The 57,671-nt window shown below is 66.9% G+C and carries 49 protein-coding genes, 2 tRNA genes and 2 pseudogenes (1 of these 53 running past the window's edge); 42 read left to right on the forward strand and 11 right to left on the reverse strand.

From position 1 onward, the window contains the following. Positions 1 to 437: the end of an amidohydrolase family protein gene (locus VGR67_06300; GenBank protein HEV8336006.1), read on the forward strand. The gene continues 1,381 nt to the left of window position 1, outside the view; only the last 437 of its 1,818 coding nucleotides appear in the window; the start codon falls outside the window, past its left edge; the stop codon is at positions 435 to 437. A 316-nt stretch (positions 438 to 753) separates the two neighbouring features. Here the strand turns inward: VGR67_06300 and VGR67_06305 are convergent, their stop codons facing one another. The 4 genes from VGR67_06305 to VGR67_06320 form a co-directional block, all read right to left on the reverse strand. Next, positions 754 to 2,301, reverse strand: coding sequence for an NAD(P)/FAD-dependent oxidoreductase (locus tag VGR67_06305; protein HEV8336007.1), 1,548 nt, complete (start codon positions 2,299 to 2,301; stop codon positions 754 to 756). Positions 2,302 to 2,315: 14 nt separating this feature from the next. Continuing rightward, entirely contained in the window at positions 2,316 to 3,905 is a 1,590-nt protein-coding gene (locus VGR67_06310) for an NAD(P)/FAD-dependent oxidoreductase (protein HEV8336008.1), read from the reverse strand. Beyond that, complete coding sequence (locus tag VGR67_06315; protein ID HEV8336009.1) at positions 3,905 to 5,095, reverse strand: aminomethyltransferase family protein; 1,191 nt, start codon at positions 5,093 to 5,095, stop codon at positions 3,905 to 3,907. Before VGR67_06315 ends, VGR67_06310 begins: the two co-directional genes overlap by 1 nt. Positions 5,096 to 5,165: 70 nt before the next feature. Next, positions 5,166 to 7,181: a molybdopterin-dependent oxidoreductase gene (locus tag VGR67_06320; GenBank protein ID HEV8336010.1), complete on the reverse strand. Its 2,016-nt coding sequence runs from the start codon at positions 7,179 to 7,181 to the stop codon at positions 5,166 to 5,168. Between the two features lie 194 nt (positions 7,182 to 7,375). Here VGR67_06320 and VGR67_06325 point away from each other — a divergent pair. The 5 genes from VGR67_06325 (at position 7,376) to VGR67_06345 (ending at position 9,116) form a co-directional block, all read left to right on the forward strand. After that, positions 7,376 to 7,452: transfer RNA gene (locus VGR67_06325), tRNA-Pro, on the forward strand. After that, on the forward strand, positions 7,426 to 7,740 hold the full coding sequence (locus VGR67_06330) for an acylphosphatase (protein ID HEV8336011.1): 315 nt from the start codon (positions 7,426 to 7,428) through the stop codon (positions 7,738 to 7,740). The genes VGR67_06325 and VGR67_06330 overlap by 27 nt, the downstream gene beginning before the upstream one ends. A 23-nt stretch (positions 7,741 to 7,763) precedes the next feature. Further along, complete coding sequence (locus tag VGR67_06335; GenBank protein HEV8336012.1) at positions 7,764 to 8,282, forward strand: adenine phosphoribosyltransferase; 519 nt, start codon at positions 7,764 to 7,766, stop codon at positions 8,280 to 8,282. Between the two features lie 7 nt (positions 8,283 to 8,289). Continuing rightward, positions 8,290 to 8,366 (forward strand) — tRNA-Arg (locus VGR67_06340). Between the two features lie 24 nt (positions 8,367 to 8,390). Continuing rightward, positions 8,391 to 9,116: a tetratricopeptide repeat protein gene (locus VGR67_06345; GenBank protein HEV8336013.1), complete on the forward strand. Its 726-nt coding sequence runs from the start codon at positions 8,391 to 8,393 to the stop codon at positions 9,114 to 9,116. On the opposite strand, the gene VGR67_06350 is transcribed toward VGR67_06345, so the two are convergent. From VGR67_06350 to VGR67_06365, 4 genes are all read right to left on the reverse strand, one after another. Beyond that, a complete protein-coding gene (locus VGR67_06350; protein HEV8336014.1) occupies positions 9,113 to 9,538 on the reverse strand; it encodes a single-stranded DNA-binding protein in 426 nt (141 codons plus the stop codon). The two genes, VGR67_06345 and VGR67_06350, sit on opposite strands and share 4 nt — an antisense overlap. 85 nt (positions 9,539 to 9,623) lie before the next feature. After that, complete coding sequence (locus VGR67_06355; GenBank protein ID HEV8336015.1) at positions 9,624 to 9,896, reverse strand: hypothetical protein; 273 nt, start codon at positions 9,894 to 9,896, stop codon at positions 9,624 to 9,626. Positions 9,897 to 10,173: 277 nt separating this feature from the next. After that, on the reverse strand, positions 10,174 to 11,109 hold the full coding sequence (locus VGR67_06360; protein ID HEV8336016.1) for a transporter: 936 nt from the start codon (positions 11,107 to 11,109) through the stop codon (positions 10,174 to 10,176). Beyond that, positions 11,106 to 11,684, reverse strand: a complete 579-nt coding sequence (locus tag VGR67_06365; GenBank protein HEV8336017.1) for a TlpA disulfide reductase family protein — start codon at positions 11,682 to 11,684, stop codon at positions 11,106 to 11,108. Before VGR67_06365 ends, VGR67_06360 begins: the two co-directional genes overlap by 4 nt. Positions 11,685 to 12,176: 492 nt before the next feature. Between VGR67_06365 and VGR67_06370 the strand changes: the two genes are divergently transcribed. From VGR67_06370 to VGR67_06395, 6 genes are all read left to right on the forward strand, one after another. Continuing rightward, complete coding sequence (locus VGR67_06370; protein ID HEV8336018.1) at positions 12,177 to 12,362, forward strand: hypothetical protein; 186 nt, start codon at positions 12,177 to 12,179, stop codon at positions 12,360 to 12,362. A 77-nt stretch (positions 12,363 to 12,439) separates the two neighbouring features. After that, positions 12,440 to 14,011 carry a murein biosynthesis integral membrane protein MurJ gene (gene murJ, locus VGR67_06375; GenBank protein ID HEV8336019.1) on the forward strand — a complete coding sequence of 524 codons (1,572 nt, stop codon included), beginning with the start codon at positions 12,440 to 12,442 and terminating at the stop codon, positions 14,009 to 14,011. Beyond that, a complete protein-coding gene (gene dtd, locus VGR67_06380; GenBank protein HEV8336020.1) occupies positions 14,008 to 14,454 on the forward strand; it encodes a D-aminoacyl-tRNA deacylase in 447 nt (148 codons plus the stop codon). Before murJ ends, dtd begins: the two co-directional genes overlap by 4 nt. Next, complete coding sequence (xerD, locus tag VGR67_06385; protein ID HEV8336021.1) at positions 14,451 to 15,341, forward strand: site-specific tyrosine recombinase XerD; 891 nt, start codon at positions 14,451 to 14,453, stop codon at positions 15,339 to 15,341. Before dtd ends, xerD begins: the two co-directional genes overlap by 4 nt. Positions 15,342 to 15,449: 108 nt before the next feature. Beyond that, a complete protein-coding gene (locus VGR67_06390; protein HEV8336022.1) occupies positions 15,450 to 16,412 on the forward strand; it encodes an acetyl-CoA carboxylase carboxyltransferase subunit alpha in 963 nt (320 codons plus the stop codon). 226 nt (positions 16,413 to 16,638) lie between these two features. Beyond that, on the forward strand, positions 16,639 to 20,232 hold the full coding sequence (locus VGR67_06395; GenBank protein HEV8336023.1) for a MopE-related protein: 3,594 nt from the start codon (positions 16,639 to 16,641) through the stop codon (positions 20,230 to 20,232). A gap of 113 nt (positions 20,233 to 20,345) precedes the next feature. Here VGR67_06395 and mazG read toward each other — a convergent pair whose 3' ends face one another. After that, positions 20,346 to 21,125 carry a nucleoside triphosphate pyrophosphohydrolase gene (mazG, locus tag VGR67_06400; protein ID HEV8336024.1) on the reverse strand — a complete coding sequence of 260 codons (780 nt, stop codon included), beginning with the start codon at positions 21,123 to 21,125 and terminating at the stop codon, positions 20,346 to 20,348. A 172-nt stretch (positions 21,126 to 21,297) separates the two neighbouring features. On the opposite strand from mazG, the gene VGR67_06405 reads away from it, so the two are divergent. From VGR67_06405 to VGR67_06535, 27 genes and pseudogenes are all read left to right on the forward strand, one after another. After that, a complete protein-coding gene (locus VGR67_06405; GenBank protein HEV8336025.1) occupies positions 21,298 to 21,726 on the forward strand; it encodes a DUF1844 domain-containing protein in 429 nt (142 codons plus the stop codon). 67 nt (positions 21,727 to 21,793) lie between these two features. Continuing rightward, positions 21,794 to 23,725, forward strand: a complete 1,932-nt coding sequence (locus VGR67_06410) for a tetratricopeptide repeat protein (GenBank protein ID HEV8336026.1) — start codon at positions 21,794 to 21,796, stop codon at positions 23,723 to 23,725. A gap of 2 nt (positions 23,726 to 23,727) precedes the next feature. Next, a complete protein-coding gene (locus VGR67_06415; protein HEV8336027.1) occupies positions 23,728 to 24,912 on the forward strand; it encodes a DUF4388 domain-containing protein in 1,185 nt (394 codons plus the stop codon). Positions 24,913 to 25,085: 173 nt separating this feature from the next. Next, positions 25,086 to 27,005 carry a molecular chaperone DnaK gene (dnaK, locus tag VGR67_06420; GenBank protein HEV8336028.1) on the forward strand — a complete coding sequence of 640 codons (1,920 nt, stop codon included), beginning with the start codon at positions 25,086 to 25,088 and terminating at the stop codon, positions 27,003 to 27,005. 25 nt (positions 27,006 to 27,030) lie between these two features. After that, on the forward strand, positions 27,031 to 27,477 hold the full coding sequence (locus VGR67_06425) for an Hsp20/alpha crystallin family protein (protein HEV8336029.1): 447 nt from the start codon (positions 27,031 to 27,033) through the stop codon (positions 27,475 to 27,477). A gap of 21 nt (positions 27,478 to 27,498) precedes the next feature. After that, positions 27,499 to 28,608 carry a molecular chaperone DnaJ gene (gene dnaJ, locus VGR67_06430; protein ID HEV8336030.1) on the forward strand — a complete coding sequence of 370 codons (1,110 nt, stop codon included), beginning with the start codon at positions 27,499 to 27,501 and terminating at the stop codon, positions 28,606 to 28,608. A gap of 72 nt (positions 28,609 to 28,680) precedes the next feature. Next, the gene (locus tag VGR67_06435) at positions 28,681 to 29,040 is read left to right on the forward strand and encodes a MerR family transcriptional regulator (protein ID HEV8336031.1); all 360 of its coding nucleotides are present in this window, start codon (positions 28,681 to 28,683) and stop codon (positions 29,038 to 29,040) included. 1 nt (position 29,041) lies between these two features. Further along, positions 29,042 to 29,899 carry an RNA polymerase sigma factor RpoD/SigA gene (locus VGR67_06440; GenBank protein ID HEV8336032.1) on the forward strand — a complete coding sequence of 286 codons (858 nt, stop codon included), beginning with the start codon at positions 29,042 to 29,044 and terminating at the stop codon, positions 29,897 to 29,899. 9 nt (positions 29,900 to 29,908) lie between these two features. Beyond that, positions 29,909 to 30,640: an ATP-binding protein gene (locus VGR67_06445; protein ID HEV8336033.1), complete on the forward strand. Its 732-nt coding sequence runs from the start codon at positions 29,909 to 29,911 to the stop codon at positions 30,638 to 30,640. Positions 30,641 to 30,773: 133 nt separating this feature from the next. Beyond that, positions 30,774 to 31,967 (forward strand): acetyl-CoA C-acyltransferase, encoded by a 1,194-nt coding sequence (locus VGR67_06450; GenBank protein HEV8336034.1) that lies wholly within the window; start codon positions 30,774 to 30,776, stop codon positions 31,965 to 31,967. Between the two features lie 53 nt (positions 31,968 to 32,020). Beyond that, the gene (locus tag VGR67_06455; GenBank protein HEV8336035.1) at positions 32,021 to 32,908 is read left to right on the forward strand and encodes a 3-hydroxyacyl-CoA dehydrogenase family protein; all 888 of its coding nucleotides are present in this window, start codon (positions 32,021 to 32,023) and stop codon (positions 32,906 to 32,908) included. Positions 32,909 to 32,936: 28 nt separating this feature from the next. Continuing rightward, positions 32,937 to 33,719 (forward strand): enoyl-CoA hydratase-related protein, encoded by a 783-nt coding sequence (locus tag VGR67_06460; GenBank protein HEV8336036.1) that lies wholly within the window; start codon positions 32,937 to 32,939, stop codon positions 33,717 to 33,719. 97 nt (positions 33,720 to 33,816) lie between these two features. Further along, complete coding sequence (lptC, locus tag VGR67_06465; protein HEV8336037.1) at positions 33,817 to 35,640, forward strand: LPS export ABC transporter periplasmic protein LptC; 1,824 nt, start codon at positions 33,817 to 33,819, stop codon at positions 35,638 to 35,640. After that, the gene (gene lptB, locus VGR67_06470) at positions 35,618 to 36,346 is read left to right on the forward strand and encodes an LPS export ABC transporter ATP-binding protein (GenBank protein HEV8336038.1); all 729 of its coding nucleotides are present in this window, start codon (positions 35,618 to 35,620) and stop codon (positions 36,344 to 36,346) included. Before lptC ends, lptB begins: the two co-directional genes overlap by 23 nt. An 8-nt stretch (positions 36,347 to 36,354) precedes the next feature. Then, positions 36,355 to 37,800 (forward strand): RNA polymerase factor sigma-54, encoded by a 1,446-nt coding sequence (rpoN, locus tag VGR67_06475; GenBank protein ID HEV8336039.1) that lies wholly within the window; start codon positions 36,355 to 36,357, stop codon positions 37,798 to 37,800. Positions 37,801 to 37,814: 14 nt separating this feature from the next. Continuing rightward, on the forward strand, positions 37,815 to 38,348 hold the full coding sequence (gene raiA / locus VGR67_06480; GenBank protein HEV8336040.1) for a ribosome-associated translation inhibitor RaiA: 534 nt from the start codon (positions 37,815 to 37,817) through the stop codon (positions 38,346 to 38,348). A 197-nt stretch (positions 38,349 to 38,545) separates the two neighbouring features. Next, positions 38,546 to 39,688, forward strand: coding sequence for an acyl-CoA dehydrogenase family protein (locus tag VGR67_06485; GenBank protein ID HEV8336041.1), 1,143 nt, complete (start codon positions 38,546 to 38,548; stop codon positions 39,686 to 39,688). Between the two features lie 8 nt (positions 39,689 to 39,696). Further along, positions 39,697 to 40,845: an acyl-CoA dehydrogenase gene (locus VGR67_06490; protein HEV8336042.1), complete on the forward strand. Its 1,149-nt coding sequence runs from the start codon at positions 39,697 to 39,699 to the stop codon at positions 40,843 to 40,845. Between the two features lie 13 nt (positions 40,846 to 40,858). Further along, entirely contained in the window at positions 40,859 to 42,541 is a 1,683-nt protein-coding gene (locus tag VGR67_06495; protein HEV8336043.1) for a methylmalonyl-CoA mutase family protein, read from the forward strand. 11 nt (positions 42,542 to 42,552) lie between these two features. Further along, positions 42,553 to 42,969: pseudogene (locus VGR67_06500) on the forward strand (cobalamin B12-binding domain-containing protein). A 230-nt stretch (positions 42,970 to 43,199) separates the two neighbouring features. Beyond that, the gene (locus VGR67_06505; protein ID HEV8336044.1) at positions 43,200 to 44,342 is read left to right on the forward strand and encodes a response regulator; all 1,143 of its coding nucleotides are present in this window, start codon (positions 43,200 to 43,202) and stop codon (positions 44,340 to 44,342) included. Between the two features lie 129 nt (positions 44,343 to 44,471). Next, on the forward strand, positions 44,472 to 47,150 hold the full coding sequence (locus VGR67_06510) for a valine--tRNA ligase (GenBank protein HEV8336045.1): 2,679 nt from the start codon (positions 44,472 to 44,474) through the stop codon (positions 47,148 to 47,150). 5 nt (positions 47,151 to 47,155) lie between these two features. Beyond that, positions 47,156 to 48,019 carry a carboxylating nicotinate-nucleotide diphosphorylase gene (gene nadC, locus VGR67_06515; protein HEV8336046.1) on the forward strand — a complete coding sequence of 288 codons (864 nt, stop codon included), beginning with the start codon at positions 47,156 to 47,158 and terminating at the stop codon, positions 48,017 to 48,019. After that, positions 48,016 to 48,816 (forward strand): biotin--[acetyl-CoA-carboxylase] ligase, encoded by an 801-nt coding sequence (locus VGR67_06520; protein HEV8336047.1) that lies wholly within the window; start codon positions 48,016 to 48,018, stop codon positions 48,814 to 48,816. The genes nadC and VGR67_06520 overlap by 4 nt, the downstream gene beginning before the upstream one ends. A gap of 2 nt (positions 48,817 to 48,818) precedes the next feature. Continuing rightward, positions 48,819 to 49,586, forward strand: a complete 768-nt coding sequence (locus VGR67_06525; protein ID HEV8336048.1) for a type III pantothenate kinase — start codon at positions 48,819 to 48,821, stop codon at positions 49,584 to 49,586. Then, the gene (locus tag VGR67_06530; GenBank protein ID HEV8336049.1) at positions 49,583 to 50,317 is read left to right on the forward strand and encodes a hypothetical protein; all 735 of its coding nucleotides are present in this window, start codon (positions 49,583 to 49,585) and stop codon (positions 50,315 to 50,317) included. Before VGR67_06525 ends, VGR67_06530 begins: the two co-directional genes overlap by 4 nt. A 179-nt stretch (positions 50,318 to 50,496) precedes the next feature. Continuing rightward, on the forward strand, positions 50,497 to 52,794 hold the full coding sequence (locus tag VGR67_06535) for a DNA internalization-related competence protein ComEC/Rec2 (GenBank protein ID HEV8336050.1): 2,298 nt from the start codon (positions 50,497 to 50,499) through the stop codon (positions 52,792 to 52,794). Positions 52,795 to 52,800: 6 nt separating this feature from the next. On the opposite strand, the gene VGR67_06540 is transcribed toward VGR67_06535, so the two are convergent. Next, on the reverse strand, positions 52,801 to 53,730 hold the full coding sequence (locus VGR67_06540) for a site-2 protease family protein (protein HEV8336051.1): 930 nt from the start codon (positions 53,728 to 53,730) through the stop codon (positions 52,801 to 52,803). Between the two features lie 153 nt (positions 53,731 to 53,883). Here VGR67_06540 and VGR67_06545 point away from each other — a divergent pair, with 153 nt between their 5' ends. Next, positions 53,884 to 54,693 (forward strand): PEGA domain-containing protein, encoded by an 810-nt coding sequence (locus VGR67_06545; GenBank protein ID HEV8336052.1) that lies wholly within the window; start codon positions 53,884 to 53,886, stop codon positions 54,691 to 54,693. 16 nt (positions 54,694 to 54,709) lie between these two features. On the opposite strand, the gene VGR67_06550 is transcribed toward VGR67_06545, so the two are convergent. Beyond that, complete coding sequence (locus tag VGR67_06550) at positions 54,710 to 54,979, reverse strand: HU family DNA-binding protein (protein ID HEV8336053.1); 270 nt, start codon at positions 54,977 to 54,979, stop codon at positions 54,710 to 54,712. A 180-nt stretch (positions 54,980 to 55,159) separates the two neighbouring features. Here VGR67_06550 and der point away from each other — a divergent pair, with 180 nt between their 5' ends. Both der and VGR67_06560 read left to right on the forward strand, forming a co-directional pair. Then, complete coding sequence (gene der, locus VGR67_06555) at positions 55,160 to 56,488, forward strand: ribosome biogenesis GTPase Der (GenBank protein ID HEV8336054.1); 1,329 nt, start codon at positions 55,160 to 55,162, stop codon at positions 56,486 to 56,488. A 120-nt stretch (positions 56,489 to 56,608) separates the two neighbouring features. Continuing rightward, positions 56,609 to 57,175: pseudogene (locus VGR67_06560) on the forward strand (GTPase domain-containing protein). The last annotated feature ends 496 nt before the right edge of the window (positions 57,176 to 57,671 follow it).

Raw genomic sequence — 57,671 nt, forward strand, 5'->3', positions numbered from 1 at the left:
AGACGGCCGATCTGAAAGCCCCGGCACCCGATCCGGCCGTCGCGGAACGCCGGCGGGCCCGGTTCCAGACCTTCGCCGAGCAGGCGCCGCGCAACCTCCTCAAGGTGCACGACGCGGGGATCGCCATCGCCATGGGGACCGACGCCGGCAACCCCCTGACGCTCCACGGCCCTTCGGTATACGCCGAGATGGAAGCGATGCAGGCGGCCGGCCTGGCGCCGATGGACGTGATCGTCGCCTCCACCCGAGGCGGGGCGCGGGCGATGGGACGGTCGGCGGAGATCGGAACGCTCGAGAAGGGAAAGAGCGCCGACCTGCTCGTCCTGGACGCCGACCCGACGCAGGATGTTATGGCCTTTCGGCGGCTGCGCTACGTGGTCCGGGGCGGCGTCGTCCGGACTCCCGAGGAATTGAGGCCCGCCAAGCCCGCCCGCTGAGCTCTCCCCCGAGCTCGTCTCCGATTCCAAGAGAGCGGCGTCGAGTTAGACCGCTTCTCCGAACCTTCGTCGGCCCAATGTCGGGACACAAATCAATTTGACATCGAGATCGGCGAGACGCCCGGATGGCAAGGCGCCCGAACGCATACCCAGGACCCTACGCCGGCGAGGCGCAGGCAGCAGTGTCGCGTCTCCCAAAGGACGTTGGCATCGAGGCCGTCGAGGCGCCCGGATGGCAAGACGCGCCGAAGCGCCGCGTACTCAGGGCGGTCCGCAAGCGAGGCGCAATGCGGCGAGCCGGGATGGATCGACGGCCTCAGCGGTGGCTTGCGAGGATGGCCGCGGCGGCGAGCGAGCCCGGACCGCCGGTGATCCCGCCGCCGGGATGGGTGCCGCTGCCGCACAGGATGAGGCCCGGCAACGGGGTCAGGTGACGCGAGCAGGAGGCGGCGGGCCGCAGGGAGAACATCTGGTCGAGGCCATGCTCGCCGTGGTGGATGTGTCCCTCCGTCAGGCCGTAGCGGGACTCGAGATCGGCCGGGGAGAGGACTTCGCCACTGAGGATGCGCTCCGGAAGCGTCGGGGCGTAGACCGCCAGGGTTTGCACGACGTGGTCGGCGAGCGCTTTCTTCCGATCTTCGGTCCATCCCCCTCGAACGTGGTACGGCACGAAGTGCGCCAAGATCGAGACGACGTGGTTCCCGGAGGGGGCGAGCGACGGCTCGGAGAGCGACGGGACGCGGACGTCGAGGATGGGCCGCGCCGGATATTCCCCGTACTTCACCGGATCGAAGGCGCGCTCCAGATCGTCCAGCTCCTCCCCGGTCCGGATCGCCTCGAACACTCCGCCCGGCCGGCCGGCGAAATCGAGAGGACCGCTCAGGGCGAGGTTCACCTTGGCGGTCGTTCCGCGGCAGCGCCAGTGGCGGATCGCTTCCTCGATCTCCGCCGGAAGGTCGCGCGGCGCGATCATCTCGAAGAAGGTCCTCTTGGGATCGCACGAGGAGAGGACGCCCAGCGCGTCGATCCGCTCTCCGCCCTCCAGCTCGACGCCGCGGACTTTTCCCCCTTCCACCAGAATCCGGCGGACCGGGGAGGAGGTCCGGATCTCCGCCCCGTGGGCGCGGCACGACTCCTCCAGAGCGCGGGTCAGGACCGCCGCCCCGCCGCGGATCTCGCGTCCCGTGAGCGCTTCGTGCAGGAGCAGATTGGCGGCGCTGCCGGCCGACCAGGGACCCAGCCAGGTGCCGGCGACCGACTCTCCGGCGAGGCCCGCCCTCAGGAGCTTGGTCTCGAACCACTCGCCCACGTAGTCGCCCACGCACATCGGCAGGACGCGCAGGACGTCGAGCATCTCGTCTTCCGAGAGGCGGCGCAGCGCCAGCCCGCGGCGCGCCAGGTCCCAGAGATCTCCCAGCCCCTGCGCTCCGAGCTTGGGAGCGGGCTCGTCCTGCAGGCGGGCCAGGAAGTTCCGGATGCGCCCGAGGAAACCGCGCCAGGCCCGGTACCGGTCGGCGTCCCGCCGCGAGAACGCCGCGATCTCCGGCTCGGCCCGCGCCGGATCGCGGTAGAGGAGCAGGCCCCGCCCGGCGGCCTGCGGAAAGTAGACCGGCACCTCGTCGTCGCGCCAGACGAGGCCGTGGCGCTCGAGCTGCAGCAGCTCGGCCACCTGGGGACGGAAGGAGGCGGTGTCGTGGAGCAGGCCGGGGGTGCGGAAGCCGGGCCGGAATTCCTCCAGGGCGCCGAGGCCGCCGAGGACGTCGCGGCGCTCGACGACCAGGAGCTTGCGCCCGTTCTTGGCGAGCAGCGCCGCCGCCACCAGTCCGTTGTGGCCCCCGCCGATGACGATGAAGTCGTAGCCCATGGCTTGGCTTTCCTTCAGACGGACCGCGAGCTGAGGATGTCGCGCGCCGCGTTGGCGCCCGGCGCCCCCATGATCCCGCCGCCCGGATGCACCGCGGAGCCGCACATCCAGAGCTTCGGCACCGGCGTCCGGTAACGCGCCCATTTCGGTGCGGGGCGCAGGAAGAAGAGCTGCTCGAGACTCAGCTCTCCCTGGAAGATGTTCCCTTCGCTCAGCCCGGTCTGCTGCTCGATGTCCCAGGGAGTCAGGACCTGCCGGTGAAGGATCGCCTCCTTCAGGCCCGGGCAGTATTCGGCGAGCGTGTCGATGACCGTGTCGCCCCAGGCCTCGCGCTTGCCGGGCCAGGCGGCGGCCCCCTCCTTGAGGTGATACGGGGCGTACTGGACGAAGATCGACATGACGTGCTTGCCGGGAGGGGCGACCGAGGGATCGACGAGCGACGGGATCACTACGTTGAGGTAGGGGCGCTTCGAGTACTCGCCATATTTCGCCTCGTCGTAGGCGCGCTCCAGGTACTCGATGCTGGGCGAGATGGCGATGTCGCCCCGCAGGTGCGGCCCGATCCCGGGGCGCGACACGAACTCGGGAAGGCGATCGAGCGCCAGATTCACTTTCCCGGAGCTGCCGCGCAGCTTGTAGCGGCGAATCGACTCCACGAACTGCGGGTCGAGCCCCTCGGCGCCCACCAGCTTCAGGAAGGTGCGGCGCGGATCCATGCTGGAGATGACGATCTTCGAGCGGATCTCCTCGCCCCCCTCGAGGACGACGCCGGCGGCAGAGCCGCCGTTCATGAGGACCCGCTCCACCGGCGCCTCCGTCCGGATCTCGGCGCCGAGGTGCCGCGCGGCGTCGCCGATGGCGGCGCTCAGCGCGCCGGTGCCCCCCTTGCAGAACCCCCACGATCGGAAGGCGCCGTCGATCTCCCCCATGTAATGATGCAGCAGGACGTAGGCCGTCCCCGGGGAGCGGACCCCCAGGAACGTGCCGATGATGCCGCTCACCGACATGGTCGCCTTCAGGACGTCGGATTCGAACCATTGATCCAGGAAGTCGACGGCGCTCATCGTGAACATCTTGATCTTGCGGACCCGCTCCTCCTCGCTCAGGGCGCCGAAGCGCCTTCCGAGCTTCAGCAGCTCCCACAGCTCGCGCGGGTTCTTCGAGGTCGGATCGGGCGGCGTCATCGCCAGGATCGGCTTCACGAAGCGCCCCATCTGCATCATCGCCTGCCCGTAGGAGGGATAGATCTCGGCGTCCCGCCGGCTGAAGCGCTCGATCTCGCGGCGCGTCTGCTCGGGATCGGACCAGCGGCACAGGGAGTTCCCGTCGGGGAGGGGAGTGAAGGCGCACTCCAGCGGGATGATCTGCAATCCGAAGCGCGGCAGATCGAGGTCGCGGATGATCTCGGGGCGCAGCAGGCTCACGACGTAAGAGAAGACCGAGAAGCGGAATCCCGGGTGGATCTCCTCGCTCACCGCCGCGCCGCCGAGGACGTGGCGCCGCTCGACGACCAGGACCTTCCTCCCGGCGCGCGCCAGATAGGCGGCGCAGACGAGCCCGTTGTGGCCGCCTCCCACCACGATCGCGTCGTAGACCTTCGCCATCAGGCCCGCTTCCTTTCGGGGTCGAAGAACGGGCGCTTCACGACCGTCGCGGTCACGGTGCGCCGCTCGTATTCGGCGGTGTGCTCGATCTGGAAGCGCGTGCCGGGCTCGGCGTAGCGCGCCTCGACCGTGGCGAGCGCCAGGTTCTTCTTGAGCATCGGCGACCAGGTGCCGCTCGTGGCGCGCCCGATCTGGCGCCGGCCGTCGTAGACCGGGACAGCGGTCCTCCAGGCGGTGGCGGGAAGGTGCGGAGGCAGCGCATGCTCCTCGTAGAGCCGCTCCAGCTCCTCCCACGAGATCTCCAGCCCGACCATCGCCCACTTCGAGCCGCGCTCCTTCTCGGCCTTCAGCGCCTGCTGTCCCACGAACGGCTCGCGGTCCAGGTCCACCGTCCATCCGAGCCCCACTTCGAAGGCCGAGGACTTCCGCGACTCAATCGGGCAGCGCGTGGCGCTGTGATAATCGACCCCCTGGAGAATGAATCCCGCCTCGACGCGCGTCACGTCGAGGGCGTCGAGCGCCGCCGGCACCAGGCCGTAGGGAGCCCCGGCTTCGAGCAGGGAGTCCCACACCGCCACGGCGTCTTCGGCTCTCATCCAGACCTCGTATCCCAGATCGCCGGTGTAGCCGGTCCGGGAAATCTCGACCGGAATCGCGCCGATGCGGGCGGCCGCGACGCGGAAAAAGCGCAGCGCTCCGACGCCGTCGCCGCCGCAGGCCGCCTTGAGGACGTCGCGCGAGGTGGGCCCCTGGACGGCGAGCGCCGCGGTCGTCTCGGAATGATCCTCGATCGCCACCCGGAAGCCGCGCGAGTGCTCCTGCAGCCAGCGCAGGCTCGGGCTGGCGGAGGTGACGCGGTACGTCCGGTCCGCCAGGCGCGCCGCGGTGCCGTCGTCGATCACCTTCCCCTGGCCATCGCACAGGCAGAAGTAGGAGACTTGTCCCACTTTGATCTTGCGGAGATCGCGCGACGCCACGTGGGCCAGGAAGTCGGCGGCGTCCTCGCCCGTGACGACGTACTTGAACAGCGGCGACACGTCGAGCATCCCGGCGGCGTGCCGGAAGGCGAAGTACTCGCGATCGTGGTTCGTGTCGTAGGAGCAGACGGCGCAATAGCCGGCCCAGTCCTTCCAGCGGTGACTCACGCACAAGGGAGCAGTGCGCGGGTGGAACGGAGTCGGGACGGGCATGACGAGACAGCTCTCCGAAGCGCCGTGACGCGATGATGGCCTGAATTCGATGGGGCTCAGAGGCGCGTCATTATACTGCAGGCGCGCGCGGGCCGGGGCCGCCGTCCAGCTCGACCTGCACCCGGGCGTCGTTGAAGCAGGCTCCGCCTCCCAGATCGGTCAGGGTGTCGGGGGCCAGGGCGTTGGCGGTCGCGCCGTTGAGGGTGTGGCGGCTCCAGAGCCCCTTGGGAAGAAAGACGACCCCCTCGCGAAGGCCGGCGTTGATGCGGGCGTGGCAGCGAACTTCTCCCAGGGCGTTGAACACCCGCACCCTGCCGCCGTCGGAAATCCCGCGGAACCGGGCGTCGGCCGGGCTGATCTCGAGCGGCACGGGGTGCCGGTGCAGCTGCCCGAGGGTCGAGCTGATCGTCCGCGACGTGGCGGGGGAGATCAGGGCGAGCGGGTAATCCCGGGTGGCCGGATCCTCCCGGTAGGCGTAAAGCCCGCCGGGCGCCTCGCGGTCCAGCTCCGCCGGGAAGAGATGCGCCTTGCGGTCCGCGGTGAGCGGGAAGGAATCCTTGAACTGGATCGGCTCCGGCCCCGCCTCGGGCTGCGCCACGCCCTCCCGATCCAGCTCGCGGCGGAAGCGATCTCCCTGAGGATGCGCCGCGAGGATGGCGCGGCTGATCGCCTCGTCCGTCTCCGGATCCCCGGGGCGGCTCACGCCCGTCAGGCGGCAGAGCTCGGCGAACACCTCGTGGTTCGAGCGCGACTCTCCCACCGGCGAGATCACCGCTCCGGCTTCCTGGAGGACCATCGCCCCATAACCGCGGCTCAGCTCCCGGCGCTCCAGGAACGTGGTGGCCGGCAGGATCACATCGGCGTAGCGCGCCGTGTCGGTCATCACCTGATCGAACACGACGGTGAAGAGATCTTCGCGGCGCAGCCCGGCGCGGACTTTCTCCTGGCAGGGGAGGGTGGCGAGAGGGTTCGCGTTGTAGACGAACAGGAGATCGACACTCGGGTCGGCGCCCAGCAGGACCTCGCCGACCCGGTTCATATTGATCGTCCGGGTGGCCGGCGGCGTGGCAGCGGCCGCCGCAAGGGAATCGAGCTTCCAGATCCCGGAGTTGCTCAGGGTGTAGCCGCCGCCCCGCACAGCGAATTTTCCCGCCACCGCGGGCAGAGCCAGGATGGCGGCGATCGCCGAGCCGCCGTTGCGGCTGCGCTCCGGGCCCCAGCCGCAACGAATCACCGCGGGGCTCGACTCGGCGTAGAGGCGCGCCACCGCCTCGAGGTCCTCCGGTCCGATCCCCGCCACCCCGGCCGCCTTGGCGATCGTCCAGGGCGCGGCGCGCCGGCGCAGCTCCTCGACGCCGGTGGCATGCGCCGCGAGAAAAGCCTGATCGGCGCGATCGTTCTCGAACAGCCAGCGGATCAGGGCGAGGGCGACGGCGAGATCGGTCCCAGGCCGCAGCGCGAGATGCCGGTCGGCCCCCGCGGCGAGGGGAATCCTGCGGGGATCGACGACGATCAGCTTGGCGCCCCGCCGGCGCGCCTCGTGGACGAACGGGACGAGATGAATTCCCGACGCCGAGGGGTTCGCCCCCCAAATCACGATCAGCCGCGCGTGGACGTAGTCGTGCAGCGCCACGCCTGCCATCCGGCCGTAGAGCCCCTCTGCCGCGGCGCGCGACGGGGCGGCGCAGACGGTGCGCGCCAGGTGCGACGCCCCCAGTCGGAAGAAGAGCCGCGCGTCGGTGGTGTCCTGCGACAGGAGCCCGTTCGAGCCGCCGTAGGAGAGGGGGAGAATCGACTCGCCGCATTTCTTCCGGGCCTCGCTCATCCGGCCGGCGATCCGCGCCAGCGCCTCGTCCCAGGAAACCCTCCGGAACCGCGCCTCGCCTTTGGGACCTTCCCGAAAGGCCGGGTGGAGGATCCGCTCCGGCCCATAAAGATGATCGGCGAAGCCGCGCACCTTGCCGCAGATGAACGACCGGGTCAGAGGATGGGTCGCTCCGGCATCGATCTCGACCACGCGCCCGCCCTCGACCTTGACCTCCAGCGCGCAGGCATCGGGGCAATCGAGGGGGCAGATGCTCTTCATCGAGGGGTTTCCCATCCCGTTTCCGGGTTCGTCGCCGTTCACCGCGGGAAAAAGCGAACCGTGAGAGCGAAAGCGTAGCGGTTCCGGCGCGCCCCCGTCAAGACCTCCCGGGCCCCGGGGACGGCGCCGCGCCGCCGTTCTTGACGGCGTTCGACCGATGGTGCTAAGGTTTCCCTTCTTTGAGGATTTCCATTCGGGGCGTAGCGCAGCCTGGTAGCGCACTTGCTTCGGGAGCAAGGGGTCGGTGGTTCGAATCCACTCGCCCCGACCATTGTTTTCCTTCCCGCCGATGGCCGTTAAACGCTTCCTGATCCAGGGAATCGTCCAGGGTGTGGGCTTCCGTTATTTTGCCCTGAGGTCGGCGCGAGGGCTGAGTCTCGCCGGGTACGTGCGGAACCTTCCCGACGGTTCCGTGGAGGCCGTGGCGCGCGGCGAAGCCAAGGGGCTCGCGGCCCTGGAGGCGGCGTTGCGCCGCGGGCCTCCGGGATCGCGCGTCGACGCGATCGACGTCCAGGACGACGATCGGAACGTTCCCGGCGATGACTTCGTGATTCGGTGAGCGCCGTGGAGAAGGGGACGACCATGGAGGAGCGGCTCAAGCAATCGATCCGGAGCGTTCCCGACTTTCCCAAGCCGGGAATTCTCTTCCGCGACATCACGCCGGTGCTCTCCGACCCGGCGCTCTTCCGCGACACCATCGAGGAGCTGGCGGCTCCTTTCCGGAACGATCGGATCGCCAAAGTCCTCGGCATCGAGTCGCGCGGCTTCATCTTCGGCCCGCCGCTGGCGATCCAGCTGGGCGCGGGATTCGTTCCGGCGCGCAAGCGCGGCAAGCTGCCGCGCGAGACGATTCGTGAGACCTACGCGCTGGAGTACGGCACCGATTCGCTGGAGATCCACCGCGACGCGTTCGCGCCCGGCGAGAGGGTGCTGATCGTGGACGATCTGCTGGCCACGGGGGGGACCGCGAGCGGCGCCGCGCGCCTGGCCGAGAAAGTCGGGGCGGAAGTGGTGGGCGCCGCGTTCGTCGTCGAGCTGAAGTTCCTGGACGGCCGCGCCAAGCTCCCGGGCCGCCGCGTCCACGTCCTGGTCCGCTATTAGGTCATTCGGGCCTGTAGCTCAGATGGATAGAGCAGGGGATTCCTAATCCCCGCGTCGGGAGTTCAACTCTCTCCAGGCCCACCAGTCCTCGAAGGAGACGACATCGCCATGGCCGCGCGACGGATCACCCGGAAGGAGATGAAGCGGGACGAGTTCATCACCGCGATCGGGCGCTTCACCCTATGGATGGAGGATCACGCCCGGGAGGCGCTCATCGTGGGCGGAGTCCTGGTCGCGGCGGCGCTCGGCTCGGTGTTCTTCTTCCAGTATCTCGGCGAGCGGGAGGTCAAGGCCTCGGCGCTGCTGGCGCGCGGGGTGGAGATGCTGCACGCCACGGTGCGCGGCGCCGGCGATCCGGCCGCGCCCGCCGGAGGCCTGGTCTACGGATCGACCGACGAGAAATACCGCTCGGTGATCGATCAGATGGACGCCCTCATCCAGACCTACCCGCGCTCCCAGTCGGGGCGGCTGGCGCTCTATTACAAGGGGCTGGCGCTCACCGGCCTCCGGAAGCCCCAGGAGGCGGTGAAGACCCTGGAGGAATTCCTGGCGGCCTCCCCCGACAGCTTCGCCGCCCCGATGGCGCGGGCGGCGCTGGCGCGGGCGCTCGACGACGCCGGCGAGCCGCAGAAGGCGGTCGACCTGTACGAGCAGCTCGCCCAGGACGCCAAGGGAGTCTATCCGCCGCAGGAAGCGCTCTGGGAAATGGGGCTTTGCCTGGAAAGGATGGGCAAGAAGGACGAGGCGAAGAAGGTCTACGAGCGGCTCACGCGCGACTTTCCCGACTCGGACTATTCCCAGGAAGCCCAGGGACGGCTGAAGAGCCTTTCCTAGAAGGGGACTTCGTCGTCGTTCATCTCGGGCGCGCCGAGGTCGGCGGCGGTCTCCGGCCCGGGCGCCTCGGTCTCGCCGCGCGCGCCGCCTTCCGCCCGGCCCATCATCAGGACGCGGACGGCCCGCACCTCGGTCGTGTAGCGCTTGTTCCCGTCGCGATCATCCCACGAGCGGGTCTGCAGCGAGCCTTCGACGTAGATCTGTTTCCCTTTCGAAAGATGCTCGCCGAGAACCTGGGCCTGCTTTCCCCAGACGACGACCCGGTGCCATTCGGTGCGCTCCTGCTTCTGACCCGCCTTGTCGGTCCACACTTCGTTGGTCGCCACGCTCAAATTGGCGACCGCCGTGCCGGTCTGAGTGTATTTGACCTCCGGGTCCCTTCCCAGATTGCCGATCAGGATCACCTTGTTCACGCTCGCCATCACGCCACCTCGCCACGGAGGGCCCGCCATCGCTCGAAACGGCGTCAGGTTACCACAGCCCCGGGAGAGAGCGCCAGCCTGGGATTCAGGGGACTTCCGGCGCGTCCTCGATGGCCTCCACCAGAATCCCCCCATGACCTTCGACCTGCCAGTGGCCATGGATCTCCACCGCTTGGCCGGGACGTTGCGCGAGCGCGCGTTCCAGCTCGTCGGCGGGTCCGGCCACGGAGCACGTCAGCGCCCTCGGTTCCTTCATCCGGTCGAGCACCAGGACAACGTGGCCGTTGCGCTTTTCGAGCTTGCCGGTCACGGTCAGGCGGACATCCGCGGGCACCGGCGTGAACCCGGCGTCGTGCACCGCCCGCATCAGCTTGGCAGGATCGACCCAGGCACCTGGCTTGAGGATGACCCTGAGGTACGGGGGATCGAGGAACAGTTTCGCGTCGTCAACGCCAGCCTGGCGTTTGAGCCCTTTGATGAGGCTGAACCCTCACGTCGCTCACGTGGCGCCTTTCACTCCGAGACGAACGTCCCTGACGTCGGCGCCCGCCGGCGCGGTCAAGAGCGCCGCAAGAGCCAGTGCCGATATGACGCTTCGAAAGCCGAGCATCTTGTCCTCCAGTCGACTGGAATCTCTAAAAGAACATTTCCCAGCCGGCGCGAACCTCGTAATTGAAGTTGGTTTCCCTCTCGTCGCCGCTGTCGAGGAGCGGCACGAAGACGCCGACCCGGTATTGATTGCGGCCCTTGGTGATGATCGGAGTCACCTGCAGGCCCGCCGTCCGATGGGCGTTGCCGGCCGGTACGCCGCCTTCCAGACGATCGTCGCCGACCGCCTCGGCGTGCACTCCCGCCGGCAGGTTGACGCCCAGGTCTTCCGCGACATTGGGGCGTACGACCCAGCGACCGTACGCCGCATCGAATTCGATAGTGTCGCCCCGGCGGAAGCCCCTTCCAAATTCGTGCCGGTAGAAGGCGCTCGTCCAGGCGGAATCGACGAGCCGCTCGCGGTCGACCGCGTAGCCGATCTCGACGCCGTGCCGTCCGCTGCCCGGCTGCTCGGAGGGCAGAAGGCGTTCGCCTCCGGGACCGCCGCGGTCGTCATCGCCGGTCGGAACCTTCCACCCGACGACCAGCGCCTGGCCCGACTGAAAGCTCGTCTCCTGACGCAGGCGGAAGCGGACCTTGGCCGAAAGAAGCGCATCTCCGATGCCCGCCACGCGGGTCTTCTGACTCGTTCCCGCGACGTTCTCCTCGAAGTCGGTCTGCACGACAGGCAGCTGGACGCGCACGTTCACGAAGCGGTTGATGCCGTACTGCAGGCCGTACTCCTGCCCGAACTCCCGGGAACCTTCGCCGCCTGGCTCGGAGGCGCCACCATGGCGCATCAATCCAATCCGGATTTCGGGATGAAACACACCCGGGCCGAAGATGGTCGGCGTCTCGCCCCAGAGCGGCTCGTGCGCGACCGCCGCCCCCAGCGATCCGACAAGGCTCGCCAGGGCCGCCGTGAGACGGAGGCAAACCCGGACCGCCTTGGCACCGGCGCGCTCGCGTGGCGGCCCCCTCACGGCTTGCCACCGTGAGAGGCGCCGGAGCGCTCGACTCCCGCGAGCGCTTTGCGAATCGCGCGCTCAATCCCCCTCTCCTCCCCCCGGAGATAACCGGCGTTCACGAATCGCACGAGACCTCGGACATCGATCACGACGGATGTCGGGTGCGCCTCGATACCGTAAAGCGCTCCGATGCGAGCGTCCGGATCGAGAAGCACCGGATAGGTCACCCCGATCTCCGCGACCGCCCTGGCTACCTCGTCGCGCTCAGGGTTCATCTCCGTGACGCCAAGGACCTGCAGCCCGCGGCCGGAATAGCGGCGATGGATCTTCTCGAGCTCCGGCATTTCGATCCGGCACGGGGGGCACCCCACGGCCCAGAAGTTCAGCAGCACGACGCGTCCGCGAAGCGACTCGAGCGTGACCGTGCCGCCATCGAGTCGCGCGGTTGAGAACGGTGGCGCCGGCATCCCCGGGGCCAGTGCCTCGGGCGCCGAGGCGAGGGCGCTCGCACCGAGGAGCAGGCTCAAGATGAAAGCGAAGACGCGCTTGTTCCAATACGCAGACGGTCCTGATGTTGGTGCAATGGTCAAGGATTCTCTCCCATGACGCGCAGCAAGCCCGATCCCCGACGGCCGTGGGGTTCGTCCAGTGAGTGTGGTTTCGAGTCTAGGAGAGAGGAGGCGCGCGGGAGGCACGCGCTGGCGGTGAAGGATCCGGCTGTGGGTCGGCCGCCAGCGCCGGCGGGCGGCCCTCGCAGGTCAGGCTCACTTCGATTCGGGGCGAACTCGGCAAAGTTGCGGATTCATGCGAGTCGGAACGAGGCACAAGCCACTCGCTTGCGGCCGACCTTTCGTTCCGGACAATCGGCTTGCAGCAATCCGGGATGGATGAGCCGAGCTCCGCTTGTGGCGCGCCCTGAGAAGGCAATCCGACGGAGCAGCACGGAGCGTCTCGGACGCAGCAGAACGGCATGCTCGGCCAGCCGATCGTTAGCACCACGATCGCAACGGCCGCGGCTCTTCCCACACGCCTGTTCAACCGCCTACGCGACCCGACTGTGGACGACATGCCTGAAGATTAGCATGACGATCATGATGGGGACAACCATGGGACTTCCTCATCTCGCACGCCCCAAGGGCCAAGGCAAGACAATCTGCTTATTCCTGGCGCCGGTGTACTCCTCCACGGTTCTCATGAATGGTGCGCTCCAGCAGATCGAGGAGCGCGGGCGGATGGCGGCGCGGTTTGATGCTCCGGATCGATTCTGACAGAATACGCGCTCCCGGCGGCCGGCTCCTCCGGGATCGATCGTCATCGTGGACCGGGATCGGCGACGGCGGAGGTCATGGGCAGGCACCAGGGGATGATGCGCAGCGCCGGCGCCATGAGCGTGACCACCATGCTCAGCCGGATCCTCGGGTATTTCCGGGACAACCTGCAGGCCACGATCCTCGGAGCCGCCAACTCCTCCGACGCCTTCATCATCGCGTTTCGCATCCCGAACCTGCTGCGGCGCCTGGTCGGGGAGGGGGCGCTGACTTCGGCCTTCGTCCCCACCTTCTCGCGCTACCTGAAGGACGGCGATCCTGGCAGGCTCTGGCGCTTCGCCAACCGGATGTTCTACACGCTGCTCATCATCCTCACCGTGCTGACCGTCCTCGGCATCGTCTTCTCTCCCCAGCTGGTGAAGGTCCTGGCGTACGGCTTCCGCGTCACGCCCGACAAGTGGGATTTGACGATCCAGCTCAACCGGCTGATGTTCCCTTACATCTTCTTCATCTCGCTCGCCGCGCTCGCCAGCGGCATCCTGAACAGCCTCGATTCCTTCGCGCTCCCCGCGTTCACGCCGGTGCTCCTGAACCTGGCGATCATCGTCGCGGCCCTGCTCCTTTCTCGGAGGTTCTCGAACCCGGCCTACGCCTTCGCGTGGGGCGTGCTCGTCGGCGGGCTGCTGCAGTTCCTCGTGCAGGTGCCGTTCCTGATCCGCAAGGGGATGAGCTTCCAGCCCGAAGTCTCCTTCACCGATCCCGGAATCCGGCAGGTGGGACGCCTGATGCTGCCGCGGATCTTCGGGGCGGGGATCACGCAGATCAACCTGATCGTCGACTCCCAGTTCGCCTCCTCGCTGGCGGTGGGGAGCGTCTCCCACCTTTATTACGCCGGCCGCGTGACGGAGCTGACGCTCGGGATCTTCGCCATTTCCCTGTCGACGGTGATCCTGCCGGCGCTGTCGCGCCTGGCGGCGGAAGGGAAGGCGGAGGAGGTGCGGCAGACGCTGCGCGGCGCCCTCCAGCTCATCTTCTTCATCTGCCTGCCGGCGGCCGTCGGGCTCATCCTGCTGAGGGTCCCGATCACCAGCATCCTCTTCGAGCGCGGCCGGTTCGACGCCGAGGCGACCCGCTTCACCGCCCAGGTGCTCGGGTACTATTCCGTCGGGCTGCTGCCGTTCGCGGCGGTGAACATCCTGGCGGCGGCGTTCTACGCGCACCACGACACCCGCACGCCGGTGAAGGTCGGAGCGCTGACCTTCTTCGTCCATCTCGGCCTCAACTTCTGGCTTCGCGGGCCCCTCCTGGCGGGGGGCATCGCTCTCTCCACCTCGATCTCCGCCATCCTCGACATGGTCCTCCTCTTCTACCTCTTCTCCCGGGCGCACGGGCAGCTCTGGGATTCCGGCGTCGCGAAGAGCCTCCGGGACACCTGCGTCGCCGGCGGCGTGATGGGGATCGCCGCGTTCTTCGGCGCCCGCCTCGCCTGGCTCGCCTCCGATCACTCCATCCTCGTGCGCGCCGCCGCACTGAGCGCGGTCATCCTGGCTTGCGGGGCGATCTTCCTGGGCGCGGCGCTGGCTTTAGGAAGCCGGGAGGTGGGGGAAGTGATCGCCCTGCTGCCGCGCCGCGGGCGGAAGTCGCCGTGAAAATCGTCCTCCAGCGCGTGTCGCGCGCCGCGGTGCGCGTCGAGGGGCGGACGGTCGGAGAGATCGGCCGCGGGCTTCTCCTGCTGGTGGCCATCGAGCGGGGCGACACCGAAAGCATTCTTGACTCGCTCGCGGACAAGGTCGTAAACTTGCGTATCTTTCCAGACGAGGCTGGCCGGATGAACCGTTCCTCTCTCGACGACCGCGCGGAGCTGCTCGTGGTTTCCCAGTTCACGCTCGCCGGCAGCCTGGAGAGGGGCCGCCGCCCGAGCTTCGAGAACGCGGCGGCGCCGGAAATCGCCCAGGAGCTTCTCGAGCGCTTCCTGGAAAAGCTCCGGAAGACCCCCCTGCGGGTCGAAACGGGCCGCTTCCGGGCGGCGATGGAAGTCGAACTGGTCAACGACGGTCCCGTCACGTTCGTCTTGGAGGGAGGGAAAGCGTGAGCGGGGACCGGCTCCTGCCTTCGTTTCTTCATTACCTGACGGTCGAGCGCGGCCTCGCGGCCAACACGCTGCAGGCCTACGGGCGTGACCTCAAGCGCCTCCAGGAATCGCTGCAGGGTAGAAAAATCTCGCTGCGCGCCGCGCGCCGGCAGGATCTCCTGGGCCACGTCCGGGCGCTGCGCCAGGCCGGGCTGTCGCCGAAGTCGGTGGCGCGCGCCATCAACGCCTTGAGGATGTTCTATCGCTTCCTCGTGGCGGAAGGGGAGCTGCGCGCCGATCCGACGGCCGATCTGGACGTTCCGCGCACCTGGAAGAGCCTGCCCCGATTCCTGAACTTCCAGGAAGTCGATCGCCTGCTCGCCGCCCCCGACGTCTCCCGGCCGCTCGGCATGCGGGACCTCGCCATGGTCGAAGTGCTGTACGCCACCGGCATCCGCGTCTCGGAGCTGATCTCCCTGCGCGTGGAGGATTTGAACCTCGACGCGGGCTACCTCACCTGCAAAGGGAAAGGCTCGAAGGAGCGCATCGTGCCCCTCGGGAGGAAGGCGATCGAGCGGCTGCAGCCCTACCTCCGCGACGTGCGGCCGCACCTCATCCGGCGCGGCGAGTCGGGCAACCTGTTCACGAACCGCAGCGGCGCGCGGATGTCCCGGCAGGGGTTCTGGAAGATCCTGAAGGGATACGGCGCGGCGGCGGGGCTCAAGCGGCGCCTGAGCCCCCACGTGCTGAGGCATTCCTTCGCCACGCACCTCCTGGAGCACGGCGCGGATCTGCGCTCGGTGCAGATGATGCTGGGCCACGCGGACATCTCGACCACGCAGATCTACACCCACGTGAACCGCGAGCGGCTCCGGCGGATCTATCACGATTTCCACCCGCGCGCCTGAGCCCGTCCGGCGCGGTGCCGCGGCGACCTCTCTCCCCGCGCTTTCTTGACACCCTCCCGAACCGGGTGTTAGATTCGAGCACCTTGCGAGGCTCGCCCGGGAGACCCCTTGAGCCGTCAGGAAGAATCCCTCGAACAGCCCATCCTGGAGATCGAGAAGCGGATCGACGAGCTGACCGGAGTTCCCGGCGGCGAGGACCGCACGCCGGAGATCGAGCGCCTCAAGCGGCAGCTCCAGGATCTGCGCGGCGAAATCTACTCGCACCTCACCGCCTGGCAAAAGGCCCTTGTGGCGCGGCATCCGAAGCGCCCCTACACCCTGGACTACATCCAGATGCTGTTCAACGGGCTCGTCGAGATCCACGGCGACCGCAAGTTCGCGGACGATCCCGCCATCGTCGGAGGCTTCGCGACGTATCAGGGAATGCCGGTGGCGGTGGTCGGTCACCAGAAGGGCCGGGACATCCGGGAGAAAATCCGCCGGAACTTCGGGATGCCGAGCCCGGACGGCTACCGGAAGGCGCTGCGCATCATGAAGCTGGCCGAAAAGTTCCGGCGCCCCGTGTTCTGCTTCATCGACACTCCCGGGGCCTATCCGGGAAAGGGGGCCGAGGAGCGCGGCCAGGCGGAAGCGATCGCCGTCAACCTGCGCGAGATGTCGCGCCTGCGCGTGCCGGTCCTGGTCACCGTCACCGGGGAGGGAGGCAGCGGAGGAGCGCTCGCCATCGGCGTCGGCGACCGCGTCAACATGCTCGAGCACTCGATCTATTCGGTCATCAGTCCGGAGGGATGCGCGGCCATCCTCTGGAGCGACGCCGGCAAGGCGCAAGAGGCGGCGAAGGCGATGCGCATCACGGCGACCGATCTGAAGGAGCTCGGAATCGTCGATCAAGTCGTTCCCGAGCCGGTCGGCGGAGCCCACGCCGATCCGAAACGCTCGGCGGAGCTTCTCGACGCGGTGCTGTCGGCGCAGCTGGAGGAGCTGGTGCGGATGGATCCGGCGAGGCGTCTCGAGTCGCGTTACGAGAAATTCCGCAAGCTGGGACGGTTCGGCCAGTCCAAGTTCCTCTAAAACTTGCCCAGACGCTTCAGATTCAAGACCCATCCAGATAGCTTTCCTGCTGAGCCTTGAGACGTCCCGGCCCGCGAGGCGATAATCGAGAGCCTCCTCCCCCGCGTCCCTCGACCCCAAACAATACCCCCGTCATGCTAGCGGTTGACGTATAGTTCTGGGCAGGATTCCACCATGCCCGCCGTTGCGCTTGCTGAGGCGCCGTCCGTCCTGAGGGGGGAAAACCATGCGCACAGCTACCGGGCTCTGCCTGACCATCCTGACTCTGCTTCCGTTCGCTTTCACACCCGCGCCGGCACGCGACCTTACGTTCGAGCAGCGCGTGAAGGCTCAGAAAGCCATCGAAAGGATCTACTACTCGCACCAAATCGGGGCGACCGCGGCCTTCGAGAAGGCCGTCCCACGAGAGGTTCTCGAGAAAAAAGTCCGAACCTACATGAAGCAATCCGTGGCGCTGGAGCGGATCTGGAAGACGCCGGTGACCGCCGAGGCGCTTCGGCGCGAAGCGGAACGGATCGCGAAGAGCACCCGGTTTCCAGAACGCCTGCGTGAGGTTTATACCGCCCTCGGCAACGATGGTTTCTTGATCGAGGAGTGCTTTGCCCGACCGGCGCTGGTGGACCGGCTCTCCCGCCGCTTTTTCGCCTCCGACGAGCGGCTTCGCAAGGCACCAGCAGGCTCGCAGGCCACCACTTCCTGGGACGCGTGGTGGGCCGCAAACCAGGCGATGTTCTCCGCGTCGGCGGTTCACGCGGTGGCGAGTGAAAGGAAGCCCCCTCCTGAACCTTCGGCAGGATCTTCGAGTCCCTGGAGCGCTGACCCGAATCTCTTCACGACTTCGGGTCCCGCGATTGATCTCTTTTCGACCGGGGACATCTGGGATAACGGAATCCTGGACGATCTTCCGACCTTCAGAAGCGCCGCCATAGCGGTCTGGACCGGCAGCGTCATGATCGTCTGGGGCGGCGGTTTCCCGGTCGTCAACACCGGAGGCCGATACGATCCGCTGACCGACACCTGGCTCTCGACCTCGACTCTCAATGCCCCGGCGCCCCGGCAAGGCCATACGGCCGTCTGGACCGGTAGTGTGATGGTCGTTTGGGGAGGCACTGGAAGATCCGGTGGGGGAACGGAGATGAACTCCGGCGGCCGGTACGATCCAGTATCGGACAGCTGGTCTCCCACCTCGATGCTCAATGCACCCGACGCGCGCTCCGCCCATACGGCGATCTGGACCGGAACCAAGATGGTGATCTGGGGCGGTGGCTTCAACGGCGCCGGAAGTCCCGATTTGCTCTTAGGCTCCGGCGGCCAGTACGACCCTGTCGCGGACAGTTGGCAGGCAACGGCCACGCTCAATGCTCCAACGCCACGGCAAGGGCATACGGCCGTCTGGACCGGCAGCCACATGGTCATCTGGAGCGGCAGCAACGGCTCGGGTTACGAAAGCACGGGAGGCCGCTACGACCCGGAGGCCGACACGTGGCTTCCCACCTCCACGGTCAACGCGCCCGAAGCGCGGGTCCTCCACACCATGGTCTGGGCGGCCGGCCGCGTCGTGGTCTGGGGCGGATTCAATCAAACGGTCGATATCAACACCGGCGGTCGCTACGATCCAGCGAGTGATCAGTGGGAATCGATATCGGCGCTTGGCACCCCCGAGGCGCGTGAGGGCTTCACGGGCGTATCCACCGGCAGCGAGCTGATCGTATGGGGAGGGGTGCGTACCAACGACCGAAGCTTCACGGCCCTCGATTCGGGGGGACGATACGATCCGTCGACCGATTCGTGGGTGTCGACCTCTCTGGTCAATGCGCCCAGCGGGCGAAGCGGTCACGTCGCGGTCTGGACCGGCTCCCAGATGATCGCATGGGGAGGACAGACGCAGGGATCCACTTCTTCTTCCGGAGGCCGGTACGACCCTGCGACCGACACCTGGACGCCGACCGGCGAGACCGGAGCGCCGCCCCTGATGGTGACCGCTTCCAGCGTCTGGACCGGAAACGTGATGATCGTCATGGGAGGTCCCCCGAACGCCTCAGCCCGGGGCGCGCGCTACGATCCATTGCTCGATTCCTGGACGCCCGTCTCCACCGTGGGCGCCTACGCTCGCGGCCGTCACACGGCGGTCTGGACCGGATCGCTCATGGTCGTCTGGGGTGGCATCTCGTCCTCTCCATTCCCCCCAGCAGGAGCCGGTGCTCGCTACGATCCGATCTCCGATATCTGGAGCCCGGTGACGAACGTCAATGCTCCAAGGCACCGCTACGACCATACCGCCGTCTGGACGGGCACCCGGATGATTGTGTGGGGAGGGCTCGACGAGACGACGGCGTTCGCCACCGGCGGCGAGTACGACCCCGTGGCGGACGTCTGGACCCTCTTCTCCGCTTCTCCTGCCGTGCCGGCGCGCCTCAATCACAGCGCCGTCTGGACCGGTTCGAAGATGCTCATCTGGGGCGGCTATCAAAGAAACTTCGACGGCTCGCTGATTCCCTTGAACACCGGCGGCTCCTACAATCCCTCGACGCATACGGCGGCTCCTCTGTCGACCTTGGGAGCGCCCTCCCCGCGCGCCTTTCACACGGCCGTGTGGACTGGCTCCCGGATGCTCATCTGGGGCGGCTACGATGGGACTGAGTTCCCTCCACGCGATGGGACGCATGTGGTGGGCACCGGGGCGAAATACGATCCAGCCACGGACGGATGGACACCCATGAGCGATGCCGGCGCGCCCTCTCCGAGCCTGCAGGTCCCTCCCATCTGGACGGGAAGCGAGATGCTGGTATGGCTCGAGCCATCCATCATGGGAGGACGGTACAATCCGGATCTCGACGCCTGGGTGCCCGTCACGAACCTGAACGCTCCCAGGGTTCCCCCCATCACCCTCATTGCCGAGATCAGTAATCCTCTCATACCCCGTTTGGACTCGCTTGCCGCCTGGACGGGATGCAGGATGATAGTTTGGAATGCCTTTTGGCGCACGGGAGGCCGTTACGGGACCGACAGCGCCGTCGACGAGGACGGGGACGGCTTCACGCTCTGTGATGGGGACTGCGACGAGGGCAACACGTCGGTCCATCCCGGCGCCGCGGAGCTCTGCAACGGGATCGACGATGATTGTGACGGCGCGATCGATGAAGTCGACTCCGATGGAGATCATTTCACCTGCGCGATCGACTGTGATGACGCGAATCCGGACGTGCACCCCGGCGTCGCCGAACTCTGCAACGGAGTGGATGATGATTGTGACGGTTCGGTGGACGAAACGGGAGCCGCCTTATGCGACCAGTCCAACCCTTGCATCGCAGCGGCTTGCGGCGGGACCTCGGGCTGCCAGTACACCGTGCTTCCCGATGGGACGAGCTGCCGCGAGTTCCCGTGCGGCGCGGGGACCTGTCGGGCGGGAGACTGTGCCCCGACCATCTCCGTGCTGCTCACGCCGAACGTTCTCTCGCTGGTGAACCATAAGATGGTCGCGGTTCATGCCAGCGTGAGCGCCACCTCCTCGACCTGCGGGCCACCGACGGTCGTCCTGACGTCTATCGTCAGCAACGAGCCAGATGACGTTCCCGGCCCCTCGGACGGCCATACTCTGAACGACATTCAGGGAGCTGCTGTCGGAACGGCCGACTTTGACTTCGAGCTTCGCGCCGAACGGGATCGCAACGGCTCGGGGAGGACCTACACCGTGACCTACAACGCCACCGACTCGGACGGACGTAGCACGCCGGGATCTGGGCTTGTCGTAGTCCGTGCCCCGGCGCGGTCGCAGGCGTCGGGCATGACGCCGGGCAGGACCAAGAGAGAGCGTCGCTGAGGAAGGCTCGCTCCAAAACGACCCTTAGCGCGCGGGAGGAATTTGCTCCCGGAGAGCGACTTGGGGTGTGATGACGGAATTCTTTGCCCTGTCGCGGTCCTCTTCTTGATGATCTAATCTCCGCGGCGCTTGGCCTCCTGCCAGAGCTCCTCGAGCCGCGCCGCGCCGGCTTCCTTCAGATCCTTTCCCTCGCCTTCCAACGCCCGCTCCAGATGGCCGAAGCGCCGGGCGAAGCGATCGTTGGCTCCCTGGAGCGCCGCCTCCGGATCGAGGCCGAGGTGGCGCGCGACGTTCACCAGGCTGAAGAGCAGATCCCCCAGCTCGCGCGCGGCGCGATCCGGATTAGCCGAGGCGACCTCGGCCTCCCATTCGCCGATCTCCTCGCGCACCTTGTCGAACACCTGGGCGGTTCGGTCCCAGTCGAAGCCGCTGCGGGCGGCGCGCTCGGAAAGGCGAAGGGCGCGCAGCAGCGCCGGCAGGCCGGGCGGAACGCTCGCCAGCCGTGAGCCGCCCGCCCTCCTCCGGCGCTCCTCCTCCTTCAGCTCCTCCCACTGCCGGGCCACCTCCCCGGCGGTGCTCAACGGCGATCCTCCGAACAGGTGCGGGTGGCGGCGGATCAGCTTCTCGGCGATCCCCCGGGCGACGTCCTCGATGCCGAACCATCCCTTCTCCTGGGCGATGCGGCTCTGGAAGATCACCTGCAACAGCAGATCTCCGAGCTCCTCGCGCAACGCCTCGGGATCGCCCGAGTCGATCGCCTGCCGGACCTCGAAGCTTTCCTCGAGGAGGTAGACCTTCAGGGTCTCGAGCGTTTGCTCGCGGTCCCAGGGGCAGCCGTTCTCGCCCCTCAGGCGCGCCATGATCTCCACGAGCCGGTGCAGGGAAGACTCCATGCTCTCCTCGTCGTGTTCCTCGCCGCCACGAGCCGCGCGGAGTTTATCGGACCGCCGCCGGATCGGGCAAGAAGACGCCTTGAATTGGGGCGCGCCCCGATGCTAACATCCGGCGTTCCGCGGGGACGAGGCTTTTTTCCGTCTCCTTTTTCGATGGGTTGCCTCGACGGCCATGACGGACGAGACCAAGAAGACCTCCTCGGAAGTGAAGGTGAGCGACCGGCGGTCGTTCACCCAGACGGGTGAAAAGCGCACTCCGGACCAGCCGAAGGCGGAGCCCGTCCGAACCGCCGTTCCTCCTCAGGCGGGCGGCGGCGCCCCGCGGGCCGAAAAGGGCGAGGACGCCGCCGGCATCGACTTCGACAGCTTCGTGCGTTACCTGGCGCAGGTTGCACTGCATCAGATGACCGGCGCCCGGGATCCCGCGACGGGGGAGGTGATCGTCAGTCTGGAAGAGGCCCGCCAGACCATAGAGATCCTGGGAATGCTCAAGCAGAAGACGAAAGGCAATCTCTCGCCCCAGGAAACGAAGTCCCTGGACGATCTTCTGTACCATCTCAAGCTCGAATTTTCGCGCCGGGCCGCCACCGCAAGACGCTGACCGTCGTGCGCCTGTGGAAAGGAGCCGAATTCTGGCCAGACCTCGCCCGCCGGGCTGGACCCGTCCGGTGGAGCGCCGCCTCCTCGCCCTCCTGCTTCTGAGCCTCTTCGAGATCGGAAGCCTTCCGGCCCGCGCCCAGGAGCCGGAGATCATCCACCTTCCCCAACAACCCGTTCAGGCGCCCGCGCCGCCGCGCGCGCCGGCGACCCGCCGGACGCCGGTGAACGTGCCGGAAGTGCTGGGCGAGCTCTGGTTCCGGCGCAAGAGTCTCCTGGACAAAGGGGATACCGCCGCCGCCGAACGGCAGGTCGCCCTGATGCGCGACATCGTTCGCCGGGAAGGGATCTTCAGCGCCGACGATCTTTCGGGCGCGTTCCTGGCGGACGGGAATCGCGCTCTGGAGCGGGGAAGCGTCTCCCGGGCTCTCCAGAGCTTCCACCTGGCCAAGGAATTCGCTCCCGATCGTCCCGGCGCCAGCTTCGCGGTGGCCCGCGCGCTGTGGAGCGGGGAGCGGGATTTCGGAGGCAGCCTGTCGTACGTTTTCGAAGGCCTCCGTATCGTCTTCAAGAATCCCGCCACGCGCGTAGGCACGCTCGGAAACTCCCTGGCGATCCTGCTCGCGGGCAGCCTGCTGGCGGCCGTCCTCTGGTGCATTACGGCCGCGCTGCGCACCGCCCGGCTCGCCCAGCACGATCTCTACGAGGGGCGAAAGCGATCCCTGTCGAACAATGCCGCCCAGGTGATCGCCTGGGCCATCTGGCTTCTCCCGGCCCTGCTGTGGCTGATCGGCCCGTGGGCCCTGGTCTACTGGCTCGCCTTCGCGTTCGTCTATATGAAGCGCTCCGAGCGGATCGTGAGCGTCCTGGCCTGCGTCGTGTTCCTCCTGAGCGTGCCGTTGCTGGGATGGATCACCCGGGAAAGCAAGGTCACGACCGACCCCGCCGTCCGGCTCCTCCTGGAATCGGCCCGCGGCGGAATCGATCCGGAGCGCGTGGCGGCGCTCGAGCAGATGGCCGGCTCCCACCCCGGCGAGCCGGTCTACCGCTTTCTCCTGGCCCAGGGCTATCACGCCAACGGCTCGATCGAAGCCGCCCTCCAGGAATACCGGCAGGTGCAGGACGAGGACAGGACCAACGCGGCCGCCTGGATCAACTCGGGCAACATCTTCTTCGCGACGGGACAATACGCGCAGGCGGCGGAGGAGTATCGGCGGGCGATTCAAGCCGACCCTAAATCGGCGCTGGCCTACTACAACCTCCACCTCGCCCTGCAGGGAGCCCTGCACCTCGAAGAGGCGGACGCCGCCTTCCGGCAGGCGCGCAGCCTCGACAACGACCTGATCACTTCCATCCTGTCGGCGGGCGGGGGAGAGGACGCTAAGGACCCGGTCGATGCCCACTACAGCGGCAAAGACCTTCTCAAGGTCGTCCAGCGCCGCGATGGCTCCGTGGCTTCCGGCATGAGAGCCGGCGATTGGCTTCACCCGCTCCCCCTCGCGGGCGCGCTCGGCTTGATCGCGTGCGCCGTGCTGGCTTGGGGAGCCGATGGGTGGGGGCTGGGAAGGGCGCAGCGGTGCGCCAAATGCGGCCGTCCGTTCTGCCGGCGGTGCCAGGTCGGAATGCGGCGGGAGGAAGGGTATTGCACCGCCTGCCGGCACTATTACCTCCTGAGGGATCCCGTTCCTCCGCGGGCCCGCGAGGAGCGCGAGCGTCTCGCGGCCTCGCATTCGCGATGGCAATGGATCGCCCGGCGGCTCGTCTCCCTCATCCTGCCGGGCTCCGGGCAGATTCAAGGAGGCCGCTCGTTTTTCGGCGCGGCTCTTCTCTGGGCGACGTGCGTCTCCGTGGCCATGCTCATGCTCTCCGGCAAGCTCCTCGCCGCCCCGCAGATCGCGCTCCTTCACTCGCCTCTGCTGACGCGCGGCGCTCCGGTCGTCGTCATCGCCCTGTCATGGCTGATCGGCAACACCGCCGCGTTCGAGACGGCCGAGAGGAGATAGCGATGGCCCTCAAGGGAACTCTCCGCGACTTCAGCCTGGCCGACATCTTTCAGCTCATCGGCCTGCAGAAGAAGACCGGCGTGCTGACGCTGAAGAGCGGGCAAGAGGTCGTGACCGTCTCGTTCCTCGACGGAAACGTCGTGGCCGCCGACTCTCTGCACCGCCGCCTCGAGGATCGGCTCGGGACGGTGCTCGTGAAGACGAAGCAGATCACTCCCGCCCAGCTGCAGGAGGCGCTGAAGGTCCAGAAGCAGACCCTGAAGAGGCTGGGCAACGTTCTCGTGGAGCAGAAGCTGGTCAGCCAGGAAGCGCTCCGGGAAGCGCTGCGGATTCAAGTGACCCAGATGATCTACCGCCTCTTCCGCTGGAGGGACGGCGATTACGAGTTCAGCCAGGAGGAGAAGCTCGACTTCGACCGGCAGAACGTCATTCCGCTGTCGGCCGAGAGCGTGCTGATGGAAGGAGCCCGGATTCTCGACGAATGGCCGATGATCGAGAAGCGTATCGGCCCCCTCACCGGGATTTACGCGCGCACGGAAAGCGCCAACCGGGCGCTCAAGGGCGGCTCAGGACAGGCCTCTCCCGTTCTCAGCGCCGAGGAAAAAGCCGTCCTGCAGCTGCTCGGCGAGAACAAGACGATCCAGGACGTGATCGAAAGCAACACCGCCAGCGAGTTCGACACCTGCCGGGTCTTGTACGAGCTGATCGGCCGGCAGCTCGCCGAAAAGGTGGCGGTCGGGGAAGTCAGCGCCCCGAGCAAGCCGGCCCCGAAGGTTCGACCTCCCGTGGAGCCGGTGGTTCGGGAAAGATCCTCGCCTTGGGGCCGCTTGATGGTCGGTCTGGTCGTCGGGCTCTCCCTCCTCACGGCCCCCTTGAATCCGCTCAACGGCCTGTCGCTGCCGGGAACCGGCGGCGCCACGCTCGGCGAGTTTCGACATCAGGTCAGCCGCACGCGGCTGGAGCGCCTGCACTACGCCATCCAGGTTTTCTTCATCCTGAATCGGGGCTATCCGCAGGACTTGAACTACCTCGTCGTCGGAGGACTGCTCCGCCCGGAAGATCTCCGGGACCCCTGGGGAAGGGAGTACCTCTATCGAACCGTGAACTGGGGCTATGAGCTTCAAGGCTTCGGTCCGGAAGGAAAAGCCGATCCGGCGTTGCTGGTGCGCTCGGTCAATCCGCGCTGACGGCGATCGGCCCCCGCACGATTGTTCATGATATGTCGTAAACCATTAAGTTATAAGGCAATTGTCAGATTGCTTCGATACTTGACAATGGAGCACTCAATGTCTATAATGCCTTCACACTAAGCTCCATTGCGACGCTGTTTTGGAGCCGACATTAAGGAGGCAGGTTCCCAATGAGCAAGATTATCGGCATCGACCTAGGCACCACCAACTCGGTGGTGGCCGTCATTGAAGGAGGGAAACCGGTCGTCATCTCCAACTCCGAGGGCAGCCGGACGACTCCCTCGGTGGTCGCCTTCACCGACAAAGGAGAGCGGTTGGTGGGCCAGGTGGCCAAGCGACAGGCGGTCACCAACCCGGAGAACACGATCTTCTCGATCAAGCGCTTCATGGGGCGCCGGTTTGACGAGGTGACCGAGGAGATGAAGATGGTGCCCTACAAGGTCATCCGCGGCCAGAACGGGGATGCCCGGGTCCAGGTCCGGGACAAGAACTCCTCGCCCCCCGAGATCTCCGCCGCCATCCTCCAAAAGATGAAGCAGTCCGCCGAAGACTACCTCGGCGAAAAAGTCACCCGGGCGGTGATCACGGTCCCCGCCTACTTCAACGACGCCCAGCGACAGGCCACCAAGGATGCCGGACAGATCGCCGGTCTCACCGTGGAGCGGATCGTCAACGAGCCGACCGCGGCGGCGCTGGCCTACGGACTCGACAAGAAGAAGAACGAAACGATCGCCGTGTACGACTTCGGCGGCGGAACGTTCGACATCTCGATTCTGGAGGTGGGCGAGGGGGTCGTGGAGGTGAAGTCCACCAACGGGGACACGCACCTCGGCGGCGACAACATCGACCATCGGATCATCGACTGGATCGTGGCGGAGTTCAAGAAGGAGCAGGGCATCGATCTCTCGAAGGATCGGATGGCTCTTCAGCGGCTCAAGGAGGCCGCGGAAAAAGCGAAGATGGAGCTCTCCACGGTGGGGGAGACCGAGATCAACCTCCCGTTCATCACCGCCGACGCTTCGGGTCCCAAGCACCTGTTGATGAAGCTGACGCGGGCCCGTTTCGAGCAGCTGGCGATGGATCTCTTCGAGCGCTCCTTGCCGCCGTGCAAGCGCGCCCTGGAGGACGCGGGCCTGAAGCCCGAGAACATCGACGAAGTGGTCCTGGTCGGCGGATCGACCCGGATTCCGAAGATTCAGGAGATCGTGAAGGCCTTCTTCCGCAAGGAGGAGCTCAACAAGGAGGTCAATCCCGACGAGGTCGTCGCGATCGGCGCCGCCATCCAGGCGGGCGTCCTCGGCGGCGACGTGAAGGACCTGCTCCTCCTGGACGTCACGCCGCTCTCCCTGGGGATCGAGACTCTGGGAGGAGTCTTCACGCGGCTGATCGAGCGCAACAGCACGATCCCTACGCGTAAGAGCGAGACCTTCTCGACCGCGGCCGACAATCAGACGAGCGTGGAGGTCCACGTGCTGCAAGGGGAGCGGGAGATGGCGCGCGACAACCGCACCCTCGGCCGCTTCCATCTCGTCGGAATCCCCTCGGCTCCCCGGGGCGTCCCGCAGATCGAGGTCACGTTCGACATCGACGCCAACGGTATCGTGAACGTCTCCGCCAAGGATCTCGGGACGGGACGCGAGCAGAAGATCACGATCACGCACAGCAGCGGCTTGAACAAGGAGGACATCGACAAGATGGTGCGCGAGGCCTCCTCCCACGCCGACGAGGACAAGAAGAAAAAGGAGGAGGTGGAGGCTAAGAACAAGGCCGACAATCTCGTCTACAGCACCGAGAAGCTCCTGGAGGAGAACAAGGACAAGATTCCGCCCGAGGAGGCTTCCCAGGTCCAGGCGGCGGTCGACGATCTCAAGAAGGCGGTGACCGAAGGCGGAGCGGAGGGGATTCAGCGGGCGACCGACGTCCTCCTGAAGGCCTCGCACAAGATCGCCGATCGGATGTACCAGCAGGCCGCTCCCGGCGCCCGGGAAGGACAGGAGCCGCCGCCCGCCGAGGGCTCCGCGGAGCCCGAGCGGAAAGAGGGGGACGTGATCGACGCCGAGTACGTGGACGTGGACGAAGGGAAAAAGTAGCGGCCGCCGCCGCATGGGGGAATCGATGACCGTCGTGCAGTGGGACCCTCTCCGCGAGCTCCTGGCTCTCAAGGACCGGATGAACAAGATCATCGAGAACGCGATGTCCCGGAGCCAGTACGGGGGCTCCGGGGACGCCGGCACCTGGTCTCCGGCCGTGGACATCTATGAAACTCCGGAGAAATTCGTCGTGACGGCCGAGCTCCCGGGATTCACCCCCGGGGAGATCGACGTCCGGATCTCGGCGAACACCCTCACCCTCCGGGGGGAGCGCAAGCTCGAGAAGGGAATCCAGCAGGAGAATTACCATCGCATCGAGCGCTCCTACGGGACATTTCTGAGGAGCTTTCCCCTGCCGGCCGGCGTCAAGGCCTCCGAGGCCCGCGCCGAATACAAGCTGGGCATCCTGCAGATCGAGATGCCCAAGGCGCGGGAGTCGGGTCCGGAGCAGGTGCGCGTGCCGGTCTCCTGACGACGGCGGGAGGAAAGCTCGATGCCCGCGGTGGACTATTACGAAGTGCTCGGGGTCGGCCGCAAGGCGCGCCCGGCCGAGATCAAAAAAGCCTACAAGCGCCTCGCGAGAAAGTGCCATCCCGATCTGAATCCGGGCAACCGCACCGCCGAAGAGCAATTCAAGCGCATCACCGAGGCTTATGCCGTCCTCTCGGATCCCGAGAAGCGCCGCCGGTACGATCAGGGAGGGCTGGGGGCCGAGGGTTCTCCCTTCCAGGGCGCCGGGGGAGCCGGCCCTGGAGTCCCCCCCGATTTCGGGGCGGCGGGATTCGGAGGCGGGTTCTCCGACATCTTCGCGGAGATATTCGGCGAGGGGCCCGCGCCGCGCGAGCGCGAGCCGCGCACCGGAGGGGACCGCGTCTATCCGATGCGGATCGGCTTCTTCGACGCGCTGCGCGGCCTGACGACGACCATCCAGATCGAAGGAGAGGAAGCCTGCCCCGTCTGCGCCGGCCTCGGCGTCGTGGCCTCCTCGCGCGCCCGCGTCTGTCCCGACTGTCACGGCACTGGAAAAGTGGAGCGTTTCGGGGGAAGGATCCGCTTCACTCCCACCTGCCGCCGGTGCGGGGGCAGCGGCCGGCTGATGGAGGAGACGTGCAGCCGCTGCTCGGGGTCGGGGAAGATCAGCCGCGTCCAGAAGCTGCAGGTGCAGATTCCCCCGGGAGTCGACACCGGGTCCCGGGTTCGCATCGCCGGCAAAGGGGGCGCCGGCGTCCTGGGCGGCCCGCCCGGCGATCTCTACATCCTGATCCAGGTCGACTCGCATCCTTTCTTCTCCCGCGCCGGAGACCAGATCCTGTGCACCGTCCCCGTGACGTTCAGCGAGGCGGCGCTCGGATCGAAGGTCGAGGTCCCGACCGTGGACGGGCCGGCCACCATCCGGATCCCCCCCGGAACGCAAAGCGGGCAGAAGCTCCGCCTGCGGGGCCGCGGCGCGCCGTCCCTGCGAGGCGGAGCGCGGGGCGATCAGATCGTCGAGGTCAAGGTCGTGACGCCCGACGTGCGCGACGAAAAGGCGAAGACCCTCCTGCGGCAGCTGGCGGAGCTCGATCGAACCGATCTGAGGAGCCATCTCGGGACACGTTCGTAGTAACATACGGCCCACCGGGCGGCGCCGGTAGGCGCCGGAAAGGTCGTCGTGAAGCGGGACAAGGCCTATTACATGATCAGCGTCGTTTCGAAGCGCTTCGATGTACATCCTCAGACGCTGAGGCTCTACGAGCGCGAAGGTCTCCTGAAGCCGAGCCGCACGGAAGGAAACACGCGCCTCTATTCCGATGAGGATTTGAACCGCCTCTCCCGGATCCTGCGCCTCACCCGCGATCTCGGCGTGAATCTCGCGGGCGTGGAGGTCGTCCTGAACATGCAGGAGGTCATGGACCGGATGGAGCACGAGTTCAACGATCTCCTGGAGTCGCTGCGCGAGGAGCTGCGCAAGCGGGAAAAAGAAACCCGGACACGGCCCTCTCAGGCCCTCGTCCACGCCCGTCCCGGGCGTGTGATCCCTATCAAGAAGGGGTGAGATGGACGAAGAAAACGTAATTCGGAAGCGCGTTTCCTCCGAGACGCTCAAGAAGTACCTTCAGGAGATTTCCCGCCTGGAGCGGATCACGCCCGACGAGGAGAAGGTCCTCGGCGATCTCATCCAAGGGGGAGATCGGCAGGCGCTCCAGCGCCTGGTGGAAGCCAATCTCCGGTTCGTCGTGAGCTTCGCCAAGAAGTACCGCGGCTGCGGCCTGTCGTTCCTCGACCTGATCAACGAGGGGAACATCGGCCTGATCGAGGCCGCCAAGCGCTTCAATCCGAAGAAGAACGTCAAGTTCATCACCTACGCCGTCTGGTGGGTGCGCCAGGCCATCATCCACGCCCTGTCCGACCACAGCGGGGCGTTCCGGCTTCCCCAGAAGCAGGCCAACCTGCTGTATCGAATCGGCAAGACGATCTCCCAGCTCACCCTCGAGCTGGAGCGCCATCCGAGTCCCGACGAGATCGCGCGCAAGCTCGACATCCAGGTGGAGGAGGTGACCAACCTTCTCCAAGTGGCGGACGAAAACGTCTCGCTGTCCACTGTCATCGACGAGGAGCACGACTTCCACCTCTCCGACAAGCTGGAGCAGGAGCAGATCCCTTCGGCCGACGACACGCTGCTTCGCGATTCGCTGAGGACCCATCTCTCCGCCTGTCTGGACGAGCTGGATCCCAAGGAGGAGAAGGTCCTGCGCCTGCGCTTCGGGCTGGACGAGGAAGAACCGAAGACCCTGAAGGAAATCGGCGAGATGATGGGCCTGTCGCGCGAGAGAATCCGCCAGATCGAGGCCCAGGCGCTGGAGAAGCTGAACCGATCCCAGAAGTGCCAGCAGCTCCGCGGCTATCTGAACTAGGAGGGAGCCGTGCCGGCCGCCGCCGCTGACTGTCCCGAATGCCACGGCGCGGGGTACCGCGTGCTCGAGTCCCCGGACGGCCGGAGCAGCGCCGTCCCGTGCGCCTGCCGCCAGGGGGAGCGCGAGGGAAGCCTGATGGACCAGGCGCGCATCCCCCGGCGCTACCACCGCTGCGATTTCGAGAACTTCGACGGCATTTCCCCCTCGCACCGCTCGGCCAAGCAGAAAATCGAGAAGTACGCCCGCGAATACCCGGCCATGGAGTCGGGGCTGCTGCTCATGGGCCCGCCCGGGGTGGGGAAGACGCACCTCATGGTGGCGCTCATCCGCCACCTGATCCATCAAAAAGGGGTCGCCTGCCTGTTCTACGACTTCCAGGATCTCCTCAGGGAGATCCAGAATTCCTACAACCCCGACTCGAAGACTTCGGAGCTGGGGATTCTCCAGCCGCTGTTCGCCGCCGAGGTCCTGGCGCTGGACGATCTCGGAGCCCGCAAGCCGACGATCTGGGTCGAGGAGACGCTCACCCACATCATCAGCACCCGCTACAACGACATGAAGACGACGCTGTTTACCACCAACTACCTCGATTCACCGCTGCGCAACGACGATTCGACGCTCACCGATCGTATCGGCGAAAGAGTGCGATCCCGGCTTCACGAGATGTGCCGGGTCGTCGAGATCTCGGGCAAGGACTACCGCGAGCACGTGAGAAAAGCCGACATCCGCCTGCGTCCCTGACCTCCTTCGGCGGCGAACTTTCGCCCCCTTCGGCGCTTCCCGGCTCATCATTGGCCCCGGGCTTGCATTAGCCGGATCCCTCTGTTAAGATGCGATAGTAGTGAGGCTTAGCGTCATCCCCTGGGGAGCGCTCGTGGAAAAGTCATCGAAAGTGGTATGGATTTTGGGAGGGGCCCGAACTCCCATGGCCGAGTACAACGGCCGCTTCCGCGACATCCCGGAAACGGAGCTCGGCGCCCTGGCCGCGCGGGAAGCCCTGATTCGCGCGGCGATCCCGGCCCACGCCGTCCAGCACGCCGTTTTCGGCAACGCCCTGCAGACCAGCGGCAACGCCATGTACGGGGCCCGCCACGCGGCCCTGAAGGCCGGCCTTCCCATCGAGGTTCCCGCGTTCACCGTCAACCGGCTTTGCGGCTCGGGAATCCAGTCGATTCTCTCCGCGGTCCACCTGATCCGGAACGACGAGGCCGACACCGTCCTGGCGGGCGGCATGGAGAACCTGAGCCAGGCGCCGCACGTGATTCGCGGCGCCCGCGTCGGATTCCGCCTCGGCGAGGGGAAGCTTGAAGACTCGTTGATGGTCGCCCTGATGGACAGCCACTGCGGCCTCTACATGGCCCAGACAGCGGAGAAGATCGCCAAGGAGCGCGGGATCAGCCGGGAGGAGCAGGACGCCTTCGCGCTCCGGAGCCAGCGCCTGGCGGAGGAAGCCTACCGCGCGGGCAGGATGCAGGAGGAGATCGTCCCGGTCAAAGTGCGGGAAGGGCGCTCCGAGATCCTCTTCGCCGAGGATGATCACCGGCGGGCCGACACGACCCTCGAGAAGCTCTCCAGGCTCCCGGCGGCGTTCAGCAAGGAAGGAACGGTGACGGCCGGCAACGCCTCGGGAATCGTCGACGGGGCGGCGGCGGTAGTCGTCTCTTCGAACCCGCACGCGGGCGACCGCAAGCCCCTGGGGAAGATCGTCGCCTGGGGAATCGCGGGCGTCGAGCCCAGCATCATGGGAATCGGTCCGGTGCCCGCCACGCGCCAGGCGCTCGAGCGCGCCGGCCTCCGACTTTCGGAAATCGACTTGATCGAGGTGAACGAGGCTTTCGCGGCGCAATACCTGGCGGTCGAGAAGGACCTGGGTCTGGACCGCGACCGCGTCAACGTGAACGGGGGCGCCATCGCCCTGGGCCATCCACTCGGGGCCACCGGCACGCGTCTCGTGCTGACGCTCCTCCTGGAGCTGCGGCGGCGGAACGCGCGCTTCGGCCTCGCGACCGCCTGCATCGGCGGAGGCCAGGGAATCGCGATCATCGTGGAATCGGCCGGCCGGGGCTGACCCCTCAAACTCATCATCAGGCGGCCCCCGGGACCGGGCTGCGGGGAGAGGCGATGACAATCCGCACCGTGGGAGTCCTGGGCGCCGGTCTGATGGGATCGGGAATCGCCCAGGTTTCGGCGCAGGCCGGATACCCGACGACGGTCCTGGAGATTTCCCAGGATCTGGTGGACCGAGGGCTCAAGCGGATCGAGGGGTTCCTCCGGAGCGGCGTCGAAAAGGGGAAGATCGCCCCCGAGGTCCAGGCGAAGACGCTGGCGCTTTTGAAGGGCGCCACGCGGATGGAGGATCTCGCCGACTGCGATTTGATCGTCGAGGCCGTCAGCGAGAACCTGGAGGTCAAGCGCCAGACTTTTTCCCGCCTGGACAAAATCTGCAAGCCCAAGGCGATCTTCGCGAGCAACACCTCCTCCCTTTCGATCACCGAAATGATGGGCGCCACCTCGAGGCCGGACCGTTTCATGGGCCTCCATTTCTTCAATCCGGTCCCCTTGATGAAGCTGGTCGAGGTAGTGCGCACCGTGGTGACCGGCGAGGAGGTCGAAGCCACCGCGCTCGCCTTCGTGCGGTCGCTCGGCAAGACCCCTATCCGGACGTCGGACCGAACCGGCTTCGTCGTCAACCGCCTGCTCGTGCCTTTCCTGCTGGACGCGATCCGGGCGCTCGAATCGGGAGTCGGGACGATCGAGGAGATCGACGCCGGGATGAAGCTGGGGTGCGGCCATCCGATGGGACCCTTCACGCTGCTCGACTTCGTCGGGTTGGACACCACTTACTCGATCGCGGGAATCATGTTCGACGAGTTCAAGGAGAGCCGCTTCGCCGCGCCGCCGCTGCTCAAGCGCATGGTCCTGGCCGGCATGCACGGAAGAAAATCCGGAAAGGGTTTCTACGACTACGCCAAGGAGCCGCCCGTCCCCCAGAACCATCTGGCGTCGTGAGCGCCCCGCCCGCGAATCAGGGAGAGCCATGAGCTACCAAAACCTTGTGGTGCAAGTTCAGGATCGGATCGGCCGGATCACGGTGAACCGTCCCGAGAAGCTCAACGCGCTGAACCGGGCCACGCTCGAGGAGATCGACGCCGCGTTCGCGGCCATGGGCTCGGATCCGGCGGTTGGGGCGATCCTTCTGACCGGAGCGGGGGCGAAAGCCTTCATCGCCGGCGCCGACATCAACGAGCTGGCCCGGCAAACCCCCGTGGAGGGGCGCGAGTACACGCTGTTCGGACAGGGCGTCCTGAACCGCATCGAGTCGCTCGGCAAGCCGGTCCTGGCGGCGGTGAACGGGTACGCGCTGGGAGGCGGCTGCGAAATCGCCTTGGCCTGCACGCTCCGTTTCGCGTCAAGCGCCGCCCGCTTCGGCCAGCCCGAGGTGAATCTCGGGATCATCCCCGGGTACGGCGGAACCCAGCGTCTGGCCCGGCTGATCGGCCGGGGCAGGGCGCAGGAGATGATCCTGACCGGAGAGATGATCGATGCCGCGGAAGCGCACCGGATCGGGCTCGTCAACGCGGTCGTGGCGCCGGAGGAACTGATCCCGCGGACCGAGTCGGTCGCCCGGACGATCCTGTCGAAAGGGCCTCTCGCGGTCCGCTACGCGCTCGACGCCGTGCACCGGGGGCTCGACATGCCGGCGCGCGAAGGGCTGGCCTACGAGGCGGCCCTTTTCAGCGTGCTCTGCGCCTCGGAAGACATGAAGGAGGGGACGAAAGCGTTCCTGGAGAAGCGCAAAGCGGAGTTTCGGGGACGCTGAGCGCCGCGCCGGGAAACGGGAGGCTCTTGGACCGGAAGTCGTTGACATCGAAGGCCTCAACCCTATATTTGATGCGAGCGACACGGGAGAATCGAAAGTGTCCGAACTGGCGCCGGAACGAGTCAATCTCCGCCCGCTGAGGCTGCTTACGGCCCTGCGCGTCGTGGTCGCGGCGCTGCTCGTGGCGTTCGCGATCGTCATCTTCCTGAGCTTCGGCAAGAAAGAGGAGGATCCGGTCCGGATCCAGATCTCGCAGCCCGCCGGAAGCTCCGACGAGAAAGTGGTCGACCTGTCCGACAAGTTCTACATCACCGGCACCAAGGGGGGATCGGAATCTTTCAAGATGCGCGCCGACCAGGTGACAGGGTTCGTGGGCGACAAGAAGACGCTGAAGGGGGTTCACCTCGAGGTGGTCGGGGAGAACGGAGAACGGCTGAACCTCGCGGGGAACGAGGGCCAGTTCGACATGGCCGACAAGAGGGCCCACCTCTCCGGCGACGTTCAGGTGGCCGGAAAGAACGGCTTCAAGCTCACCACCTCCAGTCTGTACTTCGACGGCCAGCGCGACGTCATCTTCACCTCCGACGAGGTCTTCTTCGAGAATGCGGGGCTGGAGGGGCGCGGCCGGGGGCTCAACTACCTGACCCGGGAGCAGACGCTGAAGATTTCCGCCGAAGTGCACGTCACGCTCCGGCCCGAGACCGCCGACGCCTCCCCGGTCGAGATCACCAGCGGCGACATGGCGCTCGGCCTGCGGGAGAACGACGTCGTCTTCAACGACTCGGTCGTGATGACCCGCGGCCCCGACGTCTTTTCCGGGAACTATCTCAAGGCGACGCTCGATTCCTCCCGCCACCGCATCCTCTCGGTGAAAGGCTACGGGCAGGTCTCGGCGAATTTCCTGTCGGGAAAGGGGAATGCCCGGGCGAGCGTCGACGCCGACACGCTGGAGGCGAGCTTGACGCCCGACGGCAAGACGGTGGAGAAAGTCACCGCCCGGGGGAACTGCCGGCTCCGCCGGGAAGGGATGACCGCCACCAGCGACTCGCTGCTCGCCGAGGCGGCCGCCGACAAGATCTCCTTGCGGGGGGAGCCGGTCCTGCTCGACGCGCGCAGCCGCATCGCGGCGGAAGAGATCGATCTGCATCCCGGCGAGCGGGGATTCGAGGCGCGCGGCGACGTGAAGACGTCGTTTCAGCCCTCCTCGCCGGGCTCGCCCGCTTCGAGCCCGTCCTTCTTCAGCCCCAAGGAGTCGGTCTATTTCCAATCGGCCCGCCTGACGGTGGAGGACGGAGGCAACCTGGCGCGGTATTCCGGAAGCGCCCGCGGCTGGCAGGGGGATGATTCCCTGCAGGCCGAGGAGATCTTCCTGCACTTCGCCGACCGCCGGATGAGCGCGTATCGCAACGTCCTGTGCCGCTTCGCGTCGAGCCCGGGAGCGTCCCCGGCCGCCGAAAAGGCTCCGCCTTCCTCGCCCACGATCATCGTCGCTTCCTCCATGGACTACGCCGAATCGGAGGGGACCGTTCATTTCCGGGACGCGGTGAAGATGACGGGCCGTGACACGGTCGTCCTGGCGGAGCGGATGCACGTCAGCCTCACCCCGGCGGGGGAAGGGCGGCGAAAGGTCGCGCGGGTCCTGGCGGACAGCATGGTGCGCTTCACGCACCTGACGAATTCCGGGACCTCGGACCACCTCGTCTACACGCCCGACGACGAAATGGTGGAGATGCGTCAGGACGCCGGCCTCGCGGAAGTCGTGGATCACACCAACGGCCGGATCCTGCGCGGCAAGACGCTGACCTTCGACACGAAGGGGAACCGCGTTCTCACCGAAACCACCGAGGGCGGTCGCACCTGGATCACCCTCAATCCCAAGGACAAGGACACGCGCGCCCTTGAATCGAAGATTGGACATTGAAGGGATCAGCAAAGCCTATCGCGGACGCCCGGTGGTCCGGGCGGTTTCACTCTCCATCCAGAGCGGAGAGGTCGTCGGGCTCCTGGGCCCGAACGGCGCGGGCAAGACGACCACCTTCTATTGCATCCTCGGGCTGGTCACGCCGGACGAAGGGAAGATCCTCCTCAACGGCCACGACATCACGCGCCTCCCGATGTACCTCCGCGCCCGCGAGGGGATCAGCTACCTGCCCCAGGAAGCGAGCATCTTTCGGAAGATGACGGTCGAGGAGAACCTGATGGCCATCCTGGAGACGCTCGATCTCAGCTCCGGAGAGCTCAAGGAGCGGGCCCGGAACATCCTGGAGGAGCTGAAGATCTCGCACCTGGCCCGTTCTCCGGCCTACGCGCTTTCGGGAGGCGAGAGGCGCCGCGCCGAAATCGCGCGGGCGCTCGTCCTGTCGCCGTCCTTCATCCTGCTCGACGAGCCCTTCTCGGGAATCGATCCCCTCGCCGTGGCGGACATCCAGCGGATCATCCAGCAGCTCCGGCAGAAGGGGATCGGCATCCTGATCACCGATCACAACGTCATCGAGACGCTGCGCATCACCGATCGCGCCTACATCATCGCCGCCGGCGAGATCTTCCGGAAGGGCGTGCCCGACGAGCTCGCCGCCGACGCCCGCGTGCGGGAGATCTACCTGGGCGACAACTTCCGGCTGAACTGAGGAGCGCGATGGCCCTCGAACAGAAGCTCAACATGCGGCTGGCGACGAAGCTGGTGATGACGCCGTCGCTGCAGCAGGCCATCAAACTGCTCCAGATGTCGAAGCTGGAGCTGGTGGAGGAGATCAATCAGGAGCTCACGCTCAACCCGGTGCTCGAGGAGGCGGGCGAGACCCGCGAGGAGCAGGCCCCCGAGCCGGAGGTCCGCACCGACGATCCCGGCCCGGCCCCCGAGCCCGCCCCGGACGGCGTGAAGGACTCCTTTCAGGAGATCGACTACCAGTCCTACTTCCAGGACTACATGGACGCCGGTTATTCGCCACGCGCCCCGACCGAGGAGATCGAGGCGCCGCCGCTGGAGAACATCCTCACCCGCCCGCAGAGCCTGTCCGACCACCTGCTCTGGCAGCTGTCGATGAACGTGCCGGACGGGCTCGAGCAGGAGATCGGGCGGGCGATCATCGGGAATCTGGACGAGAACGGCTACCTCAAAGCCTCCCTGGAGGAAATCGAGTCCATGGGGAGCTTTCCTCCCGAGAAGGTGGCCGAAGTGCTCGCGAAGATCCAGGAATTCGATCCCACCGGGGTGGCCGCGCGGGATCTCCAGGAATGCCTTCTGATCCAGATTCGCGCCTTCGACATGGAGGAGACGCCCCAGGAGACGATCATCCGCGATCACATGGATCTTCTCCAGGGCCGCAAGTTCCGGGAGCTCGCCCAGGCGCTCAAGTGCTCTCCCGAGGAGGTCCAGGAGTACCTGGAGATCATCCGCGCCCTCGACCCGCGTCCTGGGAAGCGTTACGATTCCGATCGTTCCACGTACGTGATCCCCGACGTGTTCGTGTACAAGGTGGACAAGGGTTACACCATCGTCCTGAACGAAGAAGGGCTGCCGCGGCTCCGGGTGAGCTCGTTCTACCGCCGGATGGTCGACAAGGGGAACACGGACGTCACGCGCGAAGCCCGCGACTACGTGCGGGAGAAGCTCAGCTCCGCGCTGCGGCTGATCAAGAGCCTGGAGGAGCGGCAGCGAACGATCTACAAGGTCGCCCGCAGCATCGTGAGCTTCCAGCGGAAGTTCCTGGACTACGGGTTCGAATACCTGCGGCCGCTGATTCTCAAGGACGTGGCCGAAGACATCCAGATGCATGAATCCACCGTGAGTCGGGTCGTGAACAACAAGTACATGCACACCCCGCGCGGCGTCTTCGAGATGAGGTTCTTCTTCCACTCCGGCATCGCCTCCGCCCAGGGCGAGGACGTCTCCTCGCTGACGGTGAAGGAGAGGATCAAGAAGCTGGTGTCGGAGGAGAACGCCGGCCGCCCTCTTTCCGATTCGGCGCTGGCGAAGCTGCTCGGCGACGAAGGACTGCAGATCGCGCGCCGGACTGTGGCGAAGTACCGTGAAGAGCTGCGGATCCCATCCTCGAACGACCGCCGTCAGGGCTTTCGTTGAAGCGTGGAGAAGCCATGAGAATCCACATGACGGGAAGGCAGATCGAAGTGACTCAGGCGCTCAAGCAGGCGGCCGAGGCGCGGCTGTCCCGCCTCGAGAAGTATCTGGACGGCGGCAGCGAAGCGCACGTGATCCTGACGGTCGAAAAGCGCCGTCACCGCGTCGAGATCGTGGTCCACGACCGGCATGCGACGCTCTCCGCGGTCGGGGAGACCAAGGACATGTACACGTCGCTGAGCCTGGTCGGGGATCGCCTCGAACGCCAGGCGAAGAAGCACCGCGAGAAAATCAAGGGCGAGAGGAAGCGGGACGGTAAGCGGACCTCGCCGCGCCGCCTCCAGACGCCGGCGCCGGAGAGCGCCGACGGCCCGCAGGTGATCCGGGTCAGCGTCCGGCCGGTGAAGCCGATGTCGATCGAGGAGGCGCTCCTCCAGGTGCGCGGCACGGAGAAGGAGTTCCTGGTCTTCCGCAACGCCTCGTCCCGCCAGATCTCGGTCCTCTACCGGAGGAAGGACGGGAATTACGGGCTGATCGAGCCGGAGGCCTGAGCCGCGCGCCGGCCGGACTCCTTCCCGAGCCCCGGTTGACACTGATTCCGGGCCGTTGCTATGCTCCCCGCCTCCGCCTGAAAGGCATCGAGTTCCCCGCGGCTTCGGTCGGGCCGCCCGGAGAAGGCGCTCTCATCGCGGCCAAGCCGCCCGGCGACCGGACCGCCGCGACGTAACCGCCGCTGAGGAAGAAGAAAATGAACCTCGAGCTGACCTCCGAGCAACTGGCCATCCGGGACACGGTGCGGGAGTTCGCGGCGAGCGAGATCGCGCCGGCGGCGGCCCATCACGACCGAACCCGGGAGTTTCCCTACGAGAACGTCCGCAAGTGCGCCGCGCTGAACCTGATGGGGATCATGGCCGCGGAAGAATACGGCGGCTCGGCGCTCGACACGGTCAGCTACACGCTCGTCATCGAAGAGCTTTCCCGCGCCTGCGCGTCGACCGGCGTCATCGTCTCGGTGAACAACTCCTTGTTCATCCACCCGGTGGAGGCGTTCGGGACCGAGGAGCAAAAGCGCCGATTCCTGCCGCCGCACGCGAAGGGCGAGAAGATCGGCTGCTATTGCCTTTCGGAACCCAACGCCGGCTCCGACGCCGGGAACCAGCAGACGACGGCGGTGAGCCAGGGAGACGGGTACGTCCTGAACGGCACGAAGAACTTCATCACCAACGGAGTCGCGGCCGACACGGCTCTGGTGTTCGCCGCCACCGACCGGGCCAAGAAGCACCACGGCATCACCGCCTTCCTGGTGGAGAAGGGGACGGCGGGCTTCCGCCTAGGCAAGGACGAGGTGAAGCTGGGGATCACTTCCTCCGGCTCGGTGGAGATGGTGTTCGAAGACTGCTTCGTTCCGGCCGCGAACCGCCTGGGCGCGGAAGGGGCCGGCTTCAAGATCGCCATGAACACGCTGGACGGCGGGCGGATCGGCATCGCCGCCCAGGCGGTTGGGATCACCCGCGCCGTCCTGGAGGAATCGACCGCCTACTCGCGCCAGCGGAAGGCCTTCGGAAAGCCGATCGGCGAGTTCCAGGCGATCCAGTTCATGCTCGCCGACATGGCCATGGAGCTCGACGCGGCGCGGCTGCTCACCCATCGCGCCGCGTGGACGAAGGATCAGGGCGGACGCTACAGCATGGAAGCCTCGCAGGCCAAGCTTTTCGCCTCCGAAACCGCGATGCGGGCGGCGGTGAAGGGGGTCCAGATTTTCGGGGGCTACGGATACATGAACGAGTACCCTATGGAGCGTTACTTCCGCGACGCCAAGATCACCGAGATCTACGAGGGAACCTCCGAGATCCAGCGCCTCGTCATCGCCGGAAACCTTCTCAAGGATTGAGCCTCCGAATGGACTTCTCGCTCACCGAGGAGCAGGCCCTCATCCGGGACACCGTCCGGGATTTCGTCGCGTCGGAGGTCCTGCCGGCGGCCGGCGAGATGGATCGCGAGTGCCGGTTCCCCTCGGAAGCGATCGCCAGGATGTCGGAGCTCGGGCTGCTCGGCATGGCCATCCCGGAGGCCTACGGCGGCTCGGGCCTGAACAGCCTCTCCATGGCGGTGGCGGTGGAGGAGCTGGCGAGGGGCTCGGCGTCCCTGGCCGTGACGGTGAGCGTGAGCAATTCCGTCTGCGCCGGGCCGATCGCGCGCTACGGGACCGAAGCGCAGCGACGCCTCTATCTCCCGCGGCTCGCCAGCGGGGAGATCCTGGGGGGCTTTTCCCTCACCGAGCCCGATTCCGGATCCGACGCCGCCCATCTGCGGACCCGGGCCGAGCGGGACGGAGACTTCTACCTCCTGACGGGCGACAAGGCGTGGGTCACGAACGTCCAGGTCGGCCGCCTGTTCGTGGTCCTGGCGGCGACCGACCCGGCGCAGGGCTCCCGCGGCATCACGGCGTTCCTGGTCGAGCGGGATTTCCCGGGCTTCTCCTTCGGCAAGGTGGAGGACAAGATGGGACTGCGCTCCTCCCTGACCGGGGGGATTGAGCTGCAGGAATGCCGCGTGCCGGCGGCGAACCGGCTCGGGGAGGAGGGGCAGGGCTTCAAGATCGCCATGACGACGCTCGACGGCGCGCGCATCGGCATCGGCGCCCAGGCGGTGGGGATCGCCCGCGGCTGCCTGGAGGACTCGATCGCCTTCGCGCGGCAGCGCCGGGCTTTCGGAAAGTCGATCGCCGAGTTCCAGGCCATCCAGTTCATGCTCGCCGACATGCGCACCGCCATCGACTCCGCCCGCCTTCTGGTCCATCGGGCGGCATGGCTGAAGGATCACCAGCGCGAGCCCTTCAGCCGGGAAGCGTCGATGGCCAAGCTCTTCGCCACGGAGATGGTGAACCGCGTCGCCTACGACGCGGTCCAGATCCACGGAGCCTACGGCTATTCGCGGGAATATCCGGTCGAGCGCTATTTCCGCGACGCCCGCGTGACCACCATCTATGAAGGCACTTCGGAGATCCAGCGGCTGGTAATCGCGCGCAAGCTGCTGGAAGCGGTATGACCCGGGAGGGACCATGAAGCGAGACTCCGGCGTCCTGACGCCCCGCCGCACCCGCCGGGAATGGGAGACCGAGACGCTCCGCGACTCCCTGAAGAGATCCCCGGAGAGGAAGCCGGCGTTCACGACGATTTCCGGCGTGCCGATCGAGCGCCTGTACACCGCCGAGGACCTGGAGCATTGGGATCCGGAGGAGAAGCTCGGACAGCCCGGCGTTTTTCCCTTCACGCGCGGGCCCTACCCGACGATGTACCGCGGCAGGCTCTGGACTATGCGGCAGTTCTCCGGCTTCGGGACCCCCCAGGACACGAACCGGCGCTACCGCTACCTGCTCTCGCACGGACAGACCGGACTCTCGGTCGCTTTCGACATGCCGACCCTGATGGGCCTGGACTCGGACGATCCCCGCTCCCTCGGCGAGGTGGGACGGGAGGGGGTGGCGATCGACACCCTCTCCGACATGGAGGCGCTGTTCGCGGCCATTCCGCTGGCGCGCGTCTCCACCTCGATGACCATCAACGCGCCCGCCGCGGTCCTGCTGGCGATGTACCTGGCGGTCGCCAAGAAGCAGGGAGCCGACTGGGGAGCGCTCCAAGGGACCGTCCAGAACGACATCCTGAAGGAATACATCGCCCAGAAGGAGTGGATTTTTCCCCCGCGCCCGTCGATCCGGATCATCGTGGACATGATCGCCTTCTGCACCGAACGGGTGCCCAAATGGAACACGATCTCGATCAGCGGGTACCACATCCGGGAGGCCGGCTCCACCGCGGCCCAGGAGCTGGCCTTCACCCTGGCCGACGGAATCGGATACGTCCAGGCCTGCCGCGAGGCGGGACTCGCCGTCGACTCGTTCGCGCCGCGCCTGTCATTCTTCTGGAACGCCCACTCCGACTTCTTCGAGGAGATCGCCAAGTACCGCGCCGCGCGCCGCATCTGGGCGAACGTGATGCGGGACCGCTTCGGCGCGAAGGATCCACGCTCCTGGACGCTCAGGACCCACGCGCAGACGGCGGGGTGCTCGCTCACCGCCCAGCAGCCGCAGAACAACATCGTGCGGGTGGCGCTCCAGGCGCTCTCGGCAGTCCTCGGAGGCACGCAGTCGCTGCACACCAACTCCATGGACGAGACGCTGGGGCTGCCCACCGAGCAGGCCGTGACGATCGCCTTGAGGACGCAGCAGATCCTCGCCGAGGAGACGGGCGTGGCGAACACCATCGATCCTCTCGCCGGGTCCTACTTCATGGAGTCCCTCACCGATCGGATCGAGCGGGAGGCGCTGGATCTGATCGCCACGATCGACGGCATGGGAGGAATCGTCGCGGCGATCGAGCAGGGATTTCCACAGCGCGAGATCGCCGAGGCTTCCTTCCGCTATCAGCGCGAGCTGGAGCGGGGCGAGAAGGTCATGGTGGGAGTGAACCGGTACACCGAGGGCGCCGCCTCCGACATCGAAATCCTGAAGATCCCGCCCTCCGTGGAGCCCCGCCAGATTCGCGCTCTCCAAAGCGTCCGCAAGAGGCGCGACGGGCGCCCGCATCGCCGGGCGCTCGCGGCCCTGGTGGAGGCTGCCCGGGGCGGCACGAACCTGCTCCCTCCGATCCTGGACGCCGTCGAGGCCTATGCGTCGGTCGGCGAGATCTGTGCCGCGCTCAAGGGCGTCTTCGGGGCGTATCGCGAGGAAAAAACCTACTTCTGAAGGACTCGGACATGACCGAAAGCGCGCCGCGGCCGGGCAAGCTGCGGCTCCTGGTCGGCAAGGTGGGCCTGGATGGACACGATCGAGGGGTGAAGATCATCGCCCGCGCCTTGCGCGACGCGGGACATGAAGTGATCTACACGGGCCTGCACCAGACGCCGGAAATGGTGGTGGCGACGGCCGTCCAGGAGGACGTGGACGCCGTTTCCCTGAGCATTCTCAGCGGCGCCCACAAGACGCTCTTTCCGCGCGTGATCGATCTCCTGAGGAAGGCCCGGTTCCCGGTTCCCGTCTTCGGCGGCGGAATCATCCCGGAGGAGGATTTCGCGTTTCTGAAACGGCGCGGCGTCAAGGCGATCTTCACGCCCGGGGCCTCGACTCAGGAGGTGCTCGACTGGGTTGCCCGTAACATCCAGCCGCGCGCTTCCACGCCCGCCCCCGGCGCGCCGCCCCGCGCGCCGCGCAAAAAAAGAGGGAAAGGCCCGGCGCGGGCGGGATCACCCAAGCGCGGCCGGCCCTGAGGCCCGCCACGGCGCCCCTCCGCGCCTTGACACCATCGAAACTCATCTGCTAAGTTGAGCCGGCTCAAGACGAAGGCCGCCGGCTGCCTCGTCTCGCCAGCCGCACGGCGCCGCGGAACCTACGCCCGGGAGAACCCATGCCAAAGAAGATCCTCCTCGCGGACGACAGCATCACCATCCAAAAGGTCGTGGAGCTGACCTTCTCGGAAGGGGATTATCAGGTTTTCAGCGTCGGAAACGGCAGCCAGGCGCTGCGCAAGATCCACGAGGTCCGGCCCGACATCGCCCTTCTCGACGTGATCATGCCGGAGGCCAACGGCTACGAAGTCTGTGAAAAGGTGAAGCGGAACCCGGAGACCTCCTGGATCCCCGTGCTTCTCCTCACCGGAACGTTCGAGCCCTTCGATCGGAAGCGCGCCGACGCCGCGGGGGCGAACGGGCACCTGACGAAGCCTTTCGAGTCCCAGATGCTGATCTCGAAAGTGGAGGAGCTGATCGCCAGCTCCCGCCATCCCATCATCGAGCCGCAGAGACTGGGCCGGATGGAGATCGTCGCCGGAGGAATCACGCGCCTGGAGGGGGAGGATCCATCGATGGCCGAGGAACGGCAGCGCGAGGCCGATCCCCGCGAAGTTCCTGCCCGCGAAGCCGATCCTACCCGCGAAGCCCATGATCCCCGCCAAGTCGAGGCTGCCCGCGAACTCGAGGCTGAAAGTGCCCGCGAAGTCGAGGATGACGAAGAGGTCGAGCTGACCCGCCAGAGCATCGTGCCGGACCGCTTCGACATTGGGAGCGACGAGACGAGCCCCGCAGCCGAGGGTCCCCGGACGGTGCGCATCTCCTCGCCATGGAGAGGGGCCGCCCCGGAGGCCGCTCCCCCGCAGGATCCCGTCGCGGAAAGCGCCCCGGAAGGCACGCCCGAGACCTGGGACGAGCTGGCGAGCGATCTCGCCACGGCCTCCGTCTCGGAGTTCCCGCGCGAATCCTCGCGGCCGGAAGCCGTCACACCTCTCGTCCCTCTCTCCGGAAGCGCGGTCCCCGTGCCTTCCTCCGAGGCGCCTGCCCGCGGGGAATCCGCGGCTCCCGGGGAGCCGGCCGAGCGCGTCGCTCCGCTTCCTTTGACGAGCGACGAGATGGATCGCCTCGCGGCGAGAATCTTGCAGCAGATGTCGGACAAGGTGATTCGCGAGATCGCCTGGGAGATCATTCCCGAGCTGGCCGAGAGCCTGATCAAGCAGCGCATTCGCGAGCTCGAGGAGAAGATCGCCCGGGAGAACTGAGCGATCCTTCGGTCCCGCCGGCGCCGACGGAAGTAGGCCGAGGCCTACTTTCTTTTTTTTACGCCGGGGAAAGACCCGGCTCTCCGATGCCCCCTCGCCGGCGCGCCCGGGGGAGGGGGAATCCCGATGATGGAAGTTCCGAAACGTTACGAGCCCGGCGTCGTCGAGAAGCGCTGGATCGAGTTCTGGCAGGCTTCCGGGTTCTTCAGCCCTGCCCCGGACCCCGGCTCCGATCCCTACTGCATCGTCATTCCGCCGCCCAACATCACGGGCCGGCTGCACGCCGGGCACGCGCTGAACATCACACTGCAGGACATTCTGATCCGCTGGCGGCGCATGCAGGGCCGCGACACGCTCTGGCTGCCGGGCACGGATCACGCGGGGATCGCCACCCAGATGGTGGTCGAGCGCGAGCTCCTGAAGGAAGGCACCTCCCGCCACACCCTCGGACGCGAGGCTTTCGAGCGCCACGTTTGGGAGTGGAAGGAGAAGCACGGCGACGCGATCGTGGACCAGCTCAAACGGCTCGGGGCCTCGTGCGACTGGACGCGCCTGCGCTTCACGCTTGACCCGGGGCTCTCCGCGGCGGTGCGGGAAGTCTTCGTCCGTCTGTACGAGCAGGGCCTGATCTATCGCGGCCAGGCGATCGTCCAGTGGTGCCCGAGCTGCCGGACCGCGCTCTCCGATCTCGAGGTCGTCCACAAGGAGACCGCCGGGAAGCTCTACCATCTCGCTTATCCGGTCGAAGACTCCCGCGAGGTGATTCCCGTCGCGACGACGCGCCCGGAGACGATGCTCGGCGACACGGCGGTCGCGGTCCATCCGGAGGACGATCGTTACCGCGCGCTGGTCGGGAAGCACGCGATTCTGCCCATCCTGGGGCGGCGGATTCCGATCCTCGCCGACGCCGCCGTCGATTCCTCCTTCGGAACCGGGGCCGTCAAGGTGACGCCGGCGCACGATCCGAACGATTTCGCCATCGCGTCGCGGCATGCGTTGCCCGCGGTGGTGGTGATCGACGCGGCGGGGAAGATGACGGCCGAGGCGGGCCCGTACGCCGGGCTCGACCGTTACGCCTGCCGCAAGAAGCTGGTGATCGACCTGGCCGCCTCGGGAGTCCTGACGCGCACCGAGGAGCATCCCCATGCGGTGGGACGCTGCGACCGCTGCGACACGGTGGTCGAGCCGACGCTTTCGAAGCAGTGGTTCGTGCGCACGAAGCCGCTGGCGGAGGAGGCGATCCGGGCGGTGGAGGACGGACGGATTCGCTTCGTGCCCGAGAACCGCAAGAACGACTACTTCAAGTGGATGCACAACATCCACGACTGGTGCATCTCCCGCCAGCTCTGGTGGGGCCACCGGATTCCCGCCTGGACCTGCGGGGCGTGCTCCGAGGTGACGGTGGCGCGCACCGAGCCGACCGCCTGTCCCCGGTGCGGCGGGGGGCATCCGGCGCAGGATCCCGACGTCCTGGACACTTGGTTCAGCTCCGCGCTCTGGCCTTTCTCGACGCTGGGCTGGCCCGCCGAAACCGCCGATCTGCGCCGCTATTACCCGACGTCCGTCCTGGTGACCGGCTACGACATTCTCTTCTTCTGGGTCGCGCGGATGACGATGATGGGCCTGAAATTCATGGGGAAGGTCCCGTTCCACCGCGTCTATTTCAACGGGCTCGTCCGGGACGAGAAGGGGAGGAAGATGAGCAAGACCCGGGGGAACACGGTCGATCCCCTGGAGCTGATGGAGCGCTTCGGCACCGACGCCCTGCGCTTCACGCTCGCGTCGATGTCGTCCCCCGGCGCCGACGTGGCGCTGGATCTCAAGCGCGTGGAGGGATACCAGTCCTTCGGGACCAAGATCTGGAACGCGACACGCTTTGTGCTCATGAACCTCAAGCAGGACGCCTCCGCGTCCGAGCCGCGCTTCCGATCGGGATCCGAGAATCTCGACCTCACGGACCGGTGGATCATCAGCCGGGTGAACTCTCTCACGCGCGACGTGAACCGGGCGCTCGAGGAGTTTCGCTACGACGAGGCGGCCGCCGCTCTCTACCATTTCCTGTGGCACGAGTTCTGCGATTGGTACATCGAAGCGGTCAAGCCCCGGCTGGTCGGCGATTCGAGCGGCACGCCGGCGGCGAGAAGGAGCCGCGCCGTCCTCGCCCGGGTGCTCGACCGGATCCTCAGGCTGCTGCATCCCTTCATGCCGTTCGTCACCGAGGAGCTCTGGCAGCGGCTGCCGCACGAGGGGGCCTCCCTGGCGGTCGCGGCGTTCCCCGAATGGCGTTCCGAGGAGGAGGATGCCGACGCGGAGCGGGAGATGGCACTGCTCATCGTGGCGGTCGGGAAGCTCCGGAACCTGCGCGCCGAGAGCGGAATCGATCCGGGAAGGAAGGTGGAAGCCCTGTTTCGAACCGACCTGGCGAGGCCCCGCCGCGTCCTGGAGGAGCACGGCGAGCTGATCCGGACGCTGGCGCGTCTCTCCCAGTTCCGCTTCGTCGACGAGATTCCGGCCGGCGTTCCCATGGCGCGCGGCGTGGTGACAGGCCTGGAGATGGGCATTCCGCTCGCCGAGGCGCTGGACCTCGACGAGGAGCGCCGGAGAATCACGCGGGAAATGGAAAAGCTGGATCGGGAGCTGAAAACCGCCGAGGGGAAGCTGGACAATCCCTCCTTCATGGAGCGGGCCCCCGCCGACATCGTGGAGAAGGTGCGCGCGGCGCACCGCGAGCTGAGGGAGCGCCGCGCCAAGCTCGCCGGAAGCCTCGCGGATCTCCAGGCGCCGGAGCCCGGGCCCTCGGACCGGTGAGCCTCGTGGGCTCCAGACGCCCGAGGCTCCGGCAGGCCGATTGCCTGAGGGAAGTGCGCCGGGCGCTCGCTGAGGACATCCGATCCGGAGATCGGACCACTCGACGCGTCGTCCCCCCGGCCACCCGGGGCCGCGCCGTCCTCCGGGCCAAGGAGGGGATGGTGCTGGCCGGGCTGCCGTGCGCGCGGCTCGCTTTCCGGCTGGTCGACCCGGCGCTCCGGTTCACCGCCCTGCGTCCGGAGGGCGCCCGGCTCGCGCGGGGCGATGCGATCGCCCGCGTCGCGGGAAGGGCCCGTTCGATTCTCACCGCCGAAAGGACCGCGCTCAACTTCCTCCAGCACCTGTCGGGAATTGCGACTTACACGGCCGATTGCGTGGCCCGCGCGGCCGGACGCTGCTCGATCCGGGACACCCGGAAAACGACGCCGGGACTCCGCCTCCTGGAGAAGTACGCGGTCCGGGTCGGAGGGGGAGAGAACCATCGCCTGGGCCTGGACGACGGGATCCTGATCAAGCACAACCATTGGCGGGTCGCCGGCGGGGTTCGGGCGGCCGTGCGGCGGGCACGCCGGAAGAGCGGCGCGGGCCGAGGTCTTCCCGTGCAGGTCGAGGTGTCGACGCTTTCGGATCTCCGCGAGGCCATCGCGGCGGGCGCCGATTCCGTGCTTCTGGACAACCTCGCTCCGGCCCGACTTCGCCGCGCTCTGAAGGTCGCCTCGGGAAGAACCTTCATCGAGATCTCGGGAGGCATTCGCCGCGACAACCTGGAGCGCGTCGCGCGGCTTCGTCCCGGCGCGGTTTCGCTCGGGGCGCTCACGCATTCCTCGCGCTGGGTCGATCTTTCCCTGTCGCTGGAGCCGTTGCCTTGAGGCACGCCCCCTTTGACGTGGAGTCGCTGGCCGGGCTGCTCCGCCGGCGGCGGCTCGGGAATCGCGTCGCCTATTTCGAAAGACTCGAATCGACCAACGATCGAGCCCTGGAAATGGGAGACGCGGGCCATCCCGAGGGGCTCCTCGTCCTCTCGGAGGAGCAGGTCCGAGGGCGCGGGAGGCGGGGGCGCGCCTGGTCCTCGCCGCCGCGGCGCGGCATCTACGCGAGCCTGCTTCTCCGCCCCCGTCTGGAAGCGCCCCGGCTGCCCCGCGTCGGCTTCGCGGCCGCGGTCGGGATCGCCCGGTCGCTGACGGGCGCGACGGGGCGGCGCGTCGAGATCAAGTGGCCGAATGATCTCGTGCTGAGCGGCAGGAAGCTGGGAGGCATCCTCTCGGAGAGCCGCGGCAGCGAGCCGTTTCTGGTCGTCGGGCTCGGCGTCAACGTCAACCAGGACCGCCAGGACTTTCCGCCGGAGATCCGGCGGGAAGCGACGTCCCTTCGTCTCGACGCGGGCCGGTTCTGGGATCGGACCGCCCTGCTGGCGCAGATCCTCGAAGGATTCGAAGCCGAGTACCTGCACCTTCTCGAGCTCGCCGGAGACTACCCTCTGGCGCGCTGGGAGGAGTATTCTTCGCTGCAGGACGGCACGGCGGTCACCGTGAGTCTAGACGGAGAGAGCCTCCGCGGAGTCTATCGCGGCGTCACGGGTGACGGGGAGATGCGCCTGGAAACGGAGTCCCACGCCGTCCGCCGGATCGCCTATGGCGACGTGCGCCAGGTTCGGAGCGAAGCATGAGGATCCTGCTGGCCGTGGACGTCGGCAACACGAACACCGACCTGGGCGCGTTCGACGGGGAAAAGCTGCTGGGACGCTGGTCGCTCTCCACCGATCGGGCGAGAACGGTGGACGAATACGGGATCGCGCTGCGCAGCCTGCTCGCGGCGCACCGGCTCGACCCCGCGGCGGTGCGCGACATGATCGTGGCCTCCGTCGTCCCACCGATGGAATCGATCCTCGAGACGGTGGCGGGCCGATACCTCGGCCTCACCCCGCTTTTCGTGGCCCCCGGGATCAAGACGGGGATGGCGATCCTGGTCGACAATCCGCTGGAGGTCGGGGCCGACCGGATCGTCAACGGAGTCGCCGCCTACAGCCGTTTCCACGAGGCGGTCATCGTCGTCGACTTCGGCACGGCGACCACGTTCGATGCCATCAGCGCCCGGGGCGATTACCTCGGCGGGGCGATCGCCCCGGGGCTCGGCATCTCGTCGCAGGCGTTGTTCGAAGCCACCGCCAAGCTCCCGCGCATCGACCTCCGCCGTCCCGCGAAGGCGATCGGCAAGACGACGGTGAGCAGCATGCAATCGGGGATCTTCTTCGGCTATCTCGGGCTGGTGCGCGAAATCCTCGGGCAGATCCGCGCCGAGATGGGCGGCGCCCCGCGCGTCATCGCGACGGGCGGCTTGAGCCCGCTTCTCGAGCCGGAGCTCTCCTCGTGGGTGGACGAAGTGGATCCCAATCTGACCCTCACCGGGCTGCGCATCCTCCACGAGAGGAATCGTTGAGCGACGCCGACATTTCCGAATCACCCGTCTCGGAGGAGGAGGCGGATTATTTCCGGAGCATCGAGGAGCGCTTCTGCGCGCTGCGAGGAGCTCCGATGCTCCTGTCGCCGCGCGACTGGAACCTCATCGCGGGATGGTGGGCCGAGGGGGTCCCGCTGGCGCTCGTGCTGGAATCGCTCGAAGAGGTCTTCACCGCCCGTCGGCGGCGGGACGGCGAGGCGGGACGCGTCAATTCCATCGCCTACGCGAAGCCGGAGATCCTGAGGCGCTTCCACCTGCGACGGGAGATGATCGCGCCCCGGCGCGGAGAGCAGGAGGAGATGAACCGGCTTCGCCGGGAAGTGCGCCGGCACCTGGGCCGCAGCGCGCGCCTCCTCAAGGAAGCCGCCCTGGCCCAGCGCGAGCGCGGCCGCGAGGCGCTGGCCTGCACGCTTCTCATCGCGGCCGCCGAGGCGCGGAGGCTCCGGAAGGAGAGCGGCTCCGAGGCGTGGGATCCGAGCGAATCGGAGCAAGCGCTCGAGAGGCTCGACGCCGAGGTGCTGGCTGCGGCCGAGGGCTCGATGGACGAGGCTGAGCGCTGCCGGATCGCCCGGGAGGCCGAGCAGGCGCTGGGCGCCCATCGCAGGACGATGCGACCCGAAGCCTTCCGGGAGAGCCTGGAGGCGATGCGCGGAAGGCTGATGCGGCGCGGCTTCGAGATCCCGCGACTCTCCCTGCTCGGCGAAGGGTGACCTGCCGTCCGCTTGCCACGATCCCCGCCCCATGCTAGCTTCTGGCGCGAGAGCCGATCCCGGAGGCGTTCCCCCTGGCCTCTCCTCGCCCGCTTCCGGCAAGCGTCCCGCTGGGCTCGGCCGCCGGATTCGCCACCGGCATCGGCGCCGGAAGAGCCTTCTCGCCTCCTCCGCCGGCGCTGTTCGCCGCCACCCTCGCCGCTGGCGCGTGCTGGATTCTGCTCTCCCGCAGGCGCCCGGCCTTTCCGGCTCTGATGCGAGCCGGAGCCCTGGCCCTTTTCTGGCTCGGAGCCGGAGCCTGCCTCGAACGAAACGCTCATTCCCGATTCCTCTCCTCGCCGCTGATCGCGTCTTCCGAAATCGCCGCGCGCCTCGAGCGGCGGCTCCCCGTACCGGTGCGCGGCTGGATCGCGGACGATCCCGCGAGGCTCAGGGATCGGATCATCTTTCCGCTCCGGGTCGAGCAAGCATGGTGGGGCGGGCGATGGCGCGGCGCCCCCGGAACGATCCGGGTCGCCCTGCGCCTGCCGGGGGCCGGCTCGCCGTCCGCCCTGGGCTTCGGAGATCGCGTCGAGCTTCCCCTTCGCCTCAGGCCCGTCCGGAACTTCAGAAACCCGGGCTCCTTCGACTACGAGCGTTACCTGGAGGGGGAGGGAATCCATCGACTCGGGACGCTCAAGAGCCTCCGGCTGGTCGAGCGCCTGCCCGGGTCGGGCGGCCGATGGGTCTCGCCGATTCACCGGCTCCGAGCGCGCCTGCTGCGGCGTCTCGGGCAAGCATTTCCAGACGAGGGCCATGAAGAATCCCGCCTGTTTCTCGAAGCCATTCTTCTCGGCCAGCGGCGCGGCAGCGAGGGAGAGTTCGAGTCCCTCTTTCGCCAGACCGGCGTCTATCACATCCTTTCCATCTCCGGATTGCATTTCGCGCTTCTGATGGGAGGGCTCGGCTGGGCGATCCGCCGGCTGCCGGGAGGCCGGTGCATCTCGCCCGCCGTCCTGGTGGGCGCGGGCGCGCTCTACGTGGCGCTTTCGGGCGGGGAGGACCCAATCCTCCGGTCCTCTCTCGCGATACTGTTCGCGTCGTGGGGAAAGCGATGCGGCCGGCGCGTCGGAGCCGTGGACGCTCAGTCCCACGCCGGCATCGTCCTGCTCGCCCTCCACCCGCTGCATCTGTTCGATCCGGGCTTCCAGCTCTCGTTCGTCGCGACGCTCGGCGTTCTGGCGGGCGGCCGCTTCGCGCCTCCTTGGCGGGAGAGAATCTCGAGGATTCGCGCCGCCGTGGCGGCCTCGACCGCCGCCTGGATCGCCTCCGCGCCCATCGTGGCCGCCGCGTTTTTCCAGGTCTCGCCCATCGCCTTGGCGCTCAACCTCGCCGCCGCGCCCTTCCTTTCCGGGTCGCTGTTCCTGGGAGCGGGTCTCCTGGTCCTTCCCCGGCAGGTGCTGGCCGCTCCGTGCGAAATGCTTCTCGACACCTTCTCGGCGCTCTGCCGGATGAGCCTCGCGATTCCCGGCGCGTTCCGGCGAGTTCCCGCTCCCAGCCCGCTTCTCTTGATCCTCTTCGCGGGCTCCGCGATCGCGGCTCTTCTCCCCGCTGGCGCGGCGGGCCGGATCCGCGACCGCCCCGCGGCGTTTGTCGCGGCGCTCCTCCTGGCTGCGATGCTGTTCCCTCCGGGACCCGCGATCGCGCACCGCCCTCTCGAATGCGTCGCGCTGGACGTGGGACAGGGGGACGCGCTCCTGGTGCGGCTGCCGCAAGGGAAGGACATTTTGGTGGACGCCGGCGGCTTCACCGGCACCGATTTCGACGTGGGCGACAAGATCGTGGTGCCGGCGCTGCTGACCCTGGGAGTCAGGAGTCTCGATCTCCTGATTCTGACCCACGCCCATCAGGACCACGGCGGGGGGATCCCCGCGGTGATCGCGGCCTTCTCTCCCCGCGAGATCTGGATCGGGCGCCGGCCGCCGCATTCCCGGTTGCTGGACAGGATCGCCGATGACGCCGCGGCCAGGCGGATTCCAGTCCTGTTCCCGACGCGCGGGACGCTGAAGTGTCTGGGGGAGAGCTGCCTCGAAGTCCTTCACCCGCCCCGGGGCTTTCGTCCCGACGCCGAAGTCTCCAATGAAGATTCCCTGGTCGTGCGCCTGTTCAACCCCGAAGCGTCGCTGCTGCTCACCGGCGACATCGAGCGGGAAGGGGAGTCGCTGCTCCTCGCCTCCCCGCCGCCTCTCGCCTCGGATCTTCTCAAGGTGGCGCACCACGGGAGCAATTCTTCGACTTCCGAGGACTTCCTGAACGCCGTCCGCCCCTCGGCGGCGGTCATCTCGGCGGGCGAGGGGAATCTCTGGGATCATCCGTCCCCCGAGGTCGTGGCCCGCCTGCGCCGTCACGGCATCCGACTCTTCCGGACCGATCGGGACGGCGCGATACTCTTTACCTTCGAGGCGGGAGCCTGGAAGGCGTCACGCACCGGGGAATGAGCGGAATCAGGAGCCGATCTGGATCGGCACCGGCATGAACGAAAGCAGAAAAATGAGCAGCGCCACGATCGCCAGAACCTTCCTGCCGCCCGTCAGATTCTCGCGCTCGTCGAGCAGCGGGGGGTGCCGGTCGCCGAGCAGCAGCAGAATGACCGCCCAGACGACCCAGGCCTGGTGCAGCGCCCCCAGAAGGATGACGCCGATCAGCGTTACGCGGGAGGCGCGGGAGTGGAGACGGCGGGAGAGAGCGTAGCAAATGTGCCCGCCGTCGAGCTGCCCCGCGGGAAGCAGGTTCAGCGAGGTCGCGAGCATGCCGACCCAGGCCGCCGAGAGATACGGGCTCAGGCTCAGCACGGAGCCGTCCGGAATCCGGGAAAAGAAGAAGGGCACCGCGAGCTCGAAAAGCGCCGGAAACCCCAGGCTGAGCTCGCCGTTCCCCGAGGCTGACGCGGCGACGACGTGGGAGCGGCTCATGCCGTATAGGAAAATCGGCAGAGCCACCACGAAGCCGGCCAGAGGGCCCGCCACGCCGATGTCGAACAAGGCTTTCCGATCGGTGATCCGATCGCGGATTCGAATGAAGGCGCCGAAAGTCCCGAGGATCGGAATTCCGGGAATGAAGTAGGGAAGGCTCGCGTCGATGCGGTAGTGGCGACAGGCAAGGTAGTGGCCCATCTCGTGGGCCAGCAGGATCGCCAGAGCCGAGAAGCAGTAGGAGGCCCCGAGTGACAGAAGAGAAGGATCGCGGCGAATCTCGTCCCAAGAGACGGTGTTCTCCGCGTGTTTCAGCGCGCCGGCAAGAAGCATGGTGAGAATCGTGGCCAGGAACAAGAAGAGGTGGAGTATCGGGCTGGAGCGGCGGCGGGGCGAGAGCGCGGGCGGGGAGAAATTCAGTGGATACAGCTCCTGTTCGACGTCGATTCCGCTGTTGCGCATCCGCTGTGCTCCGTCACGCCCCGAACCCGCGAAGGATTATAGGGTGGGCCCGAAGCCCAGGCAATCCGGGGCCTTTCCGACCCCCGGCGCATCGGCGGTGGTATACTTCAAACGAAGCGAGTTTTTTGGGGAGATTAAGAAGGGAGAATTGGGATGACGCGCCGCGCCAATCTTGGAGCCAGGCGAAAAGGGCTGTGGCTCTTCGTTTTGTTCCTGCTGCTGTCGCCCTCTTGGGTCGCCGCGCGCTCCAGGTCGAGGGTGTCGGTGGGATTCGGCGTCGCGTTCGGGGTTCCGATCTATCATGGCTACGGCGGTGTCTATTATCCGGCATATTATCCCGAAGACATCTATTACAACCCTCCCCCTCGCCCAATCTACGCCTTCGTGGACACCGACATCCACCCTGAGGAGGCGGAGGTCTACCTCGACGGGAAAGTCATCGGGATCGCGGATGATTTCGATGGATTCCCGGGCTATTTGGCGATCAAACCGGGCCGCCACACCCTGCAGTTCCGGCACGACGGTTACCGCTCTCTTTCATTCAACCTTCGCTTGCGGGCGGGAGAGCTGGTCGATCTGGATCGGAAACTCCCGAAATTGAGCGCGGGGGAATCGGACGACTTGCCGGCTCCTCCTGCGCGGCGTCGCGAGGCCGCGAGCGATCGGTCTTACCCATCGGACCGGCGGAAAGAGAGCTCGGAGGAAGACTCCGAGGTCCTTCGCGTCGAGCAAGGCTTCGGCGTCCTTCGCCTGAAGGTCTTGCCGGTCGCGGCGAAGGTCATGATCGACGGTGATTTCTTCGGGACGGGCGCCGAGATTTCCCGGCTGCACGGAGGAATCCCGCTGCGCCCGGGCGAGCACCGGATCGACGTCACGCTGGCAGGTTACCGGAAGCAGGTCGTCGAGACGAAGATTGAAGTGGATGAGGAGAGTGCCGTTCAGATCGCTCTGAAGCGGCAGTAGGCTCTCGAGAGCTTTCCTATCGTAGATTCCTGAGGTTCTTCCCGGGCTTGAATCGGATTGTCTTTCCCGGCGGAATCCGCACCTCCAGGCCGGTCCGAGGGTTACGGCCGATCCCTTTCTTCCGGGGCTTGACCTGAAACACACCGAAGCCTCTCAGTTCAATCCTTTCCCCGCGTTTCATCGATTCCTTCATCGCGTCCAGCACCGCTTCCACTGCGACCACCGCCTTGATACGGGTGATGTCTGCCGCCTTGGCGACGTTATTAATGATGTCAGTCTTAATCATCCCCCGCACCTCCTGTGAATGGCTGCTCGAACGCCATAAGTTGTTCATATATTAGGTAATACACAAATGTCTGTCAAGCCGCCAGGGCGCCTACGCCGCAACCTGGGCTGACCCGGCCCCCGGAAACGGCGCTGGCCGCTTTTTTCCGAGGGTCCCCCGGAAGGAACGAGTGAAGTGGCTGTGAAAGAACCGCTTGTCGCAATCGTCGGGGCGCCGAACGCCGGAAAGTCACGCTTGTTCAACCGGCTTACGGGCGGGGCTTCGATCGTTCACGACCAACCCGGCGTCACTCGCGACCGCCTGCTCGGAAGCTGCGAGTGGGCGGGGCGCCGCTTCCAGCTGATGGACACGGGAGGGTGGATTCCCGGAGATTCGGACGAGGTGGCGAGCGGGGTGGGCAGCCAAGTCCAGCGGGGCGTCGAACAGGCTTCTCTTCTCCTGTTCCTGGTGGATGGCCGCCGCGGGCTGATGCCGCTCGATCAACGTCTGGCCGAGCTCCTTCGCCGCAGCGGACGGCCTATCCTCCTGGCGGTGAACAAGGTGGACGTGGAAGGGCAGGAAGGCAGGCTGGCCGATTTCTTTTCCCTCGGCTTTTCCGAGCCTCTGGCAATCTCGGCCGAGGAGGGGAGAGGGATCGGAGCGCTGCTCGATCGGGTCCTGGAGCTTCTCGGTGAAGACGAGGCCCCGGCGGCCTCGCCCGGCGGCGCGGAGGCCGTCGGCCTGGCGCTCGTGGGACGCCCCAACGTCGGGAAGTCGACTCTTTTCAACCTGCTCGTGGGAGAGGAGCGCGCCTTGGTGAGCCCGGTCCCGGGGACAACGCGGGATCCGGTGGACGCGGAGTTCTCCCACTCGGGAAGGCGGTACCGGGTCGTGGACACCGCCGGTCTGAGGAGAAAAGGGCGCGCCGAGGGGGAGACGGTGGAGGCTCAGAGCATCCAGCGTGCCATGGAAACCATGAAGCGCTCCGAGCTGGTGATTGCCCTCATCGATGCCCTGGAGCCGGCCACCCACCAGGACTTGGCGGTGATTGGCGCCTGCCAGAAGATGAGGAGACCCCTCGTGGTCGCGGTCAACAAGATCGATCTCCTCCGGGGTTCACCGGAAACGCGACGCCGTCTGGAAGACGACGTCCGAGAGCGCCTGCGGTTCACTTCGGAGTCTCCGATCGTTCTCTTGTCGGCGCTGCACCGGGAAGGGCATCGCCGGCTGCTGGAGGTTCTCGAGAGAATGGCCTCCGAGACCTGCCGGAGGATCCCGACCTCGTCCTTGAACCGGGCCCTTGAGGCCGCGCTGTCGAGCCGGACTCCTTCGGGGAAGCGCAAGATTCCCCGGCTCTATTACATCACGCAGACCGGCGCCTCCCCCCCGTCCTTCGTCGTGTTCACCAACGGAGCGCGAATCGACTCGACCTACCGTCGCTTTTTGGAGCAGCACCTGCGCCGGAGCCTGGGCTTCGAGCACGTGCCGCTCTCGCTGAGATTCCGGAAAAAAGCCGGCCAGAGCCCCTAACCGTCTTGTTCGCCGTGCGTTGACAGGGTCGGACCCCCATGCTATGTTCCGCCCGGCGGGACGGGTTGCGCCGAACTCTTCCAGCATCTAAATTTAACGCTCGAGACGAGCGGAGGCGGGATGGTTCTATTCAACTACACGAGCAAGGAGCTGACCGCCAAGATCGTCTACTACGGTCCCGGGCTCTGCGGGAAAACCACCAACCTGCAATTCGTCTACGACAATCTTCCCGGCCATGTCAAGAAAGGGAAGATGCTCTCCCTGGCGACGAAAACCGACCGGACGTTGTTCTTCGACTTCCTGCCCATCGAGCTGGGCCGAATCCGCGGCATGAAGACCCGGGTGCAGCTCTATACGGTGCCCGGCCAGGTTTTCTACAACTCCACCCGCAAGCTCGTTCTGAAGGGCGCGGACGGAGTCGTCTTCGTCGCCGACTCGCAGCAGAAGATGATGGAATCGAACGGCGAGAGCTACAAGAACCTCGAGGACAACCTCAAGGAGATCGGTCTCCGCCTGGAGGAGATGCCGCTCGTGATGCAATTCAACAAGCGGGATCTTCCCCACCTCGCGTCCGTCGAGGAGATGAACACGCACATCAACCGCCACAACGCGCCCTTCTACGAGGCGGTCGCGACCTCGGGGATCGGAGTCGAGGACACCCTCAAGGCGGTCACCAAGCTGGTGCTCAACCATCTGGCCGCCAAATACAATCTCGGCTCGCCCGAAACCCGCCCGCCCGCCGCCGAAACATCGGCGTACGGCGCCGGAATCAGCCTCTCGGCCGCCCCCGGGGAGATGGAGATCGAGAAAGTCCCGCGAGGCGTCGCCGCGCGCGAAGCCGACCTCGAGACCGTCATGAACCTCGAAGAGAAGGCGCCAGCCTCGCCGCAGCTCGCCGCGGAAGACGATTCGAGCCTCGAGACCGATCTCTCCGAGCCCGACGAGGAGGAATCGGAGGCTTCCTTCGACCGCGAGGACGACGAGGATGGCGGGGCCGCGATGGGAGAAGAGCTGGAGGTGACCGATCTCGGCGACATGGACGGCCCTCCTTCTCCCCTCGGAAGCTTCACGGCTGCGGGAGTCTCCGCGAAGCCGGATCGCACCGAAGATCTCAGCGACCTGCTGGAAGAGATTCCGGTGGGACCTGCCGACGACCCCCTGTCCCTGGATGGGTCGATTCCCG

It is taken from the genome of Candidatus Polarisedimenticolia bacterium (assembly GCA_036004685.1).
GTDB lineage: Bacteria > Acidobacteriota > Polarisedimenticolia > Gp22-AA2 > AA152 > DASYRE01.

What these genes read in the sequence shown, in the direction of transcription:
- VGR67_06305 (HEV8336007.1), bottom strand. Translation starts at nt 2,301, where the DNA reads ATGGGCTACGACTTCATCGTCATCGGCGGGGGCCACAACGGACTGGTG.
- VGR67_06310 (HEV8336008.1), bottom strand. Translation starts at nt 3,905, where the DNA reads ATGGCGAAGGTCTACGACGCGATCGTGGTGGGAGGCGGCCACAACGGG.
- VGR67_06315 (HEV8336009.1), bottom strand. Translation starts at nt 5,095, where the DNA reads ATGCCCGTCCCGACTCCGTTCCACCCGCGCACTGCTCCCTTGTGCGTG.
- VGR67_06320 (HEV8336010.1), bottom strand. Translation starts at nt 7,181, where the DNA reads ATGAAGAGCATCTGCCCCCTCGATTGCCCCGATGCCTGCGCGCTGGAG.
- VGR67_06335 (HEV8336012.1), top strand. Translation starts at nt 7,764, where the DNA reads ATGGAGGAGCGGCTCAAGCAATCGATCCGGAGCGTTCCCGACTTTCCC.
- VGR67_06345 (HEV8336013.1), top strand. Translation starts at nt 8,391, where the DNA reads ATGGCCGCGCGACGGATCACCCGGAAGGAGATGAAGCGGGACGAGTTC.
- VGR67_06350 (HEV8336014.1), bottom strand. Translation starts at nt 9,538, where the DNA reads ATGGCGAGCGTGAACAAGGTGATCCTGATCGGCAATCTGGGAAGGGAC.
- VGR67_06370 (HEV8336018.1), top strand. Translation starts at nt 12,177, where the DNA reads ATGACGATCATGATGGGGACAACCATGGGACTTCCTCATCTCGCACGC.
- murJ (HEV8336019.1), top strand. Translation starts at nt 12,440, where the DNA reads ATGGGCAGGCACCAGGGGATGATGCGCAGCGCCGGCGCCATGAGCGTG.
- VGR67_06395 (HEV8336023.1), top strand. Translation starts at nt 16,639, where the DNA reads ATGCGCACAGCTACCGGGCTCTGCCTGACCATCCTGACTCTGCTTCCG.
- mazG (HEV8336024.1), bottom strand. Translation starts at nt 21,125, where the DNA reads ATGGAGTCTTCCCTGCACCGGCTCGTGGAGATCATGGCGCGCCTGAGG.
- VGR67_06405 (HEV8336025.1), top strand. Translation starts at nt 21,298, where the DNA reads ATGACGGACGAGACCAAGAAGACCTCCTCGGAAGTGAAGGTGAGCGAC.
- VGR67_06415 (HEV8336027.1), top strand. Translation starts at nt 23,728, where the DNA reads ATGGCCCTCAAGGGAACTCTCCGCGACTTCAGCCTGGCCGACATCTTT.
- dnaK (HEV8336028.1), top strand. Translation starts at nt 25,086, where the DNA reads ATGAGCAAGATTATCGGCATCGACCTAGGCACCACCAACTCGGTGGTG.
- VGR67_06425 (HEV8336029.1), top strand. Translation starts at nt 27,031, where the DNA reads ATGACCGTCGTGCAGTGGGACCCTCTCCGCGAGCTCCTGGCTCTCAAG.
- dnaJ (HEV8336030.1), top strand. Translation starts at nt 27,499, where the DNA reads ATGCCCGCGGTGGACTATTACGAAGTGCTCGGGGTCGGCCGCAAGGCG.
- VGR67_06435 (HEV8336031.1), top strand. Translation starts at nt 28,681, where the DNA reads ATGATCAGCGTCGTTTCGAAGCGCTTCGATGTACATCCTCAGACGCTG.
- VGR67_06440 (HEV8336032.1), top strand. Translation starts at nt 29,042, where the DNA reads ATGGACGAAGAAAACGTAATTCGGAAGCGCGTTTCCTCCGAGACGCTC.
- VGR67_06455 (HEV8336035.1), top strand. Translation starts at nt 32,021, where the DNA reads ATGACAATCCGCACCGTGGGAGTCCTGGGCGCCGGTCTGATGGGATCG.
- VGR67_06460 (HEV8336036.1), top strand. Translation starts at nt 32,937, where the DNA reads ATGAGCTACCAAAACCTTGTGGTGCAAGTTCAGGATCGGATCGGCCGG.
- rpoN (HEV8336039.1), top strand. Translation starts at nt 36,355, where the DNA reads ATGGCCCTCGAACAGAAGCTCAACATGCGGCTGGCGACGAAGCTGGTG.
- raiA (HEV8336040.1), top strand. Translation starts at nt 37,815, where the DNA reads ATGAGAATCCACATGACGGGAAGGCAGATCGAAGTGACTCAGGCGCTC.
- VGR67_06485 (HEV8336041.1), top strand. Translation starts at nt 38,546, where the DNA reads ATGAACCTCGAGCTGACCTCCGAGCAACTGGCCATCCGGGACACGGTG.
- VGR67_06490 (HEV8336042.1), top strand. Translation starts at nt 39,697, where the DNA reads ATGGACTTCTCGCTCACCGAGGAGCAGGCCCTCATCCGGGACACCGTC.
- VGR67_06495 (HEV8336043.1), top strand. Translation starts at nt 40,859, where the DNA reads ATGAAGCGAGACTCCGGCGTCCTGACGCCCCGCCGCACCCGCCGGGAA.
- VGR67_06505 (HEV8336044.1), top strand. Translation starts at nt 43,200, where the DNA reads ATGCCAAAGAAGATCCTCCTCGCGGACGACAGCATCACCATCCAAAAG.
- VGR67_06510 (HEV8336045.1), top strand. Translation starts at nt 44,472, where the DNA reads ATGGAAGTTCCGAAACGTTACGAGCCCGGCGTCGTCGAGAAGCGCTGG.
- VGR67_06540 (HEV8336051.1), bottom strand. Translation starts at nt 53,730, where the DNA reads ATGCGCAACAGCGGAATCGACGTCGAACAGGAGCTGTATCCACTGAAT.
- VGR67_06545 (HEV8336052.1), top strand. Translation starts at nt 53,884, where the DNA reads ATGACGCGCCGCGCCAATCTTGGAGCCAGGCGAAAAGGGCTGTGGCTC.
- VGR67_06550 (HEV8336053.1), bottom strand. Translation starts at nt 54,979, where the DNA reads ATGATTAAGACTGACATCATTAATAACGTCGCCAAGGCGGCAGACATC.